Source organism: Streptomyces sparsogenes subsp. cuspidosporus, assembly GCF_039532705.1.
Taxonomy (GTDB): domain Bacteria; phylum Actinomycetota; class Actinomycetes; order Streptomycetales; family Streptomycetaceae; genus Streptomyces; species Streptomyces sparsogenes.
This window is the reverse complement of the sequence record NZ_BAAASD010000013.1, coordinates 28,383-85,028: the sequence shown is the minus strand read 5'-3', so window position 1 is coordinate 85,028 and position 56,646 is coordinate 28,383. Positions and strand designations below refer to the sequence as shown.

Genomic DNA, 56,646 nt, shown 5'->3' with positions numbered 1-56,646 from the left:
CAGCCGGACCGTGCGCCGCCGGGGCACCGACTACACCCGGCTCTCCGCCGTCTTCCGCCTGGTCGACGACATCACCTCCAGCGAGGACTTCACCCTGGAGGAGGCCTACCGCCGGCTCGCCGAGATCCGCCGTAACCGCCACCCCTACCCCGGGTGGGCGCTCACCGTGGCCGGCGGCGCGCTGGCCGGCGCGGCGAGCATGCTGGTCGGCGGCGACTGGCCGGTGTTCTTCGCGGCGGCGGTCGGCGCGATGCTCGGCGACCGGCTGGCCTGGCTGGCCTCGGGGCGCGGGCTGCCGGAGTTCTACCAGTTCGTGGCCGCGGCGATGCCGCCCGCCGCGATGGGCGTCGCGCTCAGCCTGGCGGGGGTCGGGCTCCAGGCCTCCGCGGTGATCACCGGTGGGCTGTTCGCGCTGATCCCCGGGCGGGCCCTGGTGGCGGGCGTCCAGGACGGGCTGACCGGCTATTACATCACCGCGGCCGCCCGGCTCCTGGAGGTCGGCTATCTGATCGTCGGCATCGTGTGCGGGGTGCTGACCGTGCTGTACGGGGGCCTCCAGCTCGACGCCAAGCTCAATCCGGAGGCGGCGCTGCGCCACGTCGAGCGACCGGTGACGCAGATCGTCGCGGCGATGCTGCTCGCGCTGACCTTCTCCATCCTGCTCCAGCAGGAACGTCACACCGTGCTGTTCGCGACCCTCAACGGCGGGGTGGCCTGGGTCGTCTACGGCGCGCTGCACGACACCGCGAAGGTCCCCGCCGTCGCCGCGACGACTGTCGCCGCCGGGCTGGTCGGCCTCTTCGGCCAGCTGCTGTCCCGCTACCGCTACGCGTCCGCGCTGCCGTACGTCACGGCCGCCATCGGGCCGCTGCTGCCCGGTAGCGCCACGTACTTCGGTCTGCTCGCGCTGGCCCAGGGCAATATGGACCGCGGGATCGCCCATCTCACCCAGGCGGCGGCGCTGGCCCTGGCCATCGCCATCGGGGTGAACCTGGGCAACGAGGCGGCGCGTCTTTTCCTGAAGGCACCGCGGCTCGAGGGCGAGTCCTCGGGCCGGCGCGCCGCCAAGCGCACCCGCGGCTTCTGAGGCCCGGCAGGCACGAGGGGCAGGCACGAGGGGCACGCACGAGGGGCACGCACGAGGGGCGGGCCGGATCGACTCCGGCCCGCCCCTGCGTCAAGCTGTGTCAGGGCTCAGCGCGCTCAGTGGGCGCCGCCCGCGGCCTCCAGGCGCTTGATGGACGCCTCGACCTCGGCCTCGGCCTCGGCGCGGCCCACCCAGTTGGCCCCCTCGACCGACTTGCCCGGCTCCAGGTCCTTGTAGACCTCGAAGAAGTGCTGGATCTCCAGGCGGTCGAACTCCGAAACGTGGTGAATGTCACGCAGGTGCTCGACACGCGGGTCCGACGCCGGCACACACAGCAGCTTGTCGTCGCCACCCGCCTCGTCGGTCATCCGGAACATGCCGATCGCACGGCACTTGATCAGGCATCCGGGGAAGGTCGGCTCGTCCAGGATGACCAGCGCGTCCAGCGGGTCGCCGTCCTCGCCGAGGGTGTTCTCCACAAAGCCGTAATCAGCCGGGTAGCTGGTCGAAGTGAAGAGTCGACGGTCGAGACGGATGCGCCCCGTCTCGTGGTCCACCTCGTACTTGTTGCGCGAACCCTTCGGGATCTCGATGGTGACGTCGAACTCCACGGGTGGCTCCTCCATGATCAACACATACGTCTGGTGATTAAGTGTCCCCCACGCAGGTGTGTGGTGGCGAAAGGGGCTGGTCCGACGTGCCTGAAGCCAGATCGTGGCAGGTCAGGTGGTGGCAGAACCGATGGCAGAGCGCCACGGGCCGGTGGCGGAGCGCCACGGTGGAGCAGCGGCGTACGTGGCGACTGTCGGCGGTCTCCGCCGTCGTCGGCCTGGTGGTGGCGGTCGCGTCGGTGTTCGCGGCCGGGCCGTGGGACTCCGGGCAGCGTAAGGCCGAGCGGGCCCGGGCCGCCGGGAGTACGGCCACAGGTGGCGAGCGTCACGGCGGCCCATCGCGCGCCGCGCCGAGCGCCTCGCCCGTCCTGGCACCCCTGGGCACCGCCGCCGTCGCGCCCTCGCCGGACAGTGGCGACGACGCGGTCCCGCGGCCCACCGGGGCGGGGCTGGCCGACGCGCTGGAGCCGCTCCTGGACGACGGCGCGCTGGGCCGGCCGCGCTCGGTGTCCGTCGTGGACGCGGCGACCGGGCGGCAGGTCTACGGGGCGCGGGCGGACACCCAGGCCGTGCCCGCCTCGATCATCAAGCTGGCGACCGGCGTCGCGGCCCTCTCCGCCCTCGGGCCCGACCACCGCATCCGGACCACCGTCGTCGGCCCCGACGGCGACGGGAAGGCCGGGGACGGGGACCGCATCGTGCTGGTCGGCGGCGGCGACCCCACCCTCACCGCCCACCCCGTCAAGGGTGCCGACCACCCGGCCGGCCTGCGCCGGCTGGCCGACAGGACCGCCGCCGCGCTCAGGAAGAGCGGCACCGAGAGCGTCCGGCTCGGCTACGACACCTCGCTCTACTCGGGCCCGGACCTGCACCCGATCGGCCCCAACGAGAACATCTCGCCCGTCACCCCCCTCATGATCGACGAGGGCCGCCTCGACGACAGCGACCACGGCCCGGCGCCCCGCTCCGAGGACCCCGCCGTCGACGCGGCGCGGGCGTTCGCCTCGATGCTGCGCGACCGCGGCATCGAGGTGCGCGGCGAGCCCCGGCCCGCCAAGGCCGGGAAGAGCGGGAAGGCCGCGAAGGGCGGGAAGGACGGGGCGACGGCGCTGGCCACCGTCCGCTCCCAGCCGCTGTCCGCCCTGGTCGAGCGGATGCTGACCAACAGCGACAACGACATCGCCGAGGCCCTCGCCCGGCAGACCGCCATCGCCGCCGGTGAGCCCGCGAGCTTCGACGGCGCGGGGCGGGCCGTCACGGCCCGGCTGCGCGCGCTCCGGCTGCCGCTGTCCGGCGCCCGTATCGCGGACGGCAGCGGCCTGGACCGCGCCGACCACGTGTCCGCGGCCCTGCTCGCCCAGGTCCTGGTGCGCGCCGCCGACCCCGACCATCCCGAACTGCGCCCGGTCCTCACCGGCCTGCCGGTGGCCGGCTTCACCGGGACGCTGCGCGGCCGCTACGCGCGGGACGCCGTCGGCCGGGGCGTGGTCCGCGCCAAGACCGGGACCCTGACGGGCGTCAACACGCTCGCGGGCACCGTCGTGGACGCGGACGGCCGCCTTCTGGTCTTCGCGTTCATGACGAACGGAACCACGGACCCCCAGGGCGCACAGCGCGCGCTGGACCGCATGGCGTCCGCACTCGCGAACTGCGGCTGCCGCTGATGCCCTCGTCGCCTCCCGGATGGACCCTGTGCCACGTACCGTGAAGCCATGACGAGCATCGGTGGTGCCGAGATGGTCGACTGGAACCTCGCGGTCGCGACCGCGACCCGGCTGGTGCGGCCGGGCCCCGACGTGAGCCGCGACGAGGCGCGCGCCGTCGTCGCGGAGCTGCGCCGGTACGCCAAGGTGTCGGAGGAGCACGTCCGGGGATTCACCCGGATGGCCCCCGCGGGCGGACCGGAGTCGGACACCCCGGTTCTCGTCGTGGACCGGGCGGGCTGGATCAAGGCGAACGTGGCGGGTTTCCGCGAGGTCCTCAAGCCCCTGCTGGGCAAGATGCGGGACCGGCGCGGCGGCCTGCCCGGCGGCGCCGTGCTGAGCGCGGTCGGCGGCAAGGTCACCGGGGTGGAGCTGGGGATGCTGCTGTCCTTCCTGGCCTCCCGGGTGCTGGGCCAGTACGAGACCTTCGCGCCGCCGTCCCGCGAGCTGCCCGCCTCCGCGGGCGGCGGGCGGCTGCTGCTGGTGGCGCCCAACGTGGTGCACGTCGAGCGGGAGCTGGACGTCGCCCCGCACGACTTCCGGCTGTGGGTGTGCCTCCACGAGGAGACGCACCGCACCCAGTTCACGGCGGTGCCCTGGCTGCGCGACCACATCGAGTCCGAGATCCAGGCCTTCCTCGGGGAGACCGAGGTGGACCCGGCCACCCTCCTGGAGCGGTTCCGGGAGGCCGTCCAGTCCCTGGGCGGCGGCCGGCCGGAGGCGGACGGCGACCGGGAGGGCAGCACGCCCTCCATCATCGAGCTGGTGCAGACTCCGGCCCAGCGGGAGATCCTCGGCCGGCTGACCGCCGTGATGTCGCTGCTCGAGGGCCACGCGGACTATGTGATGGACGGCGTGGGGCCCGAGGTCGTGCCGTCCGTCGCGGAGATCCGTGAGAAGTTCCAGAAGCGCCGGGCCAGTGGCGCCGGCCGGCTCGACCAGGCGCTGCGCAAGCTGCTGGGACTGGACGCCAAGCTGCGGCAGTACCGGGACGGGGAGCGGTTCGTACGGGCCGTCGTGGACCAGGTCGGGATGGACGGCTTCAACCGGGTCTGGACCTCCCCGAACACACTTCCGACCAAGGCGGAGATCAGTAAACCCGCGGACTGGGTCGCGCGGGTGCACCGGAGGACGGAGCCGTAATTACCGGCGCGACCGGCGGCGTACGGGCGCAACCGGCGCCGGGAGAATGACCCGGTTAATCACTCGTCCGAGGGACCGTGAGCGACGGGTAGGCGTGCGATGCTCGGGGAACAGCTCGCTTCTGTCACCATCGACGTACTCAGCGTGACGACATCCTCGTAACGGCCCCGAGGCACCCCCTCGAACGACAGATGGGAAACGGACATGGGTCCCCATCCAGCGGTCGCCGCGATACGCCTGGCGGTCCGCCGCGTCCTCCACGACGTACTCGTCGACTTCCCGACCTCGCCGCCCCCGCAGCCCGCCCTCGCCTCCGCCCCGGCCCTCACCGGCGCCGCCGCGCCCCTGGTCCTCGTCGCCTGCTCCGGCGGCGCCGACTCGATGGCGCTCGCCTCCGCCCTCGCCTTCGAAGCCCCCAAGCTCGGGCTGCGTGCCGGGGGGGTCACCGTCGACCACGGCCTGCAGGCCGGCTCCGACGTGCGCGCCGCCGAGGTCGCCGAGCGGCTGCGGCTGCTCGGCCTGGAGCCGGTCGAGTCCGTCGCGGTGTCCGTCGGCCGGGAAGGCGGCCCCGAGGCCGCCGCCCGTGATGCGCGCTATGCCGCCCTCGACGCCGCCGCCGAGCGCCACGGCGCGGTCGCCGTGCTGCTCGGCCACACCCGCGACGACCAGGCCGAGACGGTCCTGCTGGGGCTGGCCCGCGGCTCCGGCATCCGCTCCCTGTCCGGCATGGCCCAGGTCTCCGGCGCGCAGGGCCGCTACCGCCGCCCCTTCCTGCGGCTGGACCGGCAGACCGTCCGCCGCGCGTGCCTGGCCCAGTCGCTGCCCGTATGGGACGACCCGCACAACGTGGACCCGGCCTACACCCGCTCCCGGGTCCGCCACGAGGCGCTGCCCGTCCTGGAGAAGGCCCTCGGCAAGGGCGTCGTGGAGGCGCTCGCCCGCACCGCCCAGCTCTCCCGCGACGACGCGGACGCCCTCGACGCCTGGGCGGCCCGGGCGGAGGCGGAGGTACGCACCGATCTGCCCCCCGCCGGAGCCGCCCCCGCCGCGACCGCCTCCACCGGCCAGGCCTCCACCGGCCAGGCCTCCACCGGCCAGGCCTCCACCGGCCAGGCCTCCACCGACCGGGCCTCCACCGGCACCGCCGGGGCCGGGGGCGCCCCGGCCCCAGGCACGGACCTCGTCGAGCTCGACGCCGTCGGGCTGCACGCCCTGCCCACCGCCGTCCGCCGCCGGGTGCTGCGCCGCGCCGCCATCGCCGCGGGCGCCCCCGCCGGTTCGCTCTTCGCCCGCCACATCGAGGAGGTGGACCGGCTGATCACCGGCTGGCGCGGTCAGCGGCCCCTCAACCTCCCCGGCCGCGTGGAGGTCCGCCGGGAGGGTGGCAGACTGGTCATCCGGCAGGGCTGACCCGCCCAGCCAGTGAAGCCGGTAACCCTAACGAGAGTGGCGCGGGTGGACGACAAGGACATGGGCACCGACCTGAAGTCGGTCCTCATCACCGAGGAAGAGATCAACGCGAAGCTGGCCGAGCTGGCCGCCGAGATCGACGCGGAGTACGCGGGCAAGGACCTTCTCATCATCGGAGTCCTCAAGGGCGCGGTGATGGTCATGGCGGATCTGGCGCGCGCCCTGTCCACCCCGGTCACCATGGACTGGATGGCCGTGTCGTCCTATGGCGCGGGCACCCAGTCCTCCGGCGTCGTCCGCATCCTCAAGGACCTGGACACCGACATCAAGGGCAAGCACGTCCTGATCGTCGAGGACATCATCGACTCCGGCCTGACCCTGTCCTGGCTGCTGTCGAACCTGGGCTCCCGCGAGCCCGCCTCGCTGAACGTGTGCACCCTGCTGCGCAAGCCGGAGGCGGCCAAGGTCGCCATCGACGTGAAATGGGTCGGCTTCGACATCCCCAACGAGTTCGTCGTCGGCTATGGCCTCGACTACGCCGAGAAGTACCGCAACCTGCGCTTCGTCGGCACGCTCGCCCCGCACGTCTACGGCGGCTGAGGGCCCCCTCCCGGAAGGCCGGGGACCCGGCTGGGAACCTGGCGCGGTTTCCCGCCGTTGGAGCAGGGGAAGGCGGTTTTGTTAACAGTCCACGGCGGCGTCGGGTGACAATGCTGGGGTACCGTCCGAAGGTCAGTCTTTTTCGAGACTGAGGAATACACAGCTCATACACCGCGAATACACCGCAATACACCGCATGCACAGGCACCCCTCCAGGGCTGCCGTGCCTCACTGTGGCAGGAGGGACGGGGCGTCATCGCCCCGTATGGATGGACGTGAAGCGCTACTTCCGTGGGCCGGTCATGTGGATCGTGCTGGCCGTCCTCGCCGTGGTCGTGTTGATGCAGGTCGTCGGCTCGTCCGGCGGCTACAAGTCGGTGGACACCAGCCAGGTCGTCAAGGCGATCAACAGGAACCAGGTCCAGTCCGCCGAGCTGACGACCGGCGACGAGCACAAAATCAAGATCGAGCTCAAGGACAACGTCGCCAAGATCTCGGGCAGCAACAAGCTCCAGGCCACCTACATCGGTGACCAGGGCCTCGACATCGCCCGGACCTTGCAGGCCAACGCCCAGAAGCAGGGCGGCATCCCGGACGGGTACAACGTCACGACGTCGAAGCAGAACCCGTTCGTCGGGATCCTGCTGTCGCTGCTCCCGTTCGTGCTGATCGTCGTCGTCTTCCTGTTCCTGATGAATCAGATGCAGGGCGGCGGCTCCCGGGTGATGAACTTCGGCAAGTCGAAGGCCAAGCTGATCACCAAGGACACCCCGAAGACGACGTTCGCCGATGTGGCGGGCGCCGACGAGGCGGTCGAGGAGCTCCAGGAGATCAAGGAGTTCCTGCAGGAGCCGGCGAAGTTCCAGGCCGTGGGTGCCAAGATCCCCAAGGGCGTGCTGCTGTACGGCCCGCCCGGCACCGGCAAGACGCTGCTCGCGCGCGCCGTCGCGGGCGAGGCGGGTGTCCCCTTCTACTCGATCTCCGGCTCCGACTTCGTCGAGATGTTCGTGGGTGTGGGTGCCTCCCGCGTCCGCGACCTGTTCGAGCAGGCCAAGGCCAACGCGCCGGCGATCGTCTTCGTCGACGAGATCGACGCCGTCGGCCGCCACCGCGGCGCCGGCATGGGCGGCGGTCACGACGAGCGCGAGCAGACCCTGAACCAGCTGCTCGTCGAGATGGACGGCTTCGACGTGAAGGGCGGCGTCATCCTGATCGCCGCGACCAACCGGCCGGACATCCTCGACCCGGCGCTGCTGCGCCCGGGCCGCTTCGACCGGCAGATCGCCGTCGACCGCCCGGACATGCAGGGCCGTCTGGAGATCCTCAAGGTCCACCAGAAGGGCAAGCCGGTCGCGCCGGACGTCGACCTCTCCGCCGTCGCCCGCCGCACCCCCGGGTTCACCGGTGCCGATCTGTCCAATGTGCTGAACGAGGCCGCGCTGCTGACGGCCCGCAGCGACAAGAAGCTGATCGACAACCACTTCCTGGACGAGGCGATCGACCGTGTCGTGGCCGGCCCGCAGAAGCGGACCCGGATCATGAGCGAGAAGGAGAAGAAGATCACCGCGTACCACGAGGGCGGTCACGCCCTGGTCGCGGCGGCCTCTCCGAACAGCGACCCGGTGCACAAGGTCACCATCCTCTCCCGCGGCCGGGCCCTGGGCTACACCATGGTCCTGCCGGACGAGGACAAGTACTCGACCACGCGCAACGAGATGCTGGACCAGCTCGCCTACATGATGGGCGGCCGCGCCGCCGAGGAGCTCGTCTTCCACGACCCGACCACGGGCGCGTCCAACGACATCGAGAAGGCGACCGCCACGGCCCGCGCGATGGTCACGCAGTACGGCATGACCGAGCGGCTCGGCGCGATCAAGTTCGGCTCCGACAACTCCGAGCCGTTCCTGGGCCGTGAGATGGCTCACCAGCGCGACTACTCCGAAGAGGTCGCCGCGCTGGTCGACGAGGAGGTCAAGAAGCTCATCGAGGCCGCGCACAACGAGGCGTGGGAGATCCTCGTCGAGAACCGCGACGTCCTGGACAACCTGGTCCTGGCGCTGCTGGAGAAGGAGACGCTGAACAAGGAGGAGATCGCCGAGATCTTCGCCCCCATCGTCAAGCGCCCGGCCCGCCCGGCCTGGACCGGCTCCTCGCGGCGTATGCCCTCCACCCGCCCGCCGGTGCTCTCCCCGCGGGAGCTGGCCCCGGCCAATGGCGCCCAGCCGCCGTCGGCGGCCGGCCTCACCAAGGCCGGCACCTCCGAGGACGCCGCGGAGCGCCCGGAGGAGGCCGGCCCGGAGAGCTGAGCCGGCCCCTCGCCCGGGCTTATCCGGGCCCGGAATGAAGGCCGCGTCCCCCAGGTTTTAGCCTGGGGGACGCGGCATTCCGCGTTTTCACGACTTTTTTCGCTGGGCATGAGGAACGAGGCAGCTCCATGACCGACCCGATAACGCTGGACGGCGAGGTCCCGCTCGGTGTCTTCGACGAGAAGCGAGCCGAGCGGGCGATCCGTGAGCTGCTCATCGCCGTCGGCGAGGACCCGGAGCGGGAGGGGCTGCGCGAGACCCCGGCACGGGTGGCCCGCGCGTACCGGGAGATATTCGCCGGGCTGTGGCAGAAGCCCGAGGAGGTCCTCACCACCACCTTCGACCTCGGTCACGACGAGATGGTGCTGGTCAAGGACATCGAGGTGATGTCCTCCTGCGAGCACCACCTGGTGCCCTTCGTCGGCGTCGCCCACGTCGGCTACATCCCGTCCAGCGACGGCAAGATCACGGGGCTGTCCAAGCTGGCCCGGCTCGTCGACGTCTACGCCCGCCGCCCGCAGGTGCAGGAGCGGCTCACCACCCAGATCGCCGACTCCCTGATGCGGATCCTGGAGCCGCGCGGGGTGATCGTGGTGGTCGAGTGCGAGCACATGTGCATGACGATGCGCGGGGTGCGCAAGCCGGGAGCCAAGACCCTCACCTCGGCCGTGCGCGGCCAGCTGCACGACCCGGCGACCCGCGCCGAGGCGATGAGCCTCATCATGGCCCGCTAGCGGCAGAGAGGCACCCGCTCAGCGGTAGAGAGGCACGCGCGCGGCGGTAGAGAGGCACGCGCCGGCGGGAGAGGTCAGGAAAGGAAGCGGCTACGCCCGGGCCGCCGCCCCCGGGCCGTTCCCCGTGTCGTCGTCCTCCGGCAGCTTGCACACCCGCTCCAGGAAGAAGGCGGCGGCGACCACGGCCGCGCCCGCCAGCACCGAGGCCCCCGCGTAGATGGCCTGGTCCTTGCGGGCGGGCACGTCGAACTGCTCCATCAGCAGGAAGACGCCGACGCCGCCGTACATCCCCGACACCAGCGCCGCCACCAGCGCGCTCGCCTGGCCGAAGACCACCGCGCGGGCGGCCACCAGCGGATCCACGCCCTTCGCGCCGGGCCGGCGCTCGCGCTGGGCGCGCAGCCGGGACCGCAGGGACAGGGCGGTCGCGGTCAGCACGACCGCGATCAGGGCCAGCACGATCGGCGCGGCCACCGGCACGCTCGGCAGCGAGCCCAGCGTGTCCCACAGCCGGGCGCCCGCCCATGACACCACCCCGGCCGCGGCGAACAGCCCGACCAACAGCCCGATCCGAAGTTGCTTCACCGAGCGGTCGCCCCTCAAGTCATACGTTGTCGCGTCGTACGGCATCGCGTCGTACGGCGTCGCGGATCCGAGTCGTACGTCATCGCGCGGAATCTACGGGATCAACGTCTACTCGGGCAGCCGCAGTTCCAGGTCCGCCCGCACCTGGACGCCCTCCCGGCCCACCTCGGCCAGCAGCCGCGAGACCGCCCCGAGCCCCGGGACCTCGGCGCCCGGGTCCAGGTCGTGCCAGGGGACGAGCACGAAGGCGCGCTGGTGCGCGCGGGGGTGGGGGAGGGTGAGCGCCGGGTCGTCGGAGACCACGTCCTGGTACGAGACGATGTCCACGTCCAGCGTCCGGGGGCCCCAGCGCTCGTCGCGCACGCGCTCGAAGGCCTCCTCGATGGCGTGTCCCCGCTCCAGCAGCGAGGAGGGCGGCAGCGTCGTCTTGACCAGCACCACCGCGTTGAAATACGACGGCTGGGCGCCGGGGTCCACCCCCCACGGCTCGGTCTCGTACACCGGGGAGACCGCCTTGACCCGCAGGCCCGGGGTGTCCTCCAGCGCGTCGACCGCGCCCTGCAGGGTCTCCAGGCGGTTGCCCAGATTGCTGCCGAGCGAGATCACCGCCCATTTCGGGTTCGACAACGTCACATCGGCGGCGTCCACCCGCTCCACGACGGAGGCTGGGACGGGCTGAACGGTCGGGTCGCTGCTGCTCATGCTCGGCTCCGGGTGATGGTGATGGTCACGTCGTCGAAGGGCACGGTGATCGGGGCCTCCGGCTTGTGCACCACGACCTCGACCTCCCGCACCGCCTCGTGGCCCAGGCACCGCTCGGCGATCCGCTCGGCGAGGGTCTCGATCAGGTCGACCGGCTCGCCCTCCACGACCTCCACGACCTGCTCGGCCACCACGCCGTAGTGGACGGTCCTGGTGAGGTCGTCGGCGGCCGCGGCGGGCCGGGTGTCCAGGCCGAGCACCAGGTCCACGACGAAGGTCTGCCCCTCCTCGCGCTCATGGGGAAACACCCCGTGGTGCCCGCGGGCCCTCAGGCCGCGCAGCGCGACACGATCCACCCGAATCACTCCTGCTGTCGTCGGTGCGGGGCGCGCCCGATCTGCCCGGAACGCACCACCCGTCCCCCGCCGTCGGCGGGGGTACCCCTTCGAATCTACCTGCGAGCAAGGACAGCGCCCGCTCACGGGGGCCGTGGCGCGCGCTGCCCCGGACCCCCGCGTCACTTCCCCCTACCCGCCCATGACGCAGATCTCACGCCCGGGCGGCCGGGTTCACGGCAGCAGTTGGTCCGGGTCGTCGTCCGGGCCCTCGGCGTCCCCCGCGGCCGCGTTGTCGTCCCGCTCCGCCAGGACCGGCGAGCCGTGGTGCGCCCACACCTTCCAGCCGTCCTCGGTCCGCCGGAAGACGTTGGTGGCCACCACCAGCTGCCCCACCAGCGGGCCGAGCTGGCCCTCCTCCTCCGCCGGGGCCCCGCTGAGGATGTTCTCCGTGCAGGTCACCATCGCGGTGTCGGACATCACCGACACCTCCACATCCGTCAGGAAGAACTGGATGTAGTCGGTGTTCGCCATGATCAGCGCGTAGGAGCGGAGCACCTCGCCGCGCCCGCGCAGCACCGGCCAGCCCGGGTGCACACAGGACACCTCGAGGTCCGGGTCGTCGAGCCACAGCCGCGACATCGCCCCGTGGTCGCCCTGCTCCATGGCCTCGTACAGCGCGGTGTTGGCCAGGGCCACCCGCTCGCTGTCCGTCAGGGAAGTCACACCGCTCCCGCCGTGTCCGCCGCTTCGATCGCCCGGGCCACGCGCACCGCGTCGGCGCTCGCGCGCACCTCGTGCACCCGGACCGCCCACGCGCCTTCCCGCGCCACGATCGCCGACACCGCCGCCGTCGCCGCGTCCCGCTCCCGGGCGGGCGGCGGGCTGCCGCCGTCCCCGGCCAGCACGCGCCCCAGGAACCGCTTCCGTGAGGCCGCCACCAGCAGCGGCCGCCCCAGCTCCCGCAGCGCGCCCAGCCGCGCGACGAGCGCCAGGTCGTGCTCGGCGTCCTTCGCGAAGCCGAGGCCGGGGTCCAGCACGATCCGCTCCGGATCGATGCCGCCGGCCACCGCCCGCTCCAGGCTCGCCCGCAGCTCCGCGACGACCTCGCCGACCACATCCCCGTACGCGGCGCGGTTATTCATGTCGATCGACTGGCCGCGCCAGTGCATCACCACGAAGGGCACCTCGGCGGCGGCCACCATCGGGACCATCGCCGGATCGGCGCCGCCCCCGCTCACGTCGTTGACCAGCCGCGCCCCGGCCTCGACCGCCCGCTCGGCGACCGAGGCCCGCATGGTGTCCACGCTCACCAGGAGCCCCGCGGCGGCCAGCTCGCGCACCACCGGGACCACTCGCCGCAGCTCCTCGGTCTCGTCCACCCGGGTCGCGCCCGGACGGGTGGACTCGCCCCCGACGTCCACCAGGTCGGCCCCGGCCGCGGCCAGATCCAGGCCGTGCTTGACGGCCAGCTCCGGGTCGAACCACTGGCCGCCGTCCGAGAACGAATCGGGTGTGACGTTGACCACGCCCATCACCGCGCACCGGTCCCACTCCGGCAGTCCGGCCACCCGCCCCCGTCCACGCAAGCTCCTCATGACCCCAGCCTAGGCGTACCCGGCACGCCGGGTCCCGCCGCGCCGGGCGGGGGTGTCACGCGGCCTGTTCGAGCCGGCCGGGGGCGGCGGCCGGGACCTGGTGGGCGCAGGGCCTCGGCTCGGGGCGCCGGCCGCGGCGCAGCAGCCGGGGGAGGGCCAGCGAGACGAAGCCCTCGGCCTGCATCGCGGCCAGGCCGATGCGCGGCAGGTCGCGGGTGTGGCGGAAGACCACGAAGCGCGGCTCCCAGCGCGGCTGGAACTTGGCGTTGAACTTGTACAGCGACTCGATCTGGAACCAGCGCGACAGGAACACCAGCAGCCCCCGCCAGCCGCGCAGCACCGGGCCCGCGCCCAGCTTCTCGCCGCGGGCCAGCGCGGAGCGGAACATGGCGAAGTTCAGCGACGCGCGGGTGATCCCCAGCTCCCCGGCGGCCTGCAGCGAGGCGACGATCAGCAGCTCGTTCATGCCCGGGTCGGCGGTGCGGTCGCGGCGCATGAGGTCCAGCGACATCCCGTCCCGGCCCCACGGCACGAAGTGCAGCACGGCCTTGAGGTCCCCGTACGGGCCGGGCTCGGCGCCGTCCTCGGGCGCCTTGTGGGCGGTGGCGATGATCGCGTCCCCGTCCGCCGGGTCGCCGATCCGGCCCAGCGCCATGGAGAAGCCGCGCTCGGTGTCGGTGCCCCGCCAGTCCGCGGCGGCCTTCCGGATGGTCTCCAGCTCCTCCTCGCCCAGGTCGCGGGCGCGCCGCACCCGGGTCTCGTACCCGGCCCGCTCGATGCGCTTGACCATCTGGCGGACGTTCCGCATGGCGCGCCCGGACAGGGTGAAGTCCGCCACGTCCACGATCGCCTCGTCGCCGAGCTCCAGCGCGTCCAGGCCGGTCTCCCGGGTCCACACCTCGCCCCCGGTTTCGCTGCACCCCATGACCGCCGGGGTCCAGGAGTGCGCCCGCGCCTCCTCCATGAAGCGGGCGATGGCGCCCGGCCAGGCCTCCACGTCGCCGACCGGGTCGCCGCTGGCGAGCATCACCCCGGAGACCACGCGGTAGCAGACCGCGGCCTTGCCGCTGGGCGAGAAGACCACGCCCTTGTCGCGGCGGAGCGCGAAGTGGCCCAGCGAGTCCCGGCGCCCGTGCGCGTCGAGCAGGGCGCGCAGCCGCTCCTCGTCGGCGGGGGTCAGCCGGGCGGCGGGGTGTTCGGGGCGGAACGCCAGGTAGGCGGTGGTGGCGACGGTCAGCAGGCCCAGCGCGCCGAGGGAGTAGCCGACGGTGTAGTCGGTGCCGTCGCGGTAGCCGACCGGCCCCTCGAAGCCGAACAGCCCCCACAGCACATGCTCCAGCTGCTCCCCGAGCGAGGGCCGTCCCACCAGGTCGTCGGGGTGCGAGCGGACGATCAGCAGCCCGAGCCCGACGCTCACCGCGCCCAGCACCACGAAGTTGGCCAGGGCCATCCAGCGGCTGCGCGGATCGGGCAGCGCCGCGAACTCCTTCCGGTAGCGGATCATGACGCCCAGGAGCACCAGCGAGAGCACCGCCCCGCATATCGAGTGCCGGTACAGCAGCTGGGCGGCGGCGCCGACGGGCAGCAGGCTGACGGCGGCGACCCAGGCGCGCCGCTTACGCCGCTTGAGCCCGTGGGCCAGCATCAGCAGCAGCAGCCCCACCACGATGGACGCGGCGGCGGCCAGCGAGCTCACCGCGCCGGGCAGCACGTCGGTCAGGGCGTGCACCTTGCTGTAGCGGAGGCGCGGGAAGACGATGTTGAGCAGCCCGATCAGCGTGCAGGCGGTGCCGACGGCGGTCGGCACCGCCTCGGGCCGGGGCCCGCGCGGCAGCCTCCGCGGCCGGGAGGCAACCCTTCCGGACTTTTCGGCATCTTGACTGTCAGACATTCGCTTTCCCGTCGCTCCGGTCGAGAGATCCGTCTTTGGCGCGCCTTCTGGACATTTCGCGCCCAGCAAGACGACGTTTGACGGGGCGGGGTTCCATCGCGGCACGGAGGAGCCGGCCGCCCGGCAGGAAGATAGTGATGGGTCTTACGAGCAACAACGTCGTGATGGTGTCAGTCGTCGCGTCGGTGCTGCTGTTCGGGGCCACAGTATGGCTCTGGCCGCGCTTCGCCCGCCGCGGAGTGGCCGCGGTGTTGGGCCGGATCGGCCTGCTCCTGGTCACCCAGGTGTCGCTGTTCGCCGCGCTGGGCCTGTTCGCCAACCAGTCCTTCGGCTTCTACGGCTCCTGGTCGGACCTGTTCGGCACCGAGACCGAACCGGGCGTGGTGGTCAACCACGACGCACCGGGCAGTACCCGGATACTGGTCACCGAGAGCCGGAAGATGAACGTCTCGGGCGGCGGCTCGGTGCCGGCGGCGGTCGGCCGGATCGAGAAGGTCACCATCAAGGGGCCGCTCTCCGGGCTGGCCTCCCCGGCGTACGTCTATCTGCCGCCGCAGTACTTCCAGCCGGCGTACGCCGGGCGCGACTTCCCCGCCGCGCTGGTGCTGACCGGGTATCCGGGCACCACCGAGGCGCTGATCAATGGCCTGAAATACCCCCAGACGGCCCTGAGGTTGAACAAAGAGGGCAGGATGCGGCCGGTGGTCCTGGTGATGATGCGTCCGACCGTCGCCCCGCCGCGGGACACCGAGTGCATGGACGTGCCCGGCGGCCCGCGGACCGAGACGTTCTTCACCAAGGACGTGCCGAGCGCGGTGGCGGGGCACTACCGGGTGGGCGAGCACGCCCGCGACTGGGGCGTCATCGGGAATTCCACCGGCGGCTACTGCGCGCTCAAGATGGCCATGCGCCACCCCGAGTCCTTCTCCGCCGCCGCCGGGCTGTCCCCCTCGTACAAGTCCCCGATCGACGCGACCACCGGCGACCTGTTCGGCGGCAGCAAGCGGCTGGAGCGGGAGAACGACCTGATGTGGCGGCTGGACCACAAGCCCGCGCCGCCGGTGTCCCTGCTGGTGTCCAGCAGCGAGCACGGCGAGAAGAACTACAAGGACACCGTGAAGTTCATAGAGAAGGTCAAGGAGGTCAACCGCCGGGGCGAGCCCATCAGGATCTCCTCCATCATCCTGAACACCGGCGGCCACAACTTCAACACCTGGCGGCGCGAGGTGCCCGCCGCGCTGGAGTGGCTGGGCGGCCGCCTCAGCGATCGCTGAGCCGCGGCGGCCGCCCGGCCTCGGACCCTGAGGGGCGTCACGCGTCGGCGACCGTCTGCAGCTCCACCTCCGCCCGGGCGATGCCGCCCGCGTCGGCGTCGATCGAGCGGCGCAGCGCCTCGTGGAGGCGGGCGGGGGTGAGCACCCCGAGGAAGCGGTCTTCGTCGAGGACCGCGATCCAGCCCGCGTCGTGCTGCAGCATCGTGCTGAACGCCCGCTTGAGCGAGGAGCCGACCGGCAGCCACGCCTCCATACGACGGGCGTGGTCCCGTACGGTCCCCGCGGTCCGGTCTTCACCCGCCCCGGCCGCGGCGTCCACCGGGATCCAGCCGTGCAGCCGGTCCGCGTCGTCCAGGACGACGGCCCAGCGCGCCCCGTCGGCCGACAGCCGGGCGGCGGCCTTGGCCAGCGGGTCGTCCAGGTGGACCACCGGGGGCTGTTCGAGGTCGCCCGGCTCGATGGGGGTCACGGACAGCCGCTTCAGACCGCGGTCCGCGCCGACGAAGTCCGCGACGTACGGGGTGGCGGGGGCGCCCAGCACCGACGCCGGGGTGTCGAACTGCTCGATCCGCCCGGCCCCGTACACCGCGATGCGGTCGCCGAGCCGGACCGCCTCCTCGATGTCGTGCGTCACCAGCAGCACCGTCTTGCGCACCTGGGACTGCAGCCGCAGGAACTCGCTCTGCAGCCGCTCCCGCACCACCGGGTCCACGGCCCCGAACGGCTCGTCCATCAGCAGCACCGGCGGGTCGGCGGCCAGCGCCCGGGCCACGCCCACCCGCTGGCGCTGCCCGCCGGAGAGCTGGTCGGGGTAGCGGTCACCGTAGACGGAGGGGTCGAGGCCGACCAGGTCGAGGAGTTCGGCGGCGCGGTCCCGCCCCTTCCTGCGCTGCCAGCCCAGCAGCTGCGGGACGGTGGCGGTGTTCTCCAGCACGGTCTTGTGCGGGAAGAGGCCGACCTGCTGGATGACATAGCCGATGCGGCGGCGCAGCTTCACCGGGTCGACCGCGGCGATGTCCTCGCCGTCCAGGAAGATCCGGCCCGAGGTCGGCTCGATGAGCCGGTTGACCATCTTCATGGTGGTGGTCTTGCCGCAGCCGGACGGTCCGACGAGCGTGACCAGCTCGCCCTCCGCGACCTCGAAGGACAGGTCGTCGACGGCCGTCGTTCCGTCGGCGTAGCGCTTGGTGACGTTCTCGAACCGGATCATGGCTCCCCATTGTGGCCGCATTCTCGCCTCGAATTGTTTCTGTTGTGTGGCGAGCGGACGAGATTGTCGGTGCCCGGGGTTAGGGTCGCCAGGTCACCGGCAATGGACGGGGAGGTGACCGCGTGGCCGGACAGAGCTGCCTGATCAGCAATGACTGGATCTGCGGGGAATATGTACGTACGCGCAGTCAGGAGCTGACGGACGCGACGGTCCAGCATGTGTGGATCACCCTGGCGTCGGTCGCCATCGGGCTGGTGGTCGCCCTTCCGCTGGCGCTGCTGGCCCGCCGGTGGCGGGTCGTGGCGGGCCCGGTGCTGGGGCTGACGACGGTCCTCTACACGGTGCCCTCGCTGGCGATGTTCTCGCTGCTGCTGCCCTTCTTCGGGGTCTCGGCCGCGGTGGTGATCACCGGTCTGGTGCTGTACTCGCTCACGATCCTGGTGCGCAACATCCTGGCCGGGCTGGCCTCGGTGCCCGAAGAGGCCCGCGAGGCGGCCCGCGGCATGGGCTACGGCCCGGTGCGCCTGCTGTTCGGCGTGGAGTTGCCGCTCGCGCTGCCCGCGCTGATGGCCGGGCTGCGGATCACCACGGTCTCCACCGTCTCGCTCACCACGGTCGGCGCGATCATCGGCTACGGCGGCCTGGGCAACCTCATCTACGAGGGCATGCAGAGCTACTTCAAGGCGCAGGTGCTCACCGCCTCGGTGCTGTGCGTGGCCCTGGCGATCGTGGCGGATCTGCTGCTGCTGGGCGTACAGCGGCTGCTCACCCCCTGGGCGCGGAGCGGCGGCGCCAAGGCGCGCAAGAAGGCGCGCAAGGACGGGAAGAGGGCGCGGACGAAGGCGAGGACGGCCTGATGGGGGTCATCGGCGAGGCCTGGTCGTGGCTGGCCACCGGGTCGCACTGGTCGGGCGGCGACGGCGTGTGGCACCGGCTCGGCCAGCATCTCTATCTGACCCTGGTCTGCCTGGTGATCTCGTGCGCGATCGCCCTGCCGGTGGCCGTCGCGCTCGGCCACATCGGCAAGGGCGGCGCCCTCGCGGTCAACATCTCCAACGCGGGCCGGGCGGTGCCCACCTTCGCGGTCCTGGTCCTGCTGCTGCTCAGCCCCCTGGGCACACACGGCGACTGGCCCACGGTCATCGCGCTGGTGCTGTTCGCCGTTCCGCCGCTGCTCACCAACGCCTATGTGGGGATGCGCGAGGCGGACCGCGAGGTCGTGGAGGCCGCCCGGGGCATGGGGATGACGGGCGGTCAGCTGATCGCCAGGGTCGAGCTGCCGCTCGCCTTCCCGCTGATCATGACGGGGGTGCGCTCGGCGGCCGTCCAGGTGGTGGCGACCGCGACGCTCGCGGCGCTGCCCGGCGGCGGCGGGCTCGGCCGGATCATCACGGCGGGCTTCCGGACCACCGACACCGCCCAGGTGGTGGCCGGGGCGGTGCTGGTCGCCGCCCTCGCCCTGCTGATCGAGGGCCTGTTCATCGGCCTGCAGTGGCTGCTGGACCCGATGCGCCGCCGCGGCGGCCGGACGGCGGTCGCGGGCCGGCGTCCGCCCGCGGACCAGGCGCCCAAGGCACCGGCCGTGCCGGACCCTGCCGGGTGAGACATGGCCGTGCCGAACGTGTGCGGTGTCCCAGGGCACCGCGTGTCATCTATGGACGGGGAATCCCAATGAGCAAGATCTTCCGAGTGGCCGGGGCGGCCGCGACCGTCGCGGCGCTGGCGGCCGGCCTCACCGCGTGCGGCGGCGACAGCCTGGAGAAGAAGAGCGAGGGCTCGGTGGTGGTCGGCTCGGCCGGCTTCACCGAGTCCAAGATCCTCGCGGCGCTGTACGTGGGGCTGCTGGAGGACGCCGGCTACAAGGCGTCGGTCAAGACGATCCAGTCCCGGGAACTGTACGAACCGGTTCTGGAGAAGGGCGAGATCGATGTCGTGCCGGAGTACGCGGCCACGATGGCCGAATATCTGAATCAGAAGAAGAACGGGCCGAATGCCAAGCCCGTCGCCTCCTCGGACGTCGACGCCACGGTGAAGGCGCTCGGGGAACTCGCCGAGCCGCGCGGGCTGAAGGTGCTGCCGGCCGGCGAGGCCGTCGACCAGAACGCCTTCGCCGTGCACAAGGACTTCGCCGAGAAGCACGATCTGAAGACGCTCTCCGACCTCGGAAAGTCCAAGCAGAAGATCAAGTTGGCGGCCGGCGACGAATGCCCCAAGCGCCCCTTCTGCCAGCCCGGCCTGGAGAAGACGTACGGGATAGACATCACCGGCATCGACTCGGTCGAGGTCGGCAGCGTCCAGGCCAAGCAGGCGGTCAAGGACGGCAAGGACCAGATGGTGCTGACCACGACCACGGACGCCACCCTCAGCCAGTTCGGACTCGTCCTGCTGAAGGACGACAAGAAACTGCAGAATGCCGACAACGTCCTGCCCGTCGTGAATGCGAAGACCGCGGGCTCGAAGAAGATCGCGGACGCGCTCAACAAGCTCAACAAGGTGCTGACCACCGCCGATCTCACCGAACTCAACAAGAAGGTGGACGGGGAGCGGCTGAAGGCGTCCGACGTCGCCGAGGACTACCTGAAGGAGAAGGGACTCGTGAAGGACTAGCCGGGTAACGGCTCGGCATATCGGCGCGGAATTTGGCGGGGCGGGGCCCCATGCGGGCCGCCCGCACGGTAAGTTTCGGCCCATGCCACGTGGACGTCACCGCCAATCCCCACCTCTTCACAGGCTACTTCCCCCTTTGTCGGTCGCAGCCGCGTCAATGGCGTGCGCCGCCGGTGCCTGGCTGGTCGGCGATACGGTCGTGATCCGTGGCCTCACGGCGACCGCGGCAGCCGCCGCGGTCGTCGGCGCCGTCCTGATGCGGAGCTGGGACCGCGCCGCCGGGCGGCGGGTCGCCGAGGTCGCCAGCGAGAGCGCGCGGCAGGAGCTCAAGTACGAGGACCGGATCGCCGAACTCGAGGCCGGCGCCGAGAAGGCCGCCGAGCTGCAGGCCGCGCTCAACACCAAGCTGCGCGCCAAGCGGTCGGAGCTGGCCCGGCTGCGCAACGAGCACGCCGCGCTGCTGCGCCGCTACGCCACGGCGGAGACGGAGCGGGCGAGGGCCCTGGAGGGCCGCCGGCGGCTGGAGCTGGAGGCCGCGGCCCCGGCCAGGGAGCCGGAGTCCGCGCCGCAGGCCCCCGAGCCCGCGGCTCCGGCCGAGTCCGTCGGCGGCACCCCCGTGGCCGGTGCCCCGACCGCCGAGGCGTACGCGCGGGCCGACGAGGCGATGCGCCACCTCGTGCGCAACGCGCGCAGGCAGCGGGAGGAGCGGGAGCGGATCCCGCGCCAGCCGCGCGCCGAGGAGCGGACGGCTGGCGAGCGCGCGGCGGGTGAGGTCGCGGGCGGTGAGCGGGCGGCGGGCGAGCGCGCGGCGGGTGAGGTCGCGTTCGGTGAGTCGGTGTCGGGTGGACCGGCGTTCGGTGAGTCGGTGTCGGGTGGACCGGCGTTCGGTGAGTCGGTGTCGGGTGGACCGGCGTTCGGTGAGTCGGTGTCGGGTGGACCGGCGTTCGGTGACTCGGCGTCGGGTGGACCGGCGTTCGGTGGGCCGGCGTTCGGTGGGCCGGTTGAGCTTGCGTCGGGTGCGTCGGCGTCCGGTGGGCTCGCGTCCGGCGAGGCCGTCTCCCGTGAGGCGGCGTCCGAGGTGGCGTCCCGTGAGGCGGCGTCCGGAGAGCCGCGGCCGCACGCCCGCACGGCGGCCTCCGCCGTGGTGCCCTACGCCGCGGCGCGCCGGGCCGCGTCCCGCCCGGAGGGCGGCTTCGACTACTTCGGCACGCAGAAGAAGCAGCCCAAGAAGCGGCAGCCGGAGCCGGCCGAGCCCGCCGCCGAGTCGGAGGCCGAGCCATCCGACCCGGCCGTCCCCGCCGAGACCGCCCGGCCCGCGGCCGTCCCCGCCGCGCGCCCGGAGGCGCCCGAGGAGGACCTCGCCGACGTGATCGGCGCGGAGACGCTCGCGGAGGCCGGCAAGGGCGCGGTGGGCGAGGTCATCGACCTGACCGCCCACGAGGAGGCCGAGCACATCGAGCTCCCGGAGCTGCGCAGCGCGATCTCGTAGGGCCGGCCACCGCGCCGGCCCCGCACCCTCCACCGCCCGACCACGCGCCGGCGTTCACCCGCCGGCGCTCACGTGTCACCGCTCACGTGTCACCGCTCACGTGTCATCGCTCACTTGTCGATGTCGCCGACGACGAAGAAGAGCGAGCCGAGGATGGCCACCATGTCGGCGACCAGCGTGCCCGGCAGCAGCTCGGTCAGCGCCTGGATGTTGTTGTACGACGCCGACCGCAGCTTCAGCCGGTACGGCGTCTTGTCGCCCTTCGAGACGAGGTAGTAGCCGTTGAGGCCGAGCGGGTTCTCGGTCCAGGCGTAGGTGTGGCCCTCGGGCGCCTTGAGCACCTTGGGCAGGCGCTGGTTGATCGGCCCGGGCGGCAGCTCCGCGATCCGGTCCAGGCAGGCGTCGGCCAGGTCGAGGGAGTTGTGCGTCTGCTCCAGCAGGCACTCGAAGCGCGCCAGGCAGTCGCCCTCCTCCCGGACGACGACCTTCAGGGTGTCCCGCAGCTCCCCGTACGCCAGGTACGGCTCGTCGCGCCGCAGGTCGAAGTCGACGCCCGAGGCGCGCGCGATGGGTCCGCTCACCCCGTAGGCGTGCACCGTCTCGCGCGCCAGCACGCCCACGCCCCGGGTGCGCCCCCGGAAGATCTCGTTGCCGAGCACCAGTTCGTCGTACACGTCCATGCGCGAGCGGACCTCGGCCACCGCCTGGCGCGCCCGGCCGAGCCAGCCCGCCGGGAGGTCCTCCTTGAGGCCGCCGACCCGGTTGAACATGTAGTGCATCCGGCCGCCGGAGACCTCCTCCATGACGTGCTGGAGGTCCTCGCGCTCGCGGAACGCGTAGAAGATCGGGGTGATGCCGCCGAGCTCCAGGGGATAGGACCCGAGGAACATCAGGTGGTTGAGGACCCGGTTCAGCTCGGCCAGCAGGGTGCGCGTCCATACGGCGCGCTCGGGCACCTCCATGCCGAGCATCCGCTCGACGGCGAGGACGACGCCGAGCTCGTTGGAGAAGGCGGAGAGCCAGTCGTGGCGGTTGGCGAGCATGATGATCTGGCGGTAGTCCCGCGCCTCGAACAGCTTCTCCGCGCCGCGGTGCATGTAGCCGATCACCGGCTCGGCGCTCCGGATGCGCTCCCCGTCCAGGACGAGGCGCAGCCGCAGCACGCCATGGGTGGACGGGTGCTGCGGGCCGATGTTGAGCACCATGTCCGTGCTCTCCGCGGCGCCGCCGATCCCGACTGTCGTCTCCGTCATGGGCCCAGTCTCTCAGCCCCGCCTCTTGTCAATCCCGGCCGTCCGGCCCCAGCAGCCCTTCGCACGCCGCGGCCGCCGGCTGCAGCAGCCAGGTGAAGCCCCCGAGTCCCGCCGGGTCCAGCAGCTCCGCCGCCTCGCCCGCCCCGCCCAGCGCCCGGACGTACGCCGCCGGGTCGCTGGAGGCCAGCGCGAGCGGCGGCCTCCGCCCCTCGACACCGAGGGCGCGCAGCGCCTCGCGCTGGGGGAGCAGGACGGGCGCGGGCGCGCGGCCGGGCGTGGCGTCGCGGAGGGCGGCGGCCCCCGCCGCGGCGCACGCGTCGATCGCCACATGGCAGGTCAGGTCGCAGGTCCCGTCCGGTACGGGCCGCACCTCGCGCCCCGCCCGGAAGCCGGCCAGCGTGCCGAACGGGGGCCGGGCGCCGCGCTCGTGCGCGTAGTCGACGGCGACCGCGAGCCCCGACCGCAGGGCCCGCACCGCCGCCGCCCACGCCTCGTCCCGCGGCCGGCCGATCTCGGCCCGCAGCCCCGGCTCGTCCCGCGCCGACGGCCACCAGCGGGCCAGCCAGTCCGCGTCCGCCCCGCCGACGGGCTCGCCCAGCCGCTCCGCGCCGTCCTCGGGGCTGACCCGGACCCGGCGCGGGACGCCGTCCGTGTCGGTCTCGGCGATGTCCACGGGGACGTTGTCGAGCCATTCGTTGGCGAAGAGCAGCCCGTCGAGGCCGCCGCGCGGCAGTTCACCGAGGTCCCCGAGCCAGGCGATCCGGGGATCGAGGCCGGGTGGGCGCCCGGCGCGCTCCACGGCGTACGGGCGCAGCCGCTCGGCCAGCCGCCCGGGCAGGCCCGCCGCCTCCGCGAGCACGCCGGTCAGCAGTTCGCCCCGCCCCGCGCCCACGTCCACCAGGGCCAGCTCCTCCGGGCGGCCCAGCGCGTGGTCCACCCGCCGCAGCAGCTCGGCGACCGCTGCCGCGTACCGGCGGGAAGCGTGGACCGAGGTACGGAAATGCCCGGCTGGTCCTTCCGCACGTCGGAAGAAGCCTTCCGGCCCGTAGAGGGCGTGCTCGGTGGCGGCACGCCACCCCAGCCATGTCCGCGTCTCGCTCGCCACCCGACCACGTTATGCGGAGCCGTATCCACCCTGGGTCGTAGGGGAGCGGCCCAGGGATCGACCGTCCGGCTGACCCCCGCACGTACCCACCATGCCTACGCTGGGTGACGTGCAGCGCCTCTACGATTTCCTCCGCAGGCACCCGACGGGGTTGGACAGCTTCTGGGCCGTCCTCCTCTTCGGCTTCTCGCTCCTGTGGGTCTTCAAGGCGCCGATGCACTCCATGCCGCGCCTCCTGGCCGTGCCGGTCGTCCTCGCGCTGTGCGCCGCGGTCGCGCTGCGCCGCCGCGCCCCCGAGAAGGTGCTGCTCCTCGTCACGGTGTGCGGCCTTGCGCAGGTCGCGCTGGACGTGTCGGTCAACCCCGCGGACTTCGCGATGCTGGTCGTCGCCTACACGGCGGCGGCCCAGGGTGATCGCCGGGCGTCCCGGTGCGCGCTGGCCGCCGCCCTGGCCGCGCCCGTCATCGCCATGCTCCGCTGGCCGGGCCCGGAGCACCGGACCTCGGTGGGGTGGGCCATCTCGCTGGCCTTCACCACCATCCCGTTCATCCTGGCCTGGGTGCTCGGGGACTCCGTGCGTACCCGCCGCGCCTACTACGCCCAGCTGGAGGAGCGCGCCGCCCGGCTGGAGAAGGAGCGCGAGGCGCAGGCCAAGGTGGCCGTGGCCGCCGAGCGGGCGCGGATCGCGCGCGAGCTGCACGACGTCGTGGCGCACAACGTCTCCGTGATGGTGGTCCAGGCCGACGGCGCCGCGTACGTCATGGACGCCGCGCCCGAGCAGGCCCGGCAGGCCCTGGAGACGATCTCCGGCACGGGCCGCCAGGCCCTCGCCGAGATGCGGCGGCTGCTGGGCGTGCTGCGCTCGGGGGCGCCGAGCGACGACAGCGACTATGTGCCGCAGCCGGACGTGGAGCAGATAGACGACCTCGTGGAGCAGGTCCGCGGCGCGGGTCTGCCGGTGGACTTCAAGATCGTGGGCAGCCCGCGCCCGCTGCCCAGCGGCGTCGAGCTGACCGCCTACCGCATCGTGCAGGAAGCGCTCACCAACACCCGCAAGCACGGCGGCCCGGACGTCGGCGCCAGCGTCCGCCTGACCTACTTCGACGACGGGCTCGGCCTCCTCGTGGAGGACGACGGGCGGGGCGCGCAGCGCGAGATGTACGAGGACGGCGGCGCGGACGGCCAGGGCCACGGCCTGATCGGGATGCGGGAGCGCGTCGGCATGGTGGGAGGCACCCTGGACGCGGGCCCGCGCCCCGGCGGCGGCTTCCGGATCAGCGCCCTGCTGCCGCTCAAGCCGACCGGCTGAGCGGCCCCGCGCACCGCACAGACCTGTTCACCGAGGGAAGGGACCCGACCGGATGTCCATCCGCGTCATGCTCGTCGACGACCAAGTGCTGCTGCGCACCGGCTTCCGGATGGTGCTCGCGGCCCAGCCCGACATGGAGGTCGTCGCCGAGGCGGGCGACGGCGCGGAGGCGCTGGAGGTGCTGCGCACCGCCGAGGTGGACGTCGTCCTGATGGACGTGCGGATGCCCAAGCTCGACGGGGTGGAGGCCACCCGCCGGATCTGCGGGCGGGAGGGCGCCCCGAAGGTGCTCATCCTGACCACCTTCGACCTCGACGAGTACGCCTTCTCGGCGCTCAAGGCGGGGGCGAGCGGCTTCATGCTCAAGGACGTGCCGCCCGGCGAGCTGCTCGCGGCGATCCGCGCGGTGCACAGCGGCGACGCGGTGGTCGCCCCCAGCACCACCCGCCGCCTGCTGGACCGCTTCGCGCCGATGCTGCCGGGCACGGGCGGCGGCCGCGGGTCCGGCGGGTCGGGCCGCCCGGAGCTGGAGCGGCTGACCGACCGCGAGCGCGAGGTCATGCTGCTGGTCGCGCAGGGCCTCTCGAACGGCGAGATCGCGGCGCGCCTGGTGCTCTCGGAGGCCACCGTGAAGACGCACGTCGGCCGCATCCTCACCAAGCTGGAGCTGCGCGACCGGGTGCAGGTGGTGGTGATGGCGTACGAGTCCGGGCTGGTGCGGGCCCAGGGCCCGGGCGGCGCCAACCGGGCCTGACGCCCCGCGCCGCCCGCACCGCGCCCGCTGTCATGCTCGCGGAATCCGCTCCAGGAAGGCGGCGACCGCGTCCGCGACATCGGCCGCCGTCCATTCCAGCGCGGACGAGTCGATCGTCAGCTCGGTCATGGACAGGCCGGGCGGCCCCGGCTCCCGCCACCAGCGGGCCAGCGTCGTCCGTGTCTCCTCCGCCAGCCGCAGACCCGCCTCCTCCAGGTCCCGCGCCGGATAGGGCAGCCACACCTGGAACTGGTGGGTGTGCGGAGGCCGCGGATGCACCCGGAACCAGGGCACCCCGGCGGCCGTGAAGGCCTCGTCGAGCGCCTTGGCCACAACCTTCGCGTGCGCCACGTACGACGGCAGCCGGGGCAGCTCGCGGTCCAGGCCGGCCAGCGCGGCCAGCGCCGCGGGCCACTGCTGGAACAGCTCCCCGCCGTACCGGTGCCGCCACGCCTTGGCCTCCCGCACCAGCGCTTCGGGCCCGGCCAGCGCGGCCCCCGAGATGCCGCCCAGCGACTTGTAGAACGACACGTACACCGAGTCCGCGAGGCCGGCGATCTCCGACAGTTCGCGCCCGAAGTGCGGGGCGCAGTCCCAGAGCCTGGCCCCGTCGAAGTGGACCACCGCATCCCGCTCCCGCGCCGCCTCCACCACGGCGGTCAGCTCGTCCCAGGTCGGCAGCACGAAGCCCGCGTCGCGCAGCGGAAGTTCCACGGCGAGCGTCCCGAAGGGCTCGTCCAGCTCCCGGACCTCCTCGGCCGTGGGCAGCCGCGGCTCGCTCGTCGGGCGCACCGCGCGCAGCCCGCTCACCGTCAGGTAGGCGTCGCGCTCGTACGTCTCCAGGTGGGAGAGGGGGTGCACGGCCACGGCCGGATTGCCGGTGCGCCCCGCCCAGCAGCGCAGCGCGATCTGCTGGGCCATGGTGCCGGTGGGGAAGAAGGCCGCCGCCTCCATGCCGAGCAGACCGGCGACCCGCCGCTCCAGCTCCTCGACGACCCCGCCCCCGTAGAGGTCCACCCAGTCGTCCAGGTCGTACGCCCCGGCCGCGTCGGCCGTCAGCCGGGCCAGCCGCTCGCCGATCCGCTCCCCGCCCGCGCCGGCGTGGCGCGCGGTCAGCGTCCGCGTCGAGCCGTGCCACGCGGCGAGCCTGCGGGCCCGCGCGCTCTGCTCCGGCTGTTCCGGCTGGTCGGTCCGCTCCGGCTGTGCCGGCTGATCCGTGTGCTCCGGTTGTGCCGTGTGCTCCGGTTGTGCCGGCCGTTCCGGCCGGTGCGCGCTGTTCCCCATGCGGCCGAGCATGTCCTACCCGCACAGCCAAAGCATGGGGTTTTCCACAGCCCTGGGGACAGGTCCGGATCATTGGGAAACACTCGCGTAGCATGGCGGGGAATCGTCCGGTACCCCCTGAGGACTGGAACGGAAGGCCGTCGTCGCGTGAACGCACATCCACTTCCCGAGCCGCAGGACCGCCCGGCCCGGCTCACCGTCGGGGTCGTCGGCGCCGGTCGCGTCGGCCCCGCCCTCGCCGCCTCGCTGCGGCTCGCCGGGCACCGCCCCGTCGCCGCGTCCGGCGTCTCCGACGCCTCCGTGCGCCGGGCCGCCGCCCTGCTCCCCGAGGTCCCGATCGTGCCGCCCGCGGAGGTGCTGGCGCGGGCCGAGCTGGTGCTGCTGACCGTCCCCGACGACGCGCTGCCCGACCTGGTCAGCGGCCTCGCCGAGACCGGCGCGGTGCGCCCCGGGCAGCTGCTGGTGCACACCTCCGGGCGATACGGCACGGCCGTGCTCGACCCCGCCCTGCGCGCCGGGGCGCTGCCGCTCGCGCTGCACCCCGTCATGACCTTCACCGGCACCCCCGTCGACGTCCAGCGCCTCGCGGGCTGCTCCTTCGGGGTCACCGCGCCCGAGGAGCTGCGCATGGCGGCAGAGGCGCTGGTCATCGAGATGGGCGGCGAGCCCGAGTGGATCGCCGAGGAGGCCCGGCCGCTCTACCACGCCGCCCTCGCCATCGGCGCCAACCACCTGGTCACGCTGGTCGCCCAGGCCATGGACCTGCTGCGCACCGCCGGGGTCGGGATCCCGGACCGGATGCTCGGCCCGCTGCTGGGTGCCGCCCTGGACAACGCGCTGCGCAGCGGCGACGCCGCGCTGACCGGCCCGGTCGCGCGCGGCGACGCGGGCACGGTCGCCGCCCATGTCGCCGAGCTGCACCGACACGCGCCCCAGGCCGTCCCCGGCTATCTCGCCATGGCCCGTACGACCGCGGACCGGGCGCTCGCCCACGGGCTGCTCAAGCCCGAGCTCGCCGAGGACCTGCTGGGCGTCCTCTCGGACGTCTCCGACGTCCCCGGCCGGGGAGGGGCGGAAGGGTGAGCCCGAAGCTGCCGCCGGAGGCCGGCCCGGGCGAGCCCGGCGTGGAGCTGTTCGCGCGCCGTTCCGACTTCGAGGCCGCCCTGGCGCGGTTCGTCGGCCCGGGGCGCCGCGCCGTCGTCATGACCATGGGCGCGCTCCACGAGGGCCACGCCTCCCTGATACGCGCGGCCCGTGCCCGGGTCGGCGCCGAGGGCCTGGTGACGGTCACCGTCTTCGTCAACCCCCTGCAGTTCGGCGCCGGCGAGGACCTGGACCGCTATCCGCGCACGCTCGACGCCGACCTCGAGGTCGCGGCCGCCGCGGGCGCGGACATCGTCTTCGCCCCGCCCGTCGAGGAGGTCTACGCGGGCGGCGAGCCGCGGGTGCGGATGGCCGCCGGGCCCATGGGGGAGCGGTACGAGGGCGCCTCGCGCCCCGGGCACTTCGACGGGATGCTCACCGTCGTGGCCAAGCTGCTCCACCTCACCCGCCCGGACCTCGCCTTCTTCGGCGAGAAGGACGCCCAGCAGCTGGCCCTGATCCGCCGCATGGTGCTCGACCTGGACTTCCCCGTCGAGATCGTCGGCGTCCCGACGGTCAGGGAGGACGACGGCCTCGCGCTCTCCAGCCGGAACCGCTATCTGTCGGCGCGGGAGCGGAGCACCGCCCTGGCCCTCTCCCGCGCGCTGTCCGAGGGCCGCGAGGCCGGGCTGCAGGCGGCGGCGCAGGCTCCCCACACCCCCAGCAGTCCCGACACCCCCAGCAGTCCCGACAGCCCCAGCAGTCCCCCTGGCCGCGACGGCCGTGACGGCTCCGACGGGCTTGCCGGGCCCGCCCGGGTGGCCTCCCCCCGGACGGTCCGGGCGGCCGCGCGCGCGGTGCTCGACGCGGCGGCCCTCCTCGAACCACCCCTCGTCCTCGACTATGTGGCGCTCGTCGACCCCTCGGACTTCACCGAGGTCGCCGACGACCACACCGGCGAGGCCGTCCTCGCCGTCGCCGCCAAGGTCGGCGACACCCGCCTGATAGACAACGTCCGTCTGTGGTTCGGAGTCGCGTGATGAGTTCAGAGAAGAAGCCGGCGGCCGCCGGTGTGGCCCTCCGCGCCCCGGCCCCCGGCTGGGCCGTCGAGGCCGATGTCGTGGTCGTCGGCTCCGGGGTCGCCGGGCTGACCGTGGCGCTGCGCTGCGCCGCCGAGGGGGCGAAGGTCACCGTCGTCACCAAGGCCCGCCTCGACGACGGCTCCACCCGCTGGGCCCAGGGCGGCATAGCGGCCGCCCTCGGCGAGGGCGACACCCCCGAGCAGCACCTCGACGACACCCTGGTCGCCGGGGCCGGGCTGTGCGACGAGGCGGCCGTGCGCACCCTGGCCACCGAGGGCCCCGACGCCATACGGCGCCTGATCGGCGCCGGCGCCCGGTTCGACGCCGACGCCGACACCGGGGAGATCCTGCTGACCCGCGAGGGCGGCCACCACCGCCGCCGCATCGTGCACGCCGGCGGCGACGCGACCGGCGCGGAGGTCTCGCGAGCCCTGGTCGAGGCGGTGCGCGCGGCCGGCATCGAGACCGTCGAGAACGCGCTGGTGCTGGACCTCCTCAAGGACGCGTCAGGCCGCGCGGCCGGCGTCACCCTGCACGTCATGGGCGAGGGTCGGCACGACGGCGTCGGCGCGGTGCGCGCGGGCGCGGTCGTCCTCGCGACCGGCGGCATGGGCCAGGTGTTCTCCGCCACCACCAACCCCGCCGTCTCCACCGGCGACGGCGTGGCCCTCGCGCTGCGCGCCGGGGCGGAGGTCTCCGACCTGGAGTTCGTGCAGTTCCACCCCACGGTGCTGTGGCTCGGCCCGGAGGCCGAGGGGCAGCAGCCGCTCGTCTCGGAGGCGGTGCGGGGCGAGGGCGCGTATCTCGTCGACGCCGACGGCGTCCGCTTCATGAAGGGGCGGCACGAGCTGGCCGAGCTCGCCCCCCGCGACATCGTCGCCAAGGGCATCCTGCGGCGGATGCTCGAGCAGGGCGCCGAGCACATGTATCTGGACGCCCGCCACTTCGGCGCCCGGATGTGGGAGCACCGTTTCCCGACCATCCTCGCCGCCTGCCGGGCCCACGGCATCGACCCGGTCACCGAGCCCATCCCGGTGGCGCCCGCCGCGCATTACGCGAGCGGCGGCGTACGCACCGACCTGAGCGGCCGCACCACGGTCCCGGGGCTCTACGCCTGCGGGGAGGTCGCCTGCACCGGCGTCCACGGCGCGAACCGGCTCGCCTCCAACTCCCTCCTCGAGGGCCTGGTCTTCGCCGAGCGCATCGCCGCGGACATCACCTCGGCGGGCACCCCGGCCGCGGACCCCACCACGGCGGACGCCACCACCCCGGAAGCCCCGGAGGCCCCGGAGGCCCCGGAGGCCCCGGAGGCCCCGGAGGCCCCGGAAGCAGCCGCCCCGGAAGTCCCGGAAGCCGCCGCCGATGCCACCGCCGCCGACGTCACCGCCGCATCGGGCGACGGTCCGCTGTTGCCCCCCGAGGCCCGGTACACCATCCAGCGGATCATGACCGCCGGGGCGGGGGTGCTGAGGTCCGCCGAGAGCCTGGCCCGGGCCGCCGCCCAGCTGGAGCGGGTCCACGGCGAAGCCGCCGAGCGGCTGCGGCGCGACGGCAAGACCGCCGAGCCGGGCGTGGAGAGCTGGGAGGCGACCAACCTCCTCCTCGTCGCCCGCGCCCTGGTCGCCGCCGCCCTCCGCCGCGAGGAGACCCGCGGCTGCCACTGGCGGGAGGACCGCCCCGACCGGGACGACCCGGCCTGGCGCCGCCACCTCCTGGTCACCCTGCGCCCGGACGACACGCTGGACGTCCGTACGACGGAGTCGGAGGCGTTCCCCGCCACCTGCCGGACGATCCCGGCCGCCCGGTCGGCCCGCCCCGGCCGCCAGGCCTTCCTCTCACCCACCACCCCCCGAACCGAGACGGAGTCCCACCCGTGAGCAGCACCCCCGACGACCGCACCCAGCCGGTGGCCCTCCCGCTGCTGCAGATCGGCCTCCCCGGCGGGGGCCCCGGCTGCGGTGACGCGTGCGGCTGCGGCGCCGACGACGAGGCGTACGAGCTGGACCCGATGGAGTGCGGTCTGGACCCCGACCTCGCCCAGCTGCTGGTCGATGCCGGGCTCGACCCCGTCAAGGTCGAGGACATCGCCCACATGGCGATCGAGGAGGACCTCGACAACGGCGTGGACGTGACGACCGTGGCCACCATCCCCGAGGACGCCACGGCCGTCGGCGACTTCACCGCGCGGGAGGCGGGCACCGTCGCCGGCCTGCGCGTCGCCGAGGCGGTGCTGTCCATCGTCTGCACCGACGAGTTCGAGGTCGAGCGGCATGTCGAGGACGGCGACCGGGTCGCCGCCGGCCAGAAGCTGCTGACCGTCCGCACCCGTACCCGCGATCTGCTGACCGCCGAGCGCAGCGCGCTCAACCTGCTGTGCCGGCTGTCCGGCATCGCCACCGCGACCCGCGCCTGGGCCGACGCCCTGGAGGGCACCGGGGCCAGGGTCCGCGACACCCGCAAGACCACCCCGGGGCTGCGCGTGCTGGAGAAGTACGCGGTGCGCTGCGGGGGCGGCGTCAACCACCGCATGTCGCTGTCGGACGCGGCCCTGGTCAAGGACAACCACGTGGTCGCGGCGGGCGGCGTGGCCGAGGCGTTCAAGGCCGTGCGTGCCGAGTTCCCGGACGTGGACGTGGAGGTGGAGGTCGACACCCTCGACCAGATCCCCCCGGTCCTGGAGGCGGGCGCGGATCTGATCCTGCTGGACAACTTCACCCTGGAGGAGACCCGGCGGGCGGTGGAGCTGGTCGCGGGTCGCGCCGCCCTGGAGTCCTCCGGCCGCCTCACGCTGGACAACGCGCGGGCGTACGGCGAGACCGGCGTCGACTTCCTGGCGGTCGGCGCGCTCACCCACTCCTCCCCGATCCTCGACATCGGCCTGGACCTGCGCGCCTCCGGGACGGAGCGCGAGGCCGAGGCGGGCTGACCATGCTGCTGACCATCGACGTGGGAAACACCCACACCGTGCTGGGCCTGTTCGACGGCGACGAGATCGTCGAACACTGGCGGATCTCCACGGACGCCCGCCGCACCGCCGACGAGCTGGCCGTCATCCTCCAGGGCCTGATGGGCATGCACCCGCTGCTCGGCGAGGAGCTGGGCGACGGGATCGAGGGCATCGCCATCTGCTCCACCGTCCCCTCGGTCCTGCACGAGCTGCGCGAGGTGACCCGCCGTTACTACGGGGACGTGCCGTCGGTGCTGGTCGAGCCGGGGGTGAAGACCGGCGTGCCGATCCTGATGGACAACCCGAAGGAGGTCGGCGCCGACCGGATCATCAACGCGGTGGCGGCCGTCGAGCTGTACGACGGCCCGTGCGTCGTGGTCGACTTCGGCACGGCGACGACCTTCGACGCGGTCAGCGCGCGCGGCGAGTACGTGGGCGGGGTGATCGCGCCGGGCATCGAGATCTCGGTGGAGGCGCTCGGCGTGCGCGGCGCGCAGCTGCGCAAGATCGAGCTGGCCCGCCCGCGCAGCGTCATCGGCAAGAACACCGTCGAGGCGATGCAGTCCGGCATCCTCTACGGGTTCGCCGGGCAGGTCGACGGCGTCGTACGGCGGATGGCGCGCGAACTGGCCGACGACCCCGAGGACGTGACGGTCATCGCGACCGGGGGCCTGGCCCCCATGGTGCTGGGCGAGTCCTCGGTCATCGACGAGCACGAGCCGTGGCTGACCCTGATCGGCCTGCGCCTGGTCTACGAGCGCAACGTCGCGCGGGGCTGAGCCCCGGCCCCGCACCCGCCCCCGCGTCCCACGCCCTACCGCGCCGCGCGGCGCCCCCGCCTCTTCCGGAACTTCCCGTTCACCGGAGGGCAACCATCCGGCCACCTGAACCGTCTTGTGTGCGTCGGAATTCGGGTAGCCGTGAGATAGGCGTGGGACTCATGTGGCATAAGGGGAAAACGATGCACGTGGCGGCCGCCGGGGCGGTGATCGCTCTCGGGACGGCCGTCGGCGTACCCGCCGCGTACGCGGACGACGAGCCGACCCAGCCCTGGGCGGAGATCCAGGCCCCCCGGCAGATCGATCTGCCGTCCGCGGCCGACGGCCAGGAGGCCGTCGCCCCGAGCGTGAGCTATTCGTTCGCCGACGGCGGGGCCGAATTCCCGCTCCCGAAGAACGCCAAGCTGGTCATCGACGCGAGCGGCCTCGAGGGCATCGCGACGATCAAGGCGAAGAACGAGCAGTGCACCGCCTCCGGCGCGGTCGTCACCTGCCTGGACAACGGCAACCTCCACGGGCCCTGGGAGCCGTTCACGCTCACCGCCGACGCGGACGCCAAGCCCGGCGCCTCCGGCACCATCAGCTACGAGGTGACGGCCGACGGCGCGACCGGCGACAAGGACTCCTCCAAGGTCGTGGTCGGCTCGCCCCGGCTGGTCGTGGGCAAGCTGCCCGACCGCAGCGGCCTCAAGACCGGCGACACGGTGGCCCTCCCGCTGGCCGTACGGAACACCGGGAACCTGACGACCGAGCGCGTCGACATCCGGCTGCGGAGCGTCCCCGGCGTCGAATTCACCACGAAGCCGAAGAACTGCCGCTTCGCCTACGAGTGGGACGAGTCCGCGAGCGTCTACTGCGCCATCGACACCCCGCTGGAGCCGGGCCAGTCGGCGAAGCTCAGCACCCCGCTGACGGCCAAGATCACCAAGGCCGCCCTGGCCCCCTGGATCGACTACGAGGCCGAGGCCGTCCCGGCGAGCAGTGACGAGGATCCCAACGGCACCCGCGGCACCGGCTCCCCGATCGGCCTCACCACCGCCTCCGGCGGTGACTTCGAGACCGGCGGCAAGAGCAGCCTCTCGCTCCTCACCGACAACCACGCCGACTTCCGGGCCGTGGGCGGCACCATCGAGCCGACCGCCGACGGCACCACCGGCGGCCTGCGGTTCGGGCTGACCAACGCGGGTCCCGCGGCCGCCTACCGCAAGGACGGCAAGCCGCTCCTGTACGCCGACATCACCCTGCCCAAGGGCGTCACCGGCCTCAGCAACCACATCGACGAAGAGCCGGACCAGGACACCACCGGCGAGTGCCTGACCTATGTGAGCCCGACGGAGACCAAGAAGTTCGAGCCGGGCCACAGCCGCTACCTGTGCCCCGAAGCCTCGACCGAGCTGCCCGGCGAGGGCCAGATGTACGGCCTCGGCGTGAAGATCGCCAAGGACGCCGACAAGAACGCCACCGGCACCGTCAAGCTGGTACCCGGCCCGGCGGGCTTCTCCACCAACGACCCCGACTCCGGCAACGACACCGCGAAGATCACCTTCAAGGGCGCGTCCGGCGGGTCCTCCACCGGCGGCGAGAGCACCGGCGGCTCGGACCACAACGGCTCCGGTTCGGGCTCCGGCTCACACGACGGTGGCGCGTCCGGCTCCGGCGGTGACTCCGGCTCGGGCGGCTCGGGCGACGGCGCCACGAGCGGCGGTTCCCACGACAGCGGCTCCACCGGCGGCTCGATGGCGCTGACCGGCGCGGGCGGCATCACCCTGATGGCGGGCGGCGCGGCGGCCGCGCTCGCGCTGGGCGGCGCCGCGGTCGTCGTCACCCGGCGCCGCCGGGCGGCGGCCCGCGTCTGACCGAGGGACCGGCGCGGCTCGCGGCCGAGGGGCCCGCCGGGCCCTGAGGCCCGGGAGCCCGCCCCCGGCCCTTCGTAAGCGCCGGCCACGACGCTCCACCCCGACGCCCCCGGCCGTCGGCCCGCTCGCACGTCGAGCGGCCGCGGCCGGGGGCGTCGGCGTCGGCGGACCTCCCGCGCCTTCCCCTCCGGGCAACGCGCCGCGCTCTCCGGGCGCCGCGCCGCGCTCTCTGGGCGCCGCGCCGCGCTCTCCGGGCAACGCGCCGCACGGCCTCGCGCTCAGCGAATTTTGTCCGCTTAGCACTTAAAGTCGCCCCATGCCCACGCCATATGGATCCCGCGGCGGAATGGCGTTCAGTGCGGATGAGCTGCGTGTGCTCCGACGCGCCCTCGCCATCGCCCTCCAGCCCCATCCCGTCACCCTCTCCCCCGGCCATGGGGGCCCGGACCGGACGGAGGAGGTCCAGGACTGCCTCCGCCTCGCCGAGGCCGTGGACGAAGCGGTCCGCGAGGGCGGGCGGCTGCGAGCCTTCCTGCTCGACGAGCTCGCCCGCTACCGCGCCGCCCTCCCCGGCGCCGCCGTCGGCTACCTCGACCGGCTCGAAGGCGTCCTGGCGGCCGGCTACGAGCCGCTCCCGGAGGACCTGGCCGCGCTGCGCGAGCTGTGCCGGGCCGCCGCCGGGACCGGCGAGGCCGAGCGCCGCCGCACGCTGCTGCGCCACTGCGAGCGGCTGGCCGAGCGGGGCGTACGGGCCCGGCTCGCGGAGCGCGCGGCGGGGGCCCTGCGGCCCCACGGCGGCCGGTCCGCGGCGGCCCGGCTCAGAGTGCTGCCCGGTGGGGCGCCCGCGGGCGGCGTCCGGCCGACGGCGCAGAACGGCGGCGACCCCGGCCGGGAGCCGCGCGAGCAGCCGTCCGCCCCCGGCCACGCGGGGCGCGGGGAACCCGGCCCGGCGGAGCCGGCGCAGGGCGAACCCAAGCGAAGTGAACCCAAGCGCGACGAGCCCAAGCAAGGCGAACCCAAGCGGGCCGAGCCCAAGCAGGGCGAGCCCAAGCAAAGCGAGCCCAAGCAAGGTGAACCCAAGCGGGCCGAGCCCAAGCAAGGTGAACCCAAGCGGGCCGAGCCCAATCAAGGTGAACCCAAGCGGGCCGAGCCCAGGCGCGACGACCCCAAGCGCGCCGAGCCGAAGCAGGGCGAGCCCAAGCGTGCCGAACCCAAGCGGGCGGAACCCAAGCGGAGCGAGCCCAAGCGCACCGAGCCGGCGCGGGGCGAGCCGGCGCGGGGCGAGCCGGGGCGTGGCGAGCCGGGCCGCGGGACCCCGCGCCCGGGCCGTCCGGTGCCCACTCCGGCGGAGGTCTTCCCGCCCAAGCGCCGCCGCCCGGCCCCGCCGTCGGAAGGCGACTCCCGGCTCGGCTCCGGGCTCGACTCCCGGTTCGGGCGGGTCCCGGCCTGAGCCGAAGCCGGCGCACCCCGTAATCTGGAGAAATCCGGAGCGCCTCGGAATGCGGGGGCCTCGGGAATCCGGAGGCTCGAGTCAGAAGGAGCGACAGCCATGGATTACATCTCCGCGCTGGTCCCGCCCGTGGTGATGGCCGTGGCCTTCACCGCGCTGATCGTGACGATCGTGAAGAGCCAGGGCGGCGCGAACAAGGCCAAGGAGGACGCCGCGGTGGACGCGGCGATCGCGCGCGCCGAGGCCGAGCGCCAGGCGCGCCCCAGCGCCTCCTGACCGGCCCCGATCCAGCCCGCTCCGGCTCCGGCCCAGCCCGCTCCGGAGCCGCCCTGAGCCGTTCGGATCCGGCCGATGCCGATGGGGCCGTACGTCCCGGGATGACCACCGTCTCGGGATGTGCGGCCCTTTTTTGCGCGCTTGAACCCGACATTCGCGGCATACCCCACTATTATTCACGTGTGCCTCGGCCATTGGGAGAGCTCGAAGACGCGGTCATGACGCGGGTGTGGAAGTGGAACCGCCCGGTCACGGTCCGGGAAGTCCTGGAAGACCTTCAGAAGGAACGCTCGATCGCCTACACCACGGTCATGACCGTAATGGACAACCTCCATCAGAAGGGCTGGCTGCGGCGGGAGGTGGAAGGGCGCGCCTATCGATATGCCGCGGTCTCCACGCGCGCCGCCTACTCGGCCGCACTGATGAACGAGGCGTGGTCCGCGAGTGACAACCCGGCCGCCGCCCTCGTCGCGTTCTTCGGGATGATGTCCGAAGAGCAGCGAGATGCGCTGCGAGATGCCATGCGCGTCGTACAACTCGAAGAGCCCGGTGAGAGCCCCGGTGAGTCGGGGCGATGACAGCGGCGATAGCGTCCCGGCATGTCCTTGGCTCAATCTAAAGCAGTCACCGTCCGCCGTGCCCGGACCAGTGATGTGCGGGCGGTACGCCGCCTGATCGACCAGTACGTGGCCGATCGCATCCTCCTCGACAAAGCGACGGTCACGCTTTACGAGGACATCCAGGAGTTCTGGGTGGCGGAGCGAGACGGCGACGCGGAGGTCATTGGCTGCGGCGCGCTGCATGTCATGTGGGAAGACCTGGCGGAGGTCCGTACTCTCGCGGTGGACCCCGCCGTGAAGGGCAGTGGTGTAGGCCACCTGGTGCTCGACAAGTTGTTGCAAACGGCGCGCTGGCTCGGCGTGCGGCGCATTTTCTGCCTCACCTTCGAAGTCGACTTCTTCACCAAGCACGGCTTCGTGGAGATCGGCGAGACGCCGGTCGACGGTGATGTCTACAGCGAGCTGCTGCGTTCCTATGACGAGGGCGTCGCGGAGTTCCTGGGTCTCGAACGGGTGAAGCCGAACACCCTTGGCAACAGCCGGATGCTTCTGCAACTGTGATCGCGGGCCCTATGTCCGAATCGCTCCCCTATCACATGGCTCCGGAACAGAGGGTTCCCCTGGGGTCCATCGACCGAACCTTCCCGGGGGGTTTGTGTTTTTCCGGGAAAAGCGGTTTCCTATTCTCCCGTAGTGTAATTACCTGGGGGGTGGGGACATCAGCGCCTAACGCTGCGGCCCGAGCTCCCCGGTTTCTCGGAAAGGAACCCCATGGCACAGAAGGTTCAGGTCCTTCTTGTCGACGACCTCGACGGCGGCGAGGCGGACGAGACCGTGACGTTCGCGCTGGACGGCAAGAGCTACGAGATCGACCTCACCACGGCGAACGCGGACAAGCTCCGTGACGCCCTGGAGCCCTACACCAAGAGCGGCCGCCGCACCGGTGGCCGGGCGGCCGCGACCCGCGGCAAGGCGCGCGTGGCGACCGGCGGCAGCCAGGACACCGCGAAGATCCGCGCCTGGGCGAAGGAGAACGGCTACGAGGTCAACGACCGCGGGCGTGTTCCGGCGACTGTGCGCGAGGCGTACGAGAAGGCCAACGGCTGAGCGGGTCACCTTCTCCGGCCCGCCGGGCTCCCCGCTGTCCCGGCACTGGCCGAGCGCGCAACAACCGGGCACGGTGGCACTCCGTGGCCGCCGCACCCACGAGCCGTACGAGATCGGGGGCGTCCCCATCGCCCCCGAACCCTGCCACCGGCAGCGTCGGCTCCACCCCGCCCCCCGGCTCGGGAGGTCGCAGCCATACGGCGGCCTCCTGCGGGCCCCGCTCTCCACGCGTCGTCCCTGACGGCCGGGAGGAGGGGCACGGCGCGGTGATCCGGCCGCCCGCACCGATCGCGGTCAGATCGAGGGGGATATCGCCCCATTCCAGCCAGTCGAGCAGCCCCGGCAGCTCGTCAGCGCCTCCCGCGGCGACCCACAGTCGCATCCAGGGGCCCTCCACCGCGACCGGACCGGTCCGCGGTACGCGTCGCAGCACAGCGAAACCGGCGTCGGCCGGCAGCTCCAGTACGTCGAAGCGCACCCCCGTGAGCAGTTCGACGGGATCGCTGCCGGTCGTCGGCCACCCCAGCTCGTTCTCGTACCACTGAGCCCACGCGCCCCGGGTGGCGGGCGCGGCGGCCTCCGGCGTCATGAGAGGCATGCCCGGAGCAACTGCCTCCCTCCGTGAAAGTTACGTGCCCCTCGGTCGCGCGGTGTCGCGACACGCGCACGCTGGGTGCCCATTCGGGGGCGTACAGGAGCGGTGAACGGGCGCAAGGTTGTTCGCCCGTAGCGGAGGGAACCGGCCCGCGCCGCATGGAGTGTCAGCCCATGCGGGTAAGACATCCCTAGTGGGAGGGGCGGTCCACGGGCCGGGAGGCGGTCGCGTTCGCCACGGGCGTAGTGGCGGCGAGCGTAGATGCCTGGCCTGCGGGAACATCGTCTCGCACCATCGGGTTGGAGCTGTTGTCGGCTGTTCGGGGAAAGGGGGCCACCAGGCCGCCTTCCGCGCGAGAGCGGGGGTGATCCGGACGGGTGTCGGCAGTTGGAATGAGCGGTCCCCGCTTGCGGGACTAAGCTGCGGAAGGACAGAGAGGGGAGCGCCCCCTTACTGCCTGACCGCTCTGAGGAGCGATTAACGATGTTCGAGAGGTTCACCGACCGCGCGCGGCGGGTTGTCGTCCTGGCTCAGGAAGAGGCCCGGATGCTCAACCACAACTACATCGGCACCGAGCACATCCTCCTGGGCCTGATCCACGAGGGTGAGGGTGTCGCCGCTAAGGCCCTGGAGAGCCTCGGGATTTCGCTCGAGGCGGTCCGCCAGCAGGTGGAGGAGATCATCGGCCAGGGCCAGCAGGCCCCGTCCGGGCACATCCCCTTCACCCCCCGTGCCAAGAAGGTGCTGGAGCTCTCGCTCCGCGAGGCCCTTCAGCTCGGCCACAACTACATCGGCACGGAGCACATCCTGCTCGGCCTGATCCGCGAGGGCGAGGGCGTCGCCGCCCAGGTCCTCGTGAAGCTGGGCGCCGATCTGAACCGGGTCCGGCAGCAGGTCATCCAGCTGCTCTCCGGCTACCAGGGCAAGGAAGCCGCCACGGCCGGCGGCCCCGCGGAGGGCACCCCCTCCACCTCGCTCGTCCTGGACCAGTTCGGCCGCAACCTGACCCAGGCAGCCCGCGAATCCAAGCTCGACCCGGTCATCGGGCGCGAGAAGGAGATCGAGCGGGTCATGCAGGTGCTCTCGCGCCGCACCAAGAACAACCCGGTCCTCATCGGCGAGCCCGGCGTCGGCAAGACGGCGGTCGTCGAGGGCCTGGCCCAGGCCATCGTCAAGGGCGAGGTGCCCGAGACCCTCAAGGACAAGCACCTCTACACCCTCGACCTGGGCGCCCTGGTCGCCGGCTCCCGCTACCGCGGTGACTTCGAGGAGCGCCTGAAGAAGGTGCTCAAGGAGATCCGCACCCGCGGCGACATCATCCTGTTCATCGACGAGCTCCACACCCTGGTGGGTGCGGGCGCCGCCGAGGGCGCGATCGACGCCGCCAGCATCCTCAAGCCGATGCTGGCGCGTGGCGAGCTGCAGACCATCGGCGCGACCACGCTCGACGAGTACCGCAAGTACCTGGAGAAGGACGCGGCCCTCGAGCGCCGCTTCCAGCCCATCCAGGTCGCCGAGCCGTCGCTGCCCCACACCATCGAGATCCTCAAGGGCCTGCGGGACCGCTACGAGGCGCACCACCGCGTCTCCATCACGGACTCCGCCCTGGTCGCGGCCGCCACCCTGGCCGACCGCTACATCTCGGACCGCTTCCTGCCGGACAAGGCGATCGACCTGATCGACGAGGCCGGCTCCCGGATGCGCATCCGCCGCATGACCGCACCGCCGGACCTGCGCGAATTCGACGAGAAGATCGCCGATGTGCGCCGGGAGAAGGAGTCCGCGATCGACTCGCAGGACTTCGAGATGGCCGCGGGCCTGCGCGACAAGGAGAAGCAGCTCCTGGCCGCCAAGGCGAAGCGCGAGAAGGAGTGGAAGGCCGGCGACATGGACGTCGTCGCCGAGGTGGACGAGGAGCTGATCGCCGAGGTCCTGGCCACGGCCACGGGCATCCCGGTCTTCAAGCTCACCGAGGAGGAGTCCTCCCGCCTGCTGCGCATGGAGGACGAGCTGCACAAGCGCGTCATCGGCCAGAAGGACGCCATCAAGGCGCTCTCGCAGGCCATCCGGCGCACGCGTGCGGGCCTGAAGGACCCCAAGCGCCCCGGCGGATCGTTCATCTTCGCGGGCCCGTCCGGTGTCGGTAAGACCGAGCTCAGCAAGACCCTCGCCGAATTCCTGTTCGGCGACGAGGACGCGATGATCTCGCTCGACATGTCGGAGTTCAGCGAGAAGCACACCGTCTCGCGGCTCTTCGGCTCCCCGCCCGGATACGTGGGCTACGAGGAGGGCGGCCAGCTCACCGAGAAGGTGCGCCGCAAGCCGTTCTCCGTGGTCCTCTTCGACGAGGTCGAGAAGGCCCACCCGGACATCTTCAACTCGCTGCTGCAGATCCTGGAGGACGGTCGGCTGACCGACTCCCAGGGCCGGGTCGTGGACTTCAAGAACACGGTCATCATCATGACGACCAACCTCGGCACCCGGGACATCTCCAAGGGCTTCAACCTGGGCTTCGCCGCCCAGGGCGATGTGAAGACCGGCTACGAGCGGATGAAGGCCAAGGTCAACGAGGAGCTGAAGCAGCACTTCCGGCCCGAGTTCCTCAACCGCGTCGACGACACGGTCGTCTTCCACCAGCTCAGCGAGGAAGACATCATCCAGATCGTCGACCTCATGATCGCCAAGGTGGACGAGCGGCTCAAGGACCGCGACATGGGCATCGAGCTCAGCGGTGACGCCAAGAAGCTGCTGGCCAAGCGGGGCTACGACCCCGTGCTGGGCGCCCGGCCGCTGCGCCGGACCATCCAGCGCGAGATCGAGGACGTGCTGTCGGAGAAGATCCTCTTCGGCGAGCTGCGCCCCGGTCACATCGTGGTCGTCGACACCGAGGGCGAGGGTGAGGAGAAGAAGTTCACCTTCCGCGGCGAGGAGAAGTCGGCCCTGCCCGACACCCCGCCGATCGAGTCCGCCGCCGGCGGCGCGGGCCCGAACCTCAGCAAGGAGGCCTGACCTCCACGGCGCCCAGGGGCCGCCCCGGACCGTACGCACGGTCCGGGGCGGCCCCGGCGCTTTTCCCCGACCCTTCCCCTGGCCCGTGAGCCCGTGAGCGGCCCGCAGGGGCTTTCGTGGCCGGAAAAGCCGTGTTCCCGCTCATCGGGCGGGGCGGCGATTTCGCCGGCGTACCGTCGGCGCATTCCGAAATCAGCGGCGCATTAGCGGCTCAGTCGCGGCGCGGCCGGGCGTCCCGATACCAGCGCCCCCACGCGTCGAGCAGTTCCGTGACGCGTTCCAGACTGCGGCCGGTCTCCGTGAGCGCGTACTCGACCTTCGGCGGCACTTCCGCATAGACCGTCCGCTCGATCAGGCCGTCCGCCTCCAGTTCGCGCAATTGCCGGGTCAGCATGCGCTGGGTGACGCCGGGCAGGGCGCGCCGGAGTTCCCCGAAGCGGTGGGTGCCGGTGAGGAGCTTGGTGACGATGGCGAGCTTCCAGCGGCCGCCGAGGATTTCCATCGCGATCTCGACCGCGCAGTGATCCTGGGTGTCGTCCACACTGCCGCGCATCCAGCAAAGGTATCCAGCGTGGTACTACGGCACAACAAAGACCGTACTTGTGGGCGGGGAACCGGGCGGCGGACAGTGCCGGAATGAGCCGTCGCACGCCGTGCCCCAGCGATACCCCCAGCGATACCCCCACCGATTCCCGCAGCGATTCCTCCGCCGATACCCCCACCGATTCCTCCGCCGGGGCTGCTGCCGATTCCCTCGCCGGTCCCCCACCGGGGTCCCCGCCGGGGGAGGGGCGGCGCCGGTGGGCCGTGCTGGCGGTGCTGTGCGTGAGCCTGCTGCTGTCCGGGATCGACCTGACCGTCACCCACGCGGCGATCCCGAGCCTGACCCGGGAGCTGCACCCCAGCGGCGTACGGCTGCTGTGGATCGTGGACGTCTACTCCCTCACCGTCGCCGCGCTCCTGGTGACCTGCGGAACACTGGGCGACCGGATCGGCCGCAAGCGCCTGGTGCTCTCCGGGTTCGCGCTGTTCGGCCTCGCCTCGGCCGGCGCCGCCTTCGCCCAGACCTCCGGGCAGCTCATCCTCGCCCGGGCGCTGCTCGGCGCCGGGACGGCCATGATCATGGCCTCGACGGCCGCGATCATCCGCGTCCTCTTCTCCGACGGCCGGGAACGTGCCCTGGCCCTGGGGGTCTGGACCGCCGCCCACAGCGTGGGCGCGGCGATCGGCCCGCTGGTGGGCGGGGCGCTCCTCCAGCGGTGGTGGTGGGGCTCGGTGTTCCTGGTCAATGTGCCGGTGGTCGCGGTGATCCTGGTGGCCGGGGCCCGGCTGATCCCCGAGTCCCGCGACCCGGTGCCCCGCCCCTGGGACCTGCTGGGCGTCGCGCTGTCCGTCACCGGTCTCGCGGGGGTCGTCTACGCCCTCAAACAAGCCGGAGCGCAGCCGCGCCCCGGGGCGGGCCCGGCCCTCGCGGGCGCCGTGGGCCTGGCGCTGCTGTTGTGGTTCGTACGGCGGCAGCGCCGGCGGCCGCAGCCGCTGCTGGACGTCTCGCTGTTCGCCGACCGCCGCTTCACGGCCGCCACCGTGTGCGTCCTCGGCTGCTTCGGCAGCTACACGGCGCTGCTCTTCTTCCTCACCCAGTGGTTCCAGCTCGTGGGCGGTGCGTCGCCGCTGCGCGCCGGGCTCCTGCTGCTCCCCCTAGCCGCGGCCAACGCGGTGGGCGCGGTCCTCGCGCCACTGGCGGCGCGCCGCTGGGGCAACCGCCGGGCGCTCACCGGGGCGCTCGCGCTGTTCTCCGGCGCGCTGCTCTTCCTGTGCGCCGGGGGCGGGCCCGGGCACCACGGCGTGACCGCCGTCGCCCTCCTCGCCTCGGGGCTCGGCGCGGGCGTGGTGATGACCCTGGGCGCGGACGCCATCATGTCCTCGGCGGACCCGGACCGCGCCGGGGAGGCGGCCGCGATCCAGGAGACGTCCTTCGAACTCGGCGCGGGCCTCGGCGTCGCGGCCCTCGGCACCGCCCTCGCCGCGACCTACCGCGCCGCGCTGCCCTCCTCCGTCCCCGGCGTCCCGCCCGCGGCACACGCCGCCGCGCGGGAGTCGATCGGCACGGCCGACACCGCCGCCCACCACCTCCCCGCGCCCGCCGCCGACCTGTTGCACGCGGCGGCGCGCGACGCGTACGACCGGGGCTTCACGGTCGTCACCCTGGTGGCGGCGGCTGTCGTGGCTCTGACCGCCGCCCTGGCGGCGCTGCTCCTGCGGCCGGGGCAGGGCCGGGGCCGGGGACGGGGCCGGGGCCGGGGTCAGGGACGGGCGAAGGAGCGCTCCAGGAGGTCGGCCAGGAGGGCGGCGCAGGAGCAGTCGGGGTCGAGGTCGGGGTCGTAGATGGTGACGTTGAGGCCGACGCAGCGCTCCGACCGCACCAAGGTCCGCAGCAGGGCGGTGAGTTCCTCCGGCAGGAGTCCGTCGGGGTCGGGGCTGTCGACCGCGGGCATGACGGACGGGTCGAGCACGTCCGCGTCCAGATGCACCCAGAACCCGTCGGTCACGGGCGCTTCCAGGGACCGCAGCACCTCCCGTGCCAGATCCTCCGGGCCCCGCTCCCGGATCTCCCCGACCGACGCGTTCATGATCTTCAACTGGGCGAGCTCGGCCCGGTCTTCGTCGTAGTCGCGGATGCCCAGGACCCGTACGTCCTCGTCCCTCAGGTACGGCCGCAGCCCCTCGATGTCCGTCAGGTCCGCCTGCCCGCGGCCGGTCCCGAGGGCCAGCTCCTCGCCGCCCGCGGCGCCGATCCGCTCGGAGTTCCCGGGGTGCCGGAAGTCCGCGGAGGCGTCGATGGCGGCGAGTCCGTACCGCCCGATGCGCCGGAGCGCGAGCGAGGCGCCGAGCTGGATGGAACAGTCCCCGCCCAGGACCACGGGGAAGTCCCCGGCCCGGACGTGGCGCTCGACGCGGTCGGCGAGCTTGCGGGTGTACGCGGCGATCGCCTCGGCGTTGAACACGCCGTCGCCCTCCTGCCAGCCGCCGCGGTCGTAGCGCGGCGGTACGACGACCCCGCCCTCGTGCGCCCCGAGCCGCTGCGGGAGCCGCTGCTCGCGCAGCGCGCCGGCCAGCTTGTAGCACCCGGGCACGGTGCCCTCGGCGGGCGGTCGCAGGCCGAGGTTGGACGGGGCATCGATCACGACGAGGCGGCGCATCGGCCCAGTCTGGCGGGCGGGGTTCCGTGGGGCCAGGGCCTTCGCTCCCGGCGGAACTCCCATGTCGACAGCGCTCAAGCAGCGCTCCGGCGGTACTCCGGCAGCCTTCCGGCGGTACTCCGGCGGCGCTCCGGCAAAGCACCTGGTCCGCGCGAGCACACTGCGGGGAGTGTCATGTGCTCCGCGCCGGGCGCTCGGTGCCCGGCCGGGGCAGTCGTGCAAGGAAGGAGCCCTTGTCGTGCCTCGTATCCGCTCATTCGCCCTCGTCTCGGCCGCCCTGGCCGCCGCCTTCGCGAGCGTGCCCACCGCGACCGCGACCCCCGCGGCGCCGGCCGCCCCGGCGGCCTACAACTGCACCGCCGGATACTTCTGCATCTACAGCGACTGGAACGGTGGCGGCACCCGATGCCAGTGGCAGCAGCCCAGCAAGGCCAACACCGCCGATGACTGTTCCTTCATCCGGAACGGCCGGAACGTCCGCTCCGTGTGGAACGGAACGGGCCGGCGGAAGCAGTACTACAGCAAGACGAACTACCACTCCCGCCTAGGGTCCACCTCCGCGGGCGCGGGCGGCAATCTGCAGGGCAACTACCAGATCCGTTCGTTCAAGCCCCAGTAGGGCGCATCGGGCGGGGCGGGCCCCTGGGGGCGCGCCCCGCTTCGCCGCGCGCCGCACATGAGTCATGGGGCGGCTCGCGGCGCCGGGTCGCCGGCCGTCAGGCCGTCTCGTCGAGGAGGCGCCGGTGTTCGGCGGGAAGCCGCAGCCGGGCCCCGGCGAGTGCCTCGTCCAGCTGCTCCACGTCGCTGACGCCGACGATCGGGGTGATGGCCGGCTGCCCGCCGGTCAGCCAGGCCAGGACGACCTGGTTGCGGCTCACCCCGAGTTCCCCGGCCACCGTGTCCAGGGCCGCCAGCCGCCGGGAGGTGCCGGGGTGGTCGTAGGCATCGGGAAGGGGGCGGTCCGGGCGGCTGTAGGAGCCGTTCAGCAGGGCGGTGTACGCCCACAGGGACAGGTCCGGCTCGCTGTCGACGTAGTCGATGACTTCGTCGGTGACCCAGCCGAACCGGTGGGACTGGTCGGGCACCGGCGCGCCGGGGCGGGGCTGGAGGTAGGAGTGGCGCAGCTGGAGCGCGGTGTACTTGGCCCAGCCGTGGTCCCTGGCGGTCTGCCGGGCCCGCTCGACCCGCCACACCGGGTGGTTGGAGCACCCCAGCCGGCCCACGACGCCCTCGGCCGCCAGCGCGCCGAAAGCCTCGGCGGTCTCCTCCGCAGGGACCGTACGGTCCTCCATATGGGCCCAGTACAGGTCGATCCGGTCGGTGCCCAGCCGGCGCAGGCTGCCCTGGACAGCGGCCTTGAGCCGCGGTGCGGACAGGCCCTCGCGGTTGGCCGGCCAGTCGCCGGGGCCGACGGGTTGGGCGCCCGCCTTGGTGCTGAGGTACATCTGGTCCCGCCGGCCGGGGCGGCGGGCCAGCCACCGCCCGATGACCTCCTCGCTGTGCCCGCCGCGGCCGCTCGGGTCGGACCAGAAGGCGTAGCAGTTGGCCGTGTCGACCAACGTCCCGCCGGCGTCCGCGAAGCGGTCGAGGAGGGTTGACGACGTGGTGGGGTCGACCTTGGTGCCGAATCCCATGGTTCCCAGCGCGAACTTCACATCGGGCACAGCTCGGTCCTTCCCTGATGGCGAACGGCGAACGGTGAGGACATGCGTTCCGTGCCGGTCAGGGTGGCAATTGAAGTGCGCTCCATGGCAAAGCGGATGGGGCGGGTCGCGGGGGTGAGGTCGAAGCGCTCCAGGAGTTCGGGATGAGGGGTGAACGCTGTGTCGAAGGAGCCTTCAGGGCTTGGGCTCGGGGTGGAGGACTTCGCGGGCCTGTTCGGCGGCGCGGGTGATGCTTTCGCTGATGAAGTCGAGGAAGCGGGCGATGTTCTCCAGGCGGGCGGCCGCGGGAGTGTGGGGACCGAGGACGGTGACGCCCTGGCGCGCGATCTCGACGAGCTGGTCGTTGGCACGGGCGCTGGCGATCGTCGCCTGGTAGAAGAGTTCGTCGTCGACGACGTAGCGGTCGCGGCGGCGTTCGTCGCGCTCTCGGCGCACGAGGCTCTGACTCTCCAGGAAGGCGATCGCCTTGGAGATGGACGCCGGGCTGACCTGGAGGCGCTGGGAGAGTTCGGACGCGGTGAGGCTGCCGGCGTCGGTGGTGAACAGGCAGGTCAGCACCCGAGCCGCCATCTTGGGCAGGCCCGAGCCCATGAGGACGGTGGTGAGCGTCTCCTCGTACTCGGACACGGCCTCGGTGTCGCGGCCGTGAGCCTGGCGGGCTGACTCCGGCCCTCGGGAGGCGGCCGGCCTGCGCCGGTGGGCGCGGCGCTCGGTGGCGCGGTGGGCCAGGTCGGCGCGGTAGGCGGTGGGGCCGCCGTTGCGCATCACCTCGCGCGTGATGGTCGAGGTCGGACGGTCGAGGCGGCGGGCGATCTCGGCGTAGGGGAGGCTGTCGGCCAGCCCCAGCGCGATCTGCTGGCGTTCCTGCTGGGTGAGCCTGCCTCCCGGCATCGCGGTCTCCTTGGTACTCGTCGTGTGCTCGTCATGTGCTCGTCGTGGTGGTCCCCGGTCCCTCGACTATAGCGTTCACTCTTCACTCATTGCAATGATCCTGGTTGGGATCGTTGCATTACTGTCCATGTCATTGCAATCAATTCTGGCCTGTGAGCTGCATTTATGTCCTAGTGATGCAACGAGCGTGTTGCATGCTTTTGGAAAGCAACGTAGCGTTTCTGGTGTCGGAAACAAGGAACGCACAACAGGAGAGCCTGATGCAGAAGTTCGAGACCCCCGCCCCGATCACCGCCGTCGTGGACATCCCCGCCGGGCGCGTCCAGTTCATCGCGGCCCCCCGCGTCGACACCACCGTCGAGGTCCTGCCCGCCAACCCCTCCAAGAGCCGCGACGTCCAGACCGCCGAGCAGACCACCGTCGCGTACGCCGACGGCGTCCTGCGGATCCACACCCCCGAGCCCAAGGGCCAGCTCTTCGGCGGCTCCGGATCCGTGGAGGTCACCGTCCAGCTCCCCGCCGGCTCCCACGTCGAGGCCAAGACCGCCGGCTCGGAGTTCCGTGGCGTGGGCCGCCTCGGCGACATCGCCTTCGAAGGCGCCTACCGCCGGATCAAGATCGATGAGGCCGCGAGCGTCCGCCTCACCGCCACCGACGGCGATGTCGAGGTCGGCCGTCTGGGCGGCCCGGCGGAGATCAGCACCGCGCGTGGTGACATCCGGATCGCCGAGGCCATGCGCGGCGCGGTCGTGCTCCGCACCGAGTCCGGCGATATTTCGGTCACCGCCGCCGCCGGCGTCTCGGCCGCCCTGGATGCCGGTACCGGCTACGGGCGCGTCAGCAACTCCCTCAAGAACGACGGCACCGCCGACCTCGACATCCGCGCCACCACCTCGCACGGCGACATCACCGCCCGCAGCCTGTGAAGGGGTGGACGCGGCAAGGCCTCGATCAGCCCTGGGCGATCCGCTTCTCGAACCAGTGGTGGGCGTACGGCTCGTCGTTGAAGGCCGGGACCTCCTGGAAGCCGGCGGAGTGGTAGAGGCCGATCGCGGCGTCGAGCGCCTTGTTGGTGTCCAGGCGCAGGACGTCGCAGCCGTGCCGGGCCGCCCGCGCCTCCAGCTCGGTGAGGAAGCGGCGGGCCAGGCCGAGGCCGCGGGTGTGGGGGGCGACCCACATGCGTTTGATCTCGGCCGGGGCGCCGGGCGGCAGCTTCAGGCCGGCGCAGCCGACCGGTTCGCCGTGCAGCCGGGCGACCAGGAACAGGCCGCGCGGGGGCCGCAGCTCGCCCGCGTCGGGCAGCAGGCTCCGTGCGGGGTCGAAGCCGGTGTCGAAGAGCTCCCGCAGCTCGGTGAAGTAGGACCGCAGGCAGTGCCGGGCGTCGGGGTGGTCCGGGTCGACGGGGTCCAGGGTGACCGTCGCGGCGGTCAGTAGCCGGTCGACCTCGGCCATGGCCGCCACCAGCCGGGCGCGCTGGGCGGCGTTGAGCGGCTCCAGCAGGGAGCCGGCCAGCTCGTCGCTGCGGCGGTCGAGGGTGGCGCGCTCCGCGCGGCCCGCGTCGGTGAGGCGGACGGTGCGCACCCTCCGGTCCTCCGGGTGCGGCTCCACCGTCACCAGGCCGTCGCTTTCCAGGGCGCGCAGCAGCCGGCTGGCATAGCCCGAGTCGAGCCCGAGGCGCTCGCGCAGCCGCCGTACGTCCTGGCCCCGGTCGCCGATCTCCCAGAGCAGCCGGGCCTCGCCGATGGGCCGGTCGCGGCCCAGGTAGTGGTCGTGGAGCACGCCCACGCGCTCGGTGACGGTGCGGTTGAACCGCCGCACCTGATTGATCGGTGACACATCCATTCTCTGACTTTAGTCAGAGAAATGCGGAGTCTCCAACGTCATCCCACGGGGTCGGCCGGCACGCCCGTACGCCGGGGCACCGCGTCGAGCACCTTGACGGTGACGCCGGTGAGCGATTCGGCGCCGGTGATCTCCGCGCGAGCCACGTAGACGGCCTCGAGGGAGGAGACTCCGGCGAGCGGGGTGAGGTCGAGGCGGCCGGTGTCGGGGCTGCTGCGGAAGGTGATGCCGAGCTGGCGGAGGTCGGGGAGCGCCTCGGCGATCCAGGTGGCATCCAGCTCGGGATCGTAGACGTGGAGGTCGAGCCAGGTGATCCCGGCCGGGAAGGCGCGCGGCGGCATGGCGGGGGACTCGATGTTGATCTTCAGGTGCCGCAGCGTCGTCAGGGTGTCCAGGCCCTGGGGGAACTCCTTCCCGGACGCGCCCACGCGCCACGGGGAGAAGTCGAGGCTCTGGAGCGACAGCGCGGACAGCGGCGTCAGGTCCTGGACCCGGGAACACGCGGTGAGGACCAGAGTGCGCAGGCTCGCCAGATGGCTCAGGGCGCTCAGGTCGGTGAGGACGTCGTTGCGGTCGAGCCTGAGATGGGTGAGCCGGCCGAGGGAGGGGCTGACACGCAGCTCGTCCTCGCCGAAGTCGCCCCGTAGCTGGAGTTTCGTCACGCCGCCCATGCTGTCGAGCAGACGGAGGTGTTCCTGCGTCTCGGCCACGAAGTACAGGCCGTCCGGGTCGAGGCGGGAAATCACCTCGGTGAAGTAGCGCTCGGTGTCGAACCGTCCCCAACTCGTGGCGAGCTGCGAGCGGACGAGAAGCTCGGGGTGGTCCGTGAACCGGGAGAGATAGGGGATGGCCGCGTCGGTGCCGACATGGGAGGCGGTGATCACGCAGCTGTAGGCCTGGGCGTCGGTCAGTTCATCGGGGGGCGGCAGGAGCTCCAGCACGAGGGGGCCCACCGTCGCCATTTCGCGGGCCCGATGCGCGTCCAGCGGTGGGATGAAGCCCTTGGCGTGCCAGGTGACCTCGTCGCGCACCTGGGGGTCGAGGTCGGGGGCGTGGTCCAGACAGGCCAGGGCCAGCAGGAAGATCCGCAGTGCCGAGTCGGAGTTCTTCCTGGCCCGGCCCACCATCTTGGTGAGGAGGTTGGCCCGCTCACGTGGCCGGGCGTGGGCGACCGCCATGCGGATGACGTCCTCCCACTGGATGTCGGCGGCGTGCTCGACGAGCAGCCCGAAGTCGCCTTCCTCCACGGCCGCCTTCGCGCCGAGGAAGTCCTGGAACGTGCGGTGGACGAAGTCGATCGTGCCGACGGACGGCTCGCGGAGCAGACCGCTGCGCAGCAGCAGGTGGTTCAGGATGCGCGGGGCGTCGCCGAGCGCGGCGGCCGAGGGGACGGACGGGAGGGCGTCGGCGATGATGCGCTCGGCCTGGGAGCGGTCGAGCTCCGCCTCACCGTTGCGGATGAGGTAGTACGCGAGCCGCTGGAGGAGCTGGACCTGCGGCTCCTCGTCGAGCTGGACGTCGCCGGGGGCGTAGATGTGGCGTTCGGTGTCGCGCCGGGTGAGCAGCATGGACAGCGCCGCGTCGTACAGCGCCTTGCGGCCGGGCGGCAGATAGCCGCGGCGGGCCCGGTGCAGGGCGCAGATCAGGCCGCACATGAGGGGGTTGGTGGCGAGGAGCCCGAGGTCCGGTTTGGTGCGTACGGCGGTGTGGAGGGCCGACTGGTAGCCGTCGAGGGCGGCGCGGTCCTCGGCGGTCCGGCAGGTCGCGCGGGCGGCGTCGTGCCAGCGGTCGATGAAGGCGCCGAGGTCGTCGTGGCTCATGGGGGCCAGGGCGAACTCGGCGAAGCCTTCGGTCTCCAGCCAGTCGTCGGCGACGGCGGAGGGGCGGGAGGTGACCAGCCACAGGTTGTCGGGGTAGGCGAGCAGGAGATCGCTCAGCCAGGCGCGGGTGCGCTCGCGGTCGCGCTCGGGGATCTCGTCGATGCCGTCGATGAGCAGCAGCCCGCGCCCGGCGCTCAGCACGCGGTCGGCCCAGCCGGTGGGCTGGGCGGCGTGCCGGGGGTTGTGGACGGCGGCGAGGAAGCGGTCGGGGGTGGGGAGGGTGTCCTGGCGGGCGATGGTGCGCAGCGGCAGGACGAAGGGGACGCGGCCGATGAGCTGCTCCATGCCGCGCGGCGGCTCCTGGCGGGCGGCGCAGACGGCGAGCCACTGGACGAGGGTGGTCTTGCCGGAGCCCGCGACGCCGCGCAGCAGGACCCGGCTGTGGCCGGCGAGGGCCTGGTCGGCGGGGACGGGGGCGGCCACCTCGCCGCCGGGCGCGGTGGCTTCCCCGGCGGGGAGGATGGCTTCGCCGCCGGGGAGGGTGGCTTCGCCGGCGGGGGTGGCGGCGGCCCGGTCGCGCGGCGGGACGATCGCCTCCAGGCTCAGATACGCGGCGTCCAGGGGCCAGCTGGCCTCCGTGTGGCTGAGGTCGATGCCGACGATGGTCAGCGTCCCGTACTTCTTCTGTACGAAGTAGGCGTAGTCCTTCTCGAAGCCCGCGTCCTCGGCCGACTGGGAGGGGATGCGCTCGATCAAGATGTCGATCTTCGTGATGAGGTCGGCGAGCTGACCGCTCTGTTCGACGAGGGTGCGGGATACAAAGGTCGAGCGCTGGGTGAAGAAGTTCAGGATGTGCAGGCAGGCGGTGTCCACGAGGCGCCGGTAGAGCGCCGTCGCGGCTTGGCTGAGGAAGAGCTTGTGGCCCTTGGCCAGGGTGGCGCCGATGAGCATGCGGGCCAGGGCCTGATGGCCGAGCCGCACGGCCTGCACATCGTCCATGTCCAGGTCGCCCAGCGCCTGGAGCGTGGTCGCCAGGTGCATGGCGACGATCTCGTCCTCGTCGGCGGGGCACGGTCGTTCCCCCGGCCCCGCGGTCTCCACTGCGCGCTGTACCAGCTGGGTGGCGATCTTCTGGAGGTTCTTCTCCGTCAGCGTGCGCTTCTCGCCCTTGAACGAGACGAGTCCGGAGACGCGGACCGGCTGGTCGACCAGAGCGGCGCCGGGGCCCTCCTGCACGAAGAGCTTCTTGATCAGCGGCGTCACGGCGGCCGAGGTGAGACGAACGCCGATGGTTGCGGGATCCACGTCCCCATCCCCCCGATGGCTGGTGCGGCGCGGTGGCCGGCGGCTTCTGACCGGACAGCGTACCGGGGGCCGTATGGTCTTTGGTCCCGAAACGGACATCGAATGGCCGGGGCGGTGATCGGCGATCTTATGGCGCGGTGATATGGCACACAGGTCATCGGGGCCCTACTACGGAAAATAGTGAGTGCCTTCGGCTATGGGGTGCGCACACGTCGGTCGCGGTCGTCCGGGTTTGCGGATCTGGCCCCACACTGTGGAATCCGTGCAGGTCAGTGGGGGTGACCGAGGCGGTCCTTTCCGATTCCTGAGGGTGTGATCAGAGATATCGGACCGCGCCCCGGGCCCCGGCGGAATTTTGGGTGCGACCCCTTTTCGTACGGCGCGGATTAGTAGTGACGCGGGTTGGCCTCATGGCCCCGCCGGGTTAACAAAGAACGTCTGTTCCGGTCCCCGGCCGGGACTCACCCATGTTTCTGGAGGTAGCCCCCCTATGTCCCCGCGCGCCAAATCCCGTTATTCGAGCAAGTCCGCTCTGCGTGCCCGCGCCGCCGTACTGGTCGCGGGCATGGGGGCCTCGCTGGCGCTGGGGGCGGGCGTCGCGCTCGCCGCGGACACCGCGCAGAGCAACAGCGCGCTGTCGGTGGCTCCGGCCGGTGACCTCGGCAAGTCGGTGCAGGCCCAGGCCGACGCGCTGCAGAAGGCGATCGACGCGGAGAAGGCGGCGGCGAAGAAGGCGGCCGCCGAGAAGGCCGCCAAGGAGGCCGCGGCCGAGAAGAAGGCCGCGGAGCTCGCCGCCGCCAAGAAGAAGGCGGCGGAGGAGGCGGCGGCCAAGGCGAAGAAGGCCGCCGAGGAGCGCCAGAAGGCCGCGGAGGCGGCGAAGAAGGCCGCCGAGGCCAAGGCCCGCTCCTGGGAGACGCCGGTCGCCTCCTACTCGATCGGCGCCGCCTTCGGTCTCGCGGGCAACCTCTGGGCCCACAACCACAGCGGGCAGGACTTCGTCGTGCCGAGCGGCACCTCGGTGCGCGCCGCCCACGGTGGTGTGGTGGTCAAGGCCGGCGGCAACGGCGCCGGCGACGGCCCCGCGTACGGCAACGCCATCGTCATCAAGCACGACGACAACACGTACTCCCAGTACGCCCACCTGTCGCAGGTGAAGGTGTGGGTGGGGCAGACCGTGACGACCGGTCAGGAGATAGGCCTCTCCGGGAGCACCGGTAACTCGACCGGTCCCCACCTGCACTTCGAGATCCGTACGACGCCGAACTACGGCTCGGCCGTCGAGCCGCTGGCCTTCCTGCGCTCGCACGGCGTCAAGGTCTGAGACACCGAGACACGGCCGGGCGCTGACCTCCGCCTCCGAGGACCCCGCCCCCGCCCCCGAGCACCCCGCCCCGGCGCTGAGACCCCGCGCCGGGAGCGGGGTTTCAGCGCGCGTCGGGGGTGTCGGGGATGTTGGGGGCGTCCGGGGCCTCGGACGCTCCGGGCTTTTCCCGCGCGTTCGCCTGTGCCAGGAGGTCGAGAGCGACCTCGAGGATGGCCTTCCGCTTCTCCTCGGGGTCGGCTTCGAGGTGCTGCATGGCGAACTGGGCCGTGTGCATGACGAAGAGCGCGCTGAGGCCGCGGACCTGGTCGGTCAGCGGGGCTTCGGGATCCCTCAGCAGGTCGCTCATGGCGAGCATCCGGTCCTTGAGGGTCTCGCCGGGGCGCAGATGGCTCATCGCCGCCTGGTTCTGCTGCATGAACCGGAACAACGGGAGGGCGTTTTCGAGCGCCAGGCTGTAGCGGCGGACCAGCTCCTGCTTGGTCTCCAGGGTGCGGGGCTGCCCGCGGCCCCAGTCGAGCAGCTCGTCCAGCGGCCGGGCCAGGTCCTGGAAGATGCTGATGAGGATGTCTTCCTTGGTCTTGAAGTGGTAGTACAGGGCGGCCTTGGTGACCTCGAGCCGCTCGGCGATCTCGCGCAGCGAGGTCTTCTCGTACCCCTGCTCGCCGAAGAGTTCCAAGGCCACGTCCTGGATGCGCTGCCGGGTGTCGCCCCGGCGCGCCTGCGGTGTGCTGCCCATGGTGCTCTCCTGTGGTCGTGGGGCCTCGCGGGGCCGAACAAAACTTACTTGACGCCCGGCTAGTAGACGCCGTACCTTCTCCACTGTACTCAACTAGCCGGGCGGCAAGTAAGTAGCCCGGGTACAGCGATCGGCCGCACCCCAGGGGGAAGTGGAGAGCATGTCCCAGAATCAGTCCGAAGGCGGAGTACCTTCCGCGTCGCCGCGGCGCGACGCGGAAGCGGCGCCGTCCAGCGCGGAGGCGGCATTGCCCGGCGCGGAGGCGGCGTCGGGCCGTAAGCCCCGCTCCACCGGCGTAGTGATCTTCGCGCTGATGATCGCCATGCTGCTCGCGATGCTCGACAACATGATCGTCGGCACCGCGATGCCGACCATCGTCGGCGAGCTCGGCGGGCTCAACCACCTCTCCTGGGTGGTCACCGCGTACACCCTGGCGACCGCCGCCTCCACCCCCATCTGGGGAAAGCTCGGCGACATGTACGGCCGCAAGGGCATGTTCCTCACGTCCATCGTCGTCTTCCTGGCCGGCTCGGCCCTGTCCGGGGCCGCCCAGGACATGGGGCAGCTGATCGGCTTCCGCGCCCTTCAGGGCCTGGGCGCCGGCGGTCTGATGGTCGGCGTGATGGCGATCATCGGCGATCTGGTCCCGCCCCGGGAGCGCGGTCGCTACCAGGGCATGATGGCCGGTGTGATGGCCGTGGCCATGATCGGCGGCCCGCTGGTCGGCGGCACCCTCACCGACCACCTCGGCTGGCGCTGGATCTTCTACATCAACGTCCCGCTCGGCGCGATAGCCCTGGCCGCGATCACCACGGTGCTGCACCTGCCGAAGAAGCGCGCGCAGGCACGGATCGACTACATCGGCGCCGCGCTGCTCACCATAGGCATCACCTCCCTGGTGCTGATCACCACCTGGGGCGGCAACGAGTACGCGTGGGGTTCGGCCCAGATCATCGGTCTCGGCGTGCTGGGCGTCGCCGCGCTCATCGCCTTCGTGGCCGTCGAGCGCCGGGTCGCCGAGCCCGTGCTGCCGCTGCACATCTTCCGTAACGGCAACTTCTCGCTCATCACGGTGATCGGCTTCCTCACCGGCTTCGTGATGTTCGGGTCGATGACCTTCCTCCCGCTCTTCCAGCAGACCGTCCAGGGCGCCACCGCCACCAACTCCGGCCTGCTGCTGCTCCCGATGCTGCTGGGCATGCTGGCCGTCTCGCTGATCTCGGGGCGGGTCACCACCCAGACCGGCAAGTACCGGATCTTCCCGATCCTCGGCGGCGGCCTGATGGTGGTGGGCATGTTCCTGCTGGCCCTGATGGACACCGGCACCACCCGCCTGACCTCGGGCATCTACATGGCGGTGCTCGGCGCCGGCATGGGCTTCCTGATGCAGACCTCCATGCTCATCGCGCAGAACAGCGTCGAGATGAAGGACATGGGCGTCGGCTCCTCCTCCGCCACCCTCTTCCGCACCCTCGGCGGCTCCTTCGGCGTCGCCATCCTCGGCGCCCTCTTCACCAACCAGGTGCGGGACACCATGATCGCCCGGGTCGGGGAGAAGGGCGCGGCGATCACCTCCGGTGGCGCCCAGCTCGACCGTGAGAGCCTGAAGAAGCTGGCCCCGGAGATCAGGGACGCGTACACCCACGCGGTGGCGGACGGGGCGCACCAGGTCTTCCTGTGGGGCGCGGTGATCAGCGTCGTCGGCTTCCTCGCCGCCTGGTTCATCAAGGAGGTCCCGCTGCGCGGGTCCGCCCCGAAGCCCAAGACGGAGGGCCAGGACCAGGGGCAGGACCAGACCCCGGCAGGCCAGGCCCCGGTGGTCGAGGCGGTCTGACCCGGCGGTACGGGGGGCGGAAAACACGAGGCGCGGTCGGTGCGGTGGCACCGGCCGCGCCTTTGTCTGCTCGTACGGGCGCGCCTCGCGCGTTCGTACGGCCGCGTCTTCTGCGTTCGTACGGGCGCGGGTCGGCGAAGCACGTCAGGCAGGCCCCTCAGTCCGGCCCCCTCAGTCCGGCCCCCTCAGTCCGGCCCCCTCAGTCCGGCCCCCTCAGTCCGGCCCCCTCAGTCCGGCCCCCTCAGTCCGGCCCCCTCAGTCCGGCCCCCTCAGTCCGGCCCCCTCAGTCCGGCCCC

At 72.4% G+C, this 56,646-nt stretch carries 50 protein-coding genes (1 of these 50 cut by a window edge); 31 read left to right on the top strand and 19 right to left on the bottom strand.

Annotated elements, in window-relative coordinates:
- A protein-coding gene (locus ABFY07_RS17875; protein ID WP_346175445.1) for a threonine/serine exporter family protein crosses the window boundary here: on the top strand, positions 1-1,087 show its 3' portion. Its footprint begins 620 nt before the window's first position; only the last 1,087 of its 1,707 coding nucleotides appear in the window; its start codon lies beyond the left edge, outside the window; its stop codon occupies positions 1,085-1,087.
- Between the two features lie 116 nt (positions 1,088-1,203).
- On the opposite strand, the gene ABFY07_RS17870 is transcribed toward ABFY07_RS17875, so the two are convergent.
- Positions 1,204-1,698 carry an inorganic diphosphatase gene (locus ABFY07_RS17870; RefSeq protein ID WP_065961393.1) on the bottom strand — a complete coding sequence of 165 codons (495 nt, stop codon included), beginning with the start codon at positions 1,696-1,698 and terminating at the stop codon, positions 1,204-1,206.
- Between the two features lie 86 nt (positions 1,699-1,784).
- Here ABFY07_RS17870 and dacB point away from each other — a divergent pair, with 86 nt between their 5' ends.
- The 6 genes from dacB to folE all read left to right on the top strand — a co-directional run bounded on the left by dacB (position 1,785) and on the right by folE (position 9,594).
- The gene (gene dacB / locus ABFY07_RS17865) at positions 1,785-3,362 is read left to right on the top strand and encodes a D-alanyl-D-alanine carboxypeptidase/D-alanyl-D-alanine endopeptidase (protein WP_346175444.1); all 1,578 of its coding nucleotides are present in this window, start codon (positions 1,785-1,787) and stop codon (positions 3,360-3,362) included.
- 48 nt (positions 3,363-3,410) lie between these two features.
- The gene (locus ABFY07_RS17860; protein ID WP_346175443.1) at positions 3,411-4,544 is read left to right on the top strand and encodes a zinc-dependent metalloprotease; all 1,134 of its coding nucleotides are present in this window, start codon (positions 3,411-3,413) and stop codon (positions 4,542-4,544) included.
- Between the two features lie 204 nt (positions 4,545-4,748).
- Positions 4,749-5,954, top strand: a complete 1,206-nt coding sequence (gene tilS, locus ABFY07_RS17855; RefSeq protein ID WP_346175442.1) for a tRNA lysidine(34) synthetase TilS — start codon at positions 4,749-4,751, stop codon at positions 5,952-5,954.
- A 60-nt stretch (positions 5,955-6,014) separates the two neighbouring features.
- Positions 6,015-6,554: a hypoxanthine phosphoribosyltransferase gene (hpt, locus tag ABFY07_RS17850; protein WP_065961475.1), complete on the top strand. Its 540-nt coding sequence runs from the start codon at positions 6,015-6,017 to the stop codon at positions 6,552-6,554.
- A 269-nt stretch (positions 6,555-6,823) separates the two neighbouring features.
- Complete coding sequence (ftsH, locus tag ABFY07_RS17845) at positions 6,824-8,860, top strand: ATP-dependent zinc metalloprotease FtsH (RefSeq protein ID WP_346175441.1); 2,037 nt, start codon at positions 6,824-6,826, stop codon at positions 8,858-8,860.
- Between the two features lie 128 nt (positions 8,861-8,988).
- Entirely contained in the window at positions 8,989-9,594 is a 606-nt protein-coding gene (gene folE / locus ABFY07_RS17840) for a GTP cyclohydrolase I FolE (protein WP_065961385.1), read from the top strand.
- A 90-nt stretch (positions 9,595-9,684) separates the two neighbouring features.
- On the opposite strand, the gene ABFY07_RS17835 is transcribed toward folE, so the two are convergent.
- The 6 genes from ABFY07_RS17835 to ABFY07_RS17810 form a co-directional block, all read right to left on the bottom strand.
- Positions 9,685-10,179 (bottom strand): DUF3180 domain-containing protein, encoded by a 495-nt coding sequence (locus tag ABFY07_RS17835; protein WP_065961472.1) that lies wholly within the window; start codon positions 10,177-10,179, stop codon positions 9,685-9,687.
- Between the two features lie 108 nt (positions 10,180-10,287).
- Positions 10,288-10,881, bottom strand: coding sequence for a 2-amino-4-hydroxy-6-hydroxymethyldihydropteridine diphosphokinase (folK, locus tag ABFY07_RS17830; RefSeq protein WP_346175440.1), 594 nt, complete (start codon positions 10,879-10,881; stop codon positions 10,288-10,290).
- Positions 10,878-11,237 carry a dihydroneopterin aldolase gene (gene folB / locus ABFY07_RS17825; RefSeq protein WP_346175439.1) on the bottom strand — a complete coding sequence of 120 codons (360 nt, stop codon included), beginning with the start codon at positions 11,235-11,237 and terminating at the stop codon, positions 10,878-10,880. Before folB ends, folK begins: the two co-directional genes overlap by 4 nt.
- Before the next feature lie 213 nt (positions 11,238-11,450).
- Positions 11,451-11,942: a nuclear transport factor 2 family protein gene (locus ABFY07_RS17820; RefSeq protein ID WP_346175438.1), complete on the bottom strand. Its 492-nt coding sequence runs from the start codon at positions 11,940-11,942 to the stop codon at positions 11,451-11,453.
- Positions 11,939-12,814 (bottom strand): dihydropteroate synthase, encoded by an 876-nt coding sequence (gene folP / locus ABFY07_RS17815; RefSeq protein ID WP_346175437.1) that lies wholly within the window; start codon positions 12,812-12,814, stop codon positions 11,939-11,941. The genes ABFY07_RS17820 and folP overlap by 4 nt, the downstream gene beginning before the upstream one ends.
- 55 nt (positions 12,815-12,869) lie before the next feature.
- Complete coding sequence (locus tag ABFY07_RS17810; protein ID WP_346175436.1) at positions 12,870-14,705, bottom strand: phosphatidylglycerol lysyltransferase domain-containing protein; 1,836 nt, start codon at positions 14,703-14,705, stop codon at positions 12,870-12,872.
- A 137-nt stretch (positions 14,706-14,842) separates the two neighbouring features.
- On the opposite strand from ABFY07_RS17810, the gene ABFY07_RS17805 reads away from it, so the two are divergent.
- The gene (locus ABFY07_RS17805; protein WP_346175435.1) at positions 14,843-15,979 is read left to right on the top strand and encodes an alpha/beta hydrolase; all 1,137 of its coding nucleotides are present in this window, start codon (positions 14,843-14,845) and stop codon (positions 15,977-15,979) included.
- Positions 15,980-16,016: 37 nt separating this feature from the next.
- Here the strand turns inward: ABFY07_RS17805 and ABFY07_RS17800 are convergent, their stop codons facing one another.
- A complete protein-coding gene (locus tag ABFY07_RS17800; protein ID WP_346175434.1) occupies positions 16,017-17,189 on the bottom strand; it encodes an ABC transporter ATP-binding protein in 1,173 nt (390 codons plus the stop codon).
- 122 nt (positions 17,190-17,311) lie between these two features.
- On the opposite strand from ABFY07_RS17800, the gene ABFY07_RS17795 reads away from it, so the two are divergent.
- The 4 genes from ABFY07_RS17795 (at position 17,312) to ABFY07_RS17780 (ending at position 21,285) form a co-directional block, all read left to right on the top strand.
- Positions 17,312-18,046, top strand: a complete 735-nt coding sequence (locus ABFY07_RS17795) for an ABC transporter permease (protein ID WP_065961370.1) — start codon at positions 17,312-17,314, stop codon at positions 18,044-18,046.
- Positions 18,046-18,792, top strand: coding sequence for an ABC transporter permease (locus tag ABFY07_RS17790; protein ID WP_065961369.1), 747 nt, complete (start codon positions 18,046-18,048; stop codon positions 18,790-18,792). The genes ABFY07_RS17795 and ABFY07_RS17790 overlap by 1 nt, the downstream gene beginning before the upstream one ends.
- 68 nt (positions 18,793-18,860) lie before the next feature.
- Entirely contained in the window at positions 18,861-19,796 is a 936-nt protein-coding gene (locus ABFY07_RS17785) for an ABC transporter substrate-binding protein (RefSeq protein ID WP_346175433.1), read from the top strand.
- Positions 19,797-19,995: 199 nt separating this feature from the next.
- Positions 19,996-21,285 (top strand): coiled-coil domain-containing protein, encoded by a 1,290-nt coding sequence (locus ABFY07_RS17780; RefSeq protein WP_428836951.1) that lies wholly within the window; start codon positions 19,996-19,998, stop codon positions 21,283-21,285.
- Between the two features lie 110 nt (positions 21,286-21,395).
- Here the strand turns inward: ABFY07_RS17780 and ABFY07_RS17775 are convergent, their stop codons facing one another.
- A complete protein-coding gene (locus tag ABFY07_RS17775) occupies positions 21,396-22,538 on the bottom strand; it encodes an NADH-quinone oxidoreductase subunit D (RefSeq protein WP_346175431.1) in 1,143 nt (380 codons plus the stop codon).
- Between the two features lie 28 nt (positions 22,539-22,566).
- On the bottom strand, positions 22,567-23,643 hold the full coding sequence (locus tag ABFY07_RS17770) for an SAM-dependent methyltransferase (protein ID WP_346175430.1): 1,077 nt from the start codon (positions 23,641-23,643) through the stop codon (positions 22,567-22,569).
- A 109-nt stretch (positions 23,644-23,752) separates the two neighbouring features.
- Between ABFY07_RS17770 and ABFY07_RS17765 the strand changes: the two genes are divergently transcribed.
- Both ABFY07_RS17765 and ABFY07_RS17760 read left to right on the top strand, forming a co-directional pair.
- Positions 23,753-24,952 (top strand): sensor histidine kinase, encoded by a 1,200-nt coding sequence (locus tag ABFY07_RS17765; RefSeq protein WP_346175429.1) that lies wholly within the window; start codon positions 23,753-23,755, stop codon positions 24,950-24,952.
- Positions 24,953-25,004: 52 nt separating this feature from the next.
- Positions 25,005-25,706, top strand: coding sequence for a response regulator transcription factor (locus ABFY07_RS17760; RefSeq protein ID WP_346175428.1), 702 nt, complete (start codon positions 25,005-25,007; stop codon positions 25,704-25,706).
- 30 nt (positions 25,707-25,736) lie between these two features.
- Here the strand turns inward: ABFY07_RS17760 and ABFY07_RS17755 are convergent, their stop codons facing one another.
- Entirely contained in the window at positions 25,737-26,990 is a 1,254-nt protein-coding gene (locus tag ABFY07_RS17755) for a threonine aldolase family protein (protein WP_346175427.1), read from the bottom strand.
- Between the two features lie 147 nt (positions 26,991-27,137).
- Here ABFY07_RS17755 and ABFY07_RS17750 point away from each other — a divergent pair, with 147 nt between their 5' ends.
- From ABFY07_RS17750 to ABFY07_RS17700, 11 genes are all read left to right on the top strand, one after another.
- Positions 27,138-28,073: a Rossmann-like and DUF2520 domain-containing protein gene (locus ABFY07_RS17750; RefSeq protein ID WP_346175426.1), complete on the top strand. Its 936-nt coding sequence runs from the start codon at positions 27,138-27,140 to the stop codon at positions 28,071-28,073.
- Positions 28,070-29,113 (top strand): pantoate--beta-alanine ligase, encoded by a 1,044-nt coding sequence (gene panC / locus ABFY07_RS17745; RefSeq protein ID WP_428836950.1) that lies wholly within the window; start codon positions 28,070-28,072, stop codon positions 29,111-29,113. The genes ABFY07_RS17750 and panC overlap by 4 nt, the downstream gene beginning before the upstream one ends.
- Complete coding sequence (locus tag ABFY07_RS17740) at positions 29,113-31,032, top strand: L-aspartate oxidase (RefSeq protein ID WP_346175425.1); 1,920 nt, start codon at positions 29,113-29,115, stop codon at positions 31,030-31,032. The genes panC and ABFY07_RS17740 overlap by 1 nt, the downstream gene beginning before the upstream one ends.
- Positions 31,029-32,081, top strand: coding sequence for a carboxylating nicotinate-nucleotide diphosphorylase (gene nadC, locus ABFY07_RS17735; RefSeq protein ID WP_428836949.1), 1,053 nt, complete (start codon positions 31,029-31,031; stop codon positions 32,079-32,081). Before ABFY07_RS17740 ends, nadC begins: the two co-directional genes overlap by 4 nt.
- A 2-nt stretch (positions 32,082-32,083) precedes the next feature.
- Positions 32,084-32,881, top strand: a complete 798-nt coding sequence (locus tag ABFY07_RS17730) for a type III pantothenate kinase (protein ID WP_065961353.1) — start codon at positions 32,084-32,086, stop codon at positions 32,879-32,881.
- A 182-nt stretch (positions 32,882-33,063) separates the two neighbouring features.
- Positions 33,064-34,737: a COG1361 family protein gene (locus tag ABFY07_RS17725; protein ID WP_346175424.1), complete on the top strand. Its 1,674-nt coding sequence runs from the start codon at positions 33,064-33,066 to the stop codon at positions 34,735-34,737.
- Between the two features lie 373 nt (positions 34,738-35,110).
- Entirely contained in the window at positions 35,111-36,187 is a 1,077-nt protein-coding gene (locus ABFY07_RS43155) for a hypothetical protein (protein ID WP_428836948.1), read from the top strand.
- A 99-nt stretch (positions 36,188-36,286) separates the two neighbouring features.
- Complete coding sequence (locus ABFY07_RS17715) at positions 36,287-36,463, top strand: hypothetical protein (RefSeq protein ID WP_346175423.1); 177 nt, start codon at positions 36,287-36,289, stop codon at positions 36,461-36,463.
- Between the two features lie 101 nt (positions 36,464-36,564).
- Positions 36,565-37,041: a BlaI/MecI/CopY family transcriptional regulator gene (locus ABFY07_RS17710; protein ID WP_346175422.1), complete on the top strand. Its 477-nt coding sequence runs from the start codon at positions 36,565-36,567 to the stop codon at positions 37,039-37,041.
- A gap of 21 nt (positions 37,042-37,062) precedes the next feature.
- Entirely contained in the window at positions 37,063-37,584 is a 522-nt protein-coding gene (locus ABFY07_RS17705) for an amino-acid N-acetyltransferase (protein ID WP_065961348.1), read from the top strand.
- 210 nt (positions 37,585-37,794) lie between these two features.
- A complete protein-coding gene (locus tag ABFY07_RS17700) occupies positions 37,795-38,130 on the top strand; it encodes a histone-like nucleoid-structuring protein Lsr2 (RefSeq protein WP_065961346.1) in 336 nt (111 codons plus the stop codon).
- Here ABFY07_RS17700 and ABFY07_RS17695 read toward each other — a convergent pair.
- Positions 38,069-38,728: an SCO3374 family protein gene (locus ABFY07_RS17695; RefSeq protein ID WP_346175421.1), complete on the bottom strand. Its 660-nt coding sequence runs from the start codon at positions 38,726-38,728 to the stop codon at positions 38,069-38,071. The genes ABFY07_RS17700 and ABFY07_RS17695 overlap by 62 nt on opposite strands.
- Before the next feature lie 480 nt (positions 38,729-39,208).
- On the opposite strand from ABFY07_RS17695, the gene ABFY07_RS17690 reads away from it, so the two are divergent.
- A complete protein-coding gene (locus tag ABFY07_RS17690; RefSeq protein ID WP_065961344.1) occupies positions 39,209-41,734 on the top strand; it encodes an ATP-dependent Clp protease ATP-binding subunit in 2,526 nt (841 codons plus the stop codon).
- Between the two features lie 211 nt (positions 41,735-41,945).
- Here the strand turns inward: ABFY07_RS17690 and ABFY07_RS17685 are convergent, their stop codons facing one another.
- Positions 41,946-42,287: a winged helix-turn-helix transcriptional regulator gene (locus ABFY07_RS17685; RefSeq protein WP_346175420.1), complete on the bottom strand. Its 342-nt coding sequence runs from the start codon at positions 42,285-42,287 to the stop codon at positions 41,946-41,948.
- Positions 42,288-42,559: 272 nt separating this feature from the next.
- Here ABFY07_RS17685 and ABFY07_RS17680 point away from each other — a divergent pair, with 272 nt between their 5' ends.
- Positions 42,560-44,119, top strand: coding sequence for an MFS transporter (locus ABFY07_RS17680; RefSeq protein ID WP_346175419.1), 1,560 nt, complete (start codon positions 42,560-42,562; stop codon positions 44,117-44,119).
- Here ABFY07_RS17680 and ABFY07_RS17675 read toward each other — a convergent pair.
- On the bottom strand, positions 44,038-44,934 hold the full coding sequence (locus ABFY07_RS17675; RefSeq protein ID WP_346175418.1) for an arginase family protein: 897 nt from the start codon (positions 44,932-44,934) through the stop codon (positions 44,038-44,040). The two genes, ABFY07_RS17680 and ABFY07_RS17675, sit on opposite strands and share 82 nt — an antisense overlap.
- A 238-nt stretch (positions 44,935-45,172) precedes the next feature.
- Between ABFY07_RS17675 and ABFY07_RS17670 the strand changes: the two genes are divergently transcribed.
- Entirely contained in the window at positions 45,173-45,553 is a 381-nt protein-coding gene (locus tag ABFY07_RS17670) for a peptidase inhibitor family I36 protein (protein ID WP_346175417.1), read from the top strand.
- Between the two features lie 97 nt (positions 45,554-45,650).
- On the opposite strand, the gene ABFY07_RS17665 is transcribed toward ABFY07_RS17670, so the two are convergent.
- Complete coding sequence (locus ABFY07_RS17665; RefSeq protein ID WP_346175416.1) at positions 45,651-46,598, bottom strand: aldo/keto reductase; 948 nt, start codon at positions 46,596-46,598, stop codon at positions 45,651-45,653.
- Positions 46,599-46,772: 174 nt separating this feature from the next.
- On the bottom strand, positions 46,773-47,489 hold the full coding sequence (locus tag ABFY07_RS43150) for a helix-turn-helix domain-containing protein (protein ID WP_428836947.1): 717 nt from the start codon (positions 47,487-47,489) through the stop codon (positions 46,773-46,775).
- 260 nt (positions 47,490-47,749) lie between these two features.
- Between ABFY07_RS43150 and ABFY07_RS17650 the strand changes: the two genes are divergently transcribed.
- Entirely contained in the window at positions 47,750-48,415 is a 666-nt protein-coding gene (locus ABFY07_RS17650) for a DUF4097 family beta strand repeat-containing protein (protein WP_346175415.1), read from the top strand.
- 25 nt (positions 48,416-48,440) lie between these two features.
- Here ABFY07_RS17650 and ABFY07_RS17645 read toward each other — a convergent pair whose 3' ends face one another.
- Both ABFY07_RS17645 and ABFY07_RS17640 read right to left on the bottom strand, forming a co-directional pair.
- Positions 48,441-49,331, bottom strand: coding sequence for a bifunctional helix-turn-helix transcriptional regulator/GNAT family N-acetyltransferase (locus tag ABFY07_RS17645; protein WP_346175414.1), 891 nt, complete (start codon positions 49,329-49,331; stop codon positions 48,441-48,443).
- A 38-nt stretch (positions 49,332-49,369) separates the two neighbouring features.
- Positions 49,370-52,456, bottom strand: coding sequence for an NACHT domain-containing protein (locus tag ABFY07_RS17640; protein ID WP_346175413.1), 3,087 nt, complete (start codon positions 52,454-52,456; stop codon positions 49,370-49,372).
- Between the two features lie 490 nt (positions 52,457-52,946).
- Here ABFY07_RS17640 and ABFY07_RS17635 point away from each other — a divergent pair, with 490 nt between their 5' ends.
- Positions 52,947-53,777, top strand: coding sequence for a M23 family metallopeptidase (locus ABFY07_RS17635; protein WP_346175412.1), 831 nt, complete (start codon positions 52,947-52,949; stop codon positions 53,775-53,777).
- Positions 53,778-53,880: 103 nt separating this feature from the next.
- Here the strand turns inward: ABFY07_RS17635 and ABFY07_RS17630 are convergent, their stop codons facing one another.
- The gene (locus ABFY07_RS17630; RefSeq protein ID WP_346175411.1) at positions 53,881-54,516 is read right to left on the bottom strand and encodes a TetR/AcrR family transcriptional regulator; all 636 of its coding nucleotides are present in this window, start codon (positions 54,514-54,516) and stop codon (positions 53,881-53,883) included.
- A gap of 160 nt (positions 54,517-54,676) precedes the next feature.
- Here ABFY07_RS17630 and ABFY07_RS17625 point away from each other — a divergent pair, with 160 nt between their 5' ends.
- A complete protein-coding gene (locus ABFY07_RS17625) occupies positions 54,677-56,350 on the top strand; it encodes an MDR family MFS transporter (protein WP_346175410.1) in 1,674 nt (557 codons plus the stop codon).
- The last annotated feature ends 296 nt before the right edge of the window (positions 56,351-56,646 follow it).

What these genes read in the sequence shown, in the direction of transcription:
- ABFY07_RS17805 (WP_346175435.1), top strand. Translation starts at nt 14,843, where the DNA reads ATGGGTCTTACGAGCAACAACGTCGTGATGGTGTCAGTCGTCGCGTCG.
- tilS (WP_346175442.1), top strand. Translation starts at nt 4,749, where the DNA reads ATGGGTCCCCATCCAGCGGTCGCCGCGATACGCCTGGCGGTCCGCCGC.
- ABFY07_RS17630 (WP_346175411.1), bottom strand. Translation starts at nt 54,516, where the DNA reads ATGGGCAGCACACCGCAGGCGCGCCGGGGCGACACCCGGCAGCGCATC.
- ABFY07_RS17860 (WP_346175443.1), top strand. Translation starts at nt 3,411, where the DNA reads ATGACGAGCATCGGTGGTGCCGAGATGGTCGACTGGAACCTCGCGGTC.
- ABFY07_RS17685 (WP_346175420.1), bottom strand. Translation starts at nt 42,287, where the DNA reads ATGCGCGGCAGTGTGGACGACACCCAGGATCACTGCGCGGTCGAGATC.
- ABFY07_RS17810 (WP_346175436.1), bottom strand. Translation starts at nt 14,705, where the DNA reads ATGTCTGACAGTCAAGATGCCGAAAAGTCCGGAAGGGTTGCCTCCCGG.
- folE (WP_065961385.1), top strand. Translation starts at nt 8,989, where the DNA reads ATGACCGACCCGATAACGCTGGACGGCGAGGTCCCGCTCGGTGTCTTC.
- ABFY07_RS17635 (WP_346175412.1), top strand. Translation starts at nt 52,947, where the DNA reads ATGTCCCCGCGCGCCAAATCCCGTTATTCGAGCAAGTCCGCTCTGCGT.
- ABFY07_RS17650 (WP_346175415.1), top strand. Translation starts at nt 47,750, where the DNA reads ATGCAGAAGTTCGAGACCCCCGCCCCGATCACCGCCGTCGTGGACATC.
- ABFY07_RS17730 (WP_065961353.1), top strand. Translation starts at nt 32,084, where the DNA reads ATGCTGCTGACCATCGACGTGGGAAACACCCACACCGTGCTGGGCCTG.
- ABFY07_RS17695 (WP_346175421.1), bottom strand. Translation starts at nt 38,728, where the DNA reads ATGCCTCTCATGACGCCGGAGGCCGCCGCGCCCGCCACCCGGGGCGCG.
- ABFY07_RS17625 (WP_346175410.1), top strand. Translation starts at nt 54,677, where the DNA reads ATGTCCCAGAATCAGTCCGAAGGCGGAGTACCTTCCGCGTCGCCGCGG.
- ABFY07_RS17740 (WP_346175425.1), top strand. Translation starts at nt 29,113, where the DNA reads ATGAGTTCAGAGAAGAAGCCGGCGGCCGCCGGTGTGGCCCTCCGCGCC.
- ABFY07_RS17755 (WP_346175427.1), bottom strand. Translation starts at nt 26,990, where the DNA reads ATGGGGAACAGCGCGCACCGGCCGGAACGGCCGGCACAACCGGAGCAC.
- ABFY07_RS17775 (WP_346175431.1), bottom strand. Translation starts at nt 22,538, where the DNA reads ATGACGGAGACGACAGTCGGGATCGGCGGCGCCGCGGAGAGCACGGAC.
- ABFY07_RS43150 (WP_428836947.1), bottom strand. Translation starts at nt 47,489, where the DNA reads ATGCCGGGAGGCAGGCTCACCCAGCAGGAACGCCAGCAGATCGCGCTG.
- ABFY07_RS17710 (WP_346175422.1), top strand. Translation starts at nt 36,565, where the DNA reads ATGACCACCGTCTCGGGATGTGCGGCCCTTTTTTGCGCGCTTGAACCC.
- ABFY07_RS17790 (WP_065961369.1), top strand. Translation starts at nt 18,046, where the DNA reads ATGGGGGTCATCGGCGAGGCCTGGTCGTGGCTGGCCACCGGGTCGCAC.
- ABFY07_RS17725 (WP_346175424.1), top strand. Translation starts at nt 33,064, where the DNA reads ATGCACGTGGCGGCCGCCGGGGCGGTGATCGCTCTCGGGACGGCCGTC.
- hpt (WP_065961475.1), top strand. Translation starts at nt 6,015, where the DNA reads ATGGGCACCGACCTGAAGTCGGTCCTCATCACCGAGGAAGAGATCAAC.
- ABFY07_RS17690 (WP_065961344.1), top strand. Translation starts at nt 39,209, where the DNA reads ATGTTCGAGAGGTTCACCGACCGCGCGCGGCGGGTTGTCGTCCTGGCT.
- ABFY07_RS17705 (WP_065961348.1), top strand. Translation starts at nt 37,063, where the DNA reads ATGTCCTTGGCTCAATCTAAAGCAGTCACCGTCCGCCGTGCCCGGACC.
- ABFY07_RS17700 (WP_065961346.1), top strand. Translation starts at nt 37,795, where the DNA reads ATGGCACAGAAGGTTCAGGTCCTTCTTGTCGACGACCTCGACGGCGGC.
- folK (WP_346175440.1), bottom strand. Translation starts at nt 10,881, where the DNA reads ATGAGCAGCAGCGACCCGACCGTTCAGCCCGTCCCAGCCTCCGTCGTG.
- ABFY07_RS17715 (WP_346175423.1), top strand. Translation starts at nt 36,287, where the DNA reads ATGGATTACATCTCCGCGCTGGTCCCGCCCGTGGTGATGGCCGTGGCC.
- ABFY07_RS17645 (WP_346175414.1), bottom strand. Translation starts at nt 49,331, where the DNA reads ATGGATGTGTCACCGATCAATCAGGTGCGGCGGTTCAACCGCACCGTC.
- folP (WP_346175437.1), bottom strand. Translation starts at nt 12,814, where the DNA reads ATGAGGAGCTTGCGTGGACGGGGGCGGGTGGCCGGACTGCCGGAGTGG.
- ABFY07_RS17675 (WP_346175418.1), bottom strand. Translation starts at nt 44,934, where the DNA reads ATGCGCCGCCTCGTCGTGATCGATGCCCCGTCCAACCTCGGCCTGCGA.
- ftsH (WP_346175441.1), top strand. Translation starts at nt 6,824, where the DNA reads ATGGACGTGAAGCGCTACTTCCGTGGGCCGGTCATGTGGATCGTGCTG.
- ABFY07_RS17785 (WP_346175433.1), top strand. Translation starts at nt 18,861, where the DNA reads ATGAGCAAGATCTTCCGAGTGGCCGGGGCGGCCGCGACCGTCGCGGCG.
- ABFY07_RS17760 (WP_346175428.1), top strand. Translation starts at nt 25,005, where the DNA reads ATGTCCATCCGCGTCATGCTCGTCGACGACCAAGTGCTGCTGCGCACC.
- ABFY07_RS17800 (WP_346175434.1), bottom strand. Translation starts at nt 17,189, where the DNA reads ATGATCCGGTTCGAGAACGTCACCAAGCGCTACGCCGACGGAACGACG.